This window comes from Paenarthrobacter sp. 2TAF44 (genome assembly GCF_052114885.1).
Classification (GTDB): Bacteria; Actinomycetota; Actinomycetes; order Actinomycetales; family Micrococcaceae; genus Arthrobacter.
In genome coordinates, this window is record NZ_JBFRFP010000011.1 from 169505 (window position 1) to 226816 (window position 57312).

53 protein-coding genes and 1 tRNA gene (2 of these 54 only partly in view) are annotated in these 57312 nt (G+C 62.0%); 18 read left to right on the top strand and 36 right to left on the bottom strand.

Annotation, left to right across the window (positions count from 1 at the left end):
- The 14 genes from murC to AB4Z15_RS12875 form a co-directional block, all read right to left on the bottom strand.
- A protein-coding gene (murC, locus tag AB4Z15_RS12810) for a UDP-N-acetylmuramate--L-alanine ligase (RefSeq protein ID WP_442017571.1) crosses the window boundary here: on the bottom strand, positions 1–763 show its 5' portion. 608 nt of this gene lie to the left of the window's left edge; 763 of the gene's 1371 nt are visible here — the first part of the coding sequence; it begins with the start codon at positions 761–763; the stop codon falls past the left edge of the window.
- Positions 760–1878 carry an undecaprenyldiphospho-muramoylpentapeptide beta-N-acetylglucosaminyltransferase gene (gene murG / locus AB4Z15_RS12815; protein ID WP_442017572.1) on the bottom strand — a complete coding sequence of 373 codons (1119 nt, stop codon included), beginning with the start codon at positions 1876–1878 and terminating at the stop codon, positions 760–762. The genes murC and murG overlap by 4 nt, the downstream gene beginning before the upstream one ends.
- A 6-nt stretch (positions 1879–1884) precedes the next feature.
- Entirely contained in the window at positions 1885–3186 is a 1302-nt protein-coding gene (ftsW, locus tag AB4Z15_RS12820; protein ID WP_442017573.1) for a putative lipid II flippase FtsW, read from the bottom strand.
- Between the two features lie 2 nt (positions 3187–3188).
- Positions 3189–4778, bottom strand: a complete 1590-nt coding sequence (gene murD / locus AB4Z15_RS12825; RefSeq protein WP_442017574.1) for a UDP-N-acetylmuramoyl-L-alanine--D-glutamate ligase — start codon at positions 4776–4778, stop codon at positions 3189–3191.
- Positions 4760–5869 (bottom strand): phospho-N-acetylmuramoyl-pentapeptide-transferase, encoded by a 1110-nt coding sequence (gene mraY / locus AB4Z15_RS12830; RefSeq protein WP_442017575.1) that lies wholly within the window; start codon positions 5867–5869, stop codon positions 4760–4762. The genes murD and mraY overlap by 19 nt, the downstream gene beginning before the upstream one ends.
- On the bottom strand, positions 5866–7356 hold the full coding sequence (locus AB4Z15_RS12835) for a UDP-N-acetylmuramoyl-tripeptide--D-alanyl-D-alanine ligase (RefSeq protein WP_442017576.1): 1491 nt from the start codon (positions 7354–7356) through the stop codon (positions 5866–5868). Before AB4Z15_RS12835 ends, mraY begins: the two co-directional genes overlap by 4 nt.
- Before the next feature lie 6 nt (positions 7357–7362).
- Positions 7363–9000, bottom strand: coding sequence for a UDP-N-acetylmuramoyl-L-alanyl-D-glutamate--2,6-diaminopimelate ligase (locus tag AB4Z15_RS12840; RefSeq protein WP_442017577.1), 1638 nt, complete (start codon positions 8998–9000; stop codon positions 7363–7365).
- 104 nt (positions 9001–9104) lie between these two features.
- Positions 9105–10901: a peptidoglycan D,D-transpeptidase FtsI family protein gene (locus tag AB4Z15_RS12845; protein ID WP_442017578.1), complete on the bottom strand. Its 1797-nt coding sequence runs from the start codon at positions 10899–10901 to the stop codon at positions 9105–9107.
- Between the two features lie 42 nt (positions 10902–10943).
- Positions 10944–11609 carry a hypothetical protein gene (locus AB4Z15_RS12850; RefSeq protein ID WP_442017579.1) on the bottom strand — a complete coding sequence of 222 codons (666 nt, stop codon included), beginning with the start codon at positions 11607–11609 and terminating at the stop codon, positions 10944–10946.
- Positions 11606–12634: a 16S rRNA (cytosine(1402)-N(4))-methyltransferase RsmH gene (gene rsmH, locus AB4Z15_RS12855; RefSeq protein WP_442017580.1), complete on the bottom strand. Its 1029-nt coding sequence runs from the start codon at positions 12632–12634 to the stop codon at positions 11606–11608. Before rsmH ends, AB4Z15_RS12850 begins: the two co-directional genes overlap by 4 nt.
- 136 nt (positions 12635–12770) lie before the next feature.
- Positions 12771–13202 carry a division/cell wall cluster transcriptional repressor MraZ gene (gene mraZ, locus AB4Z15_RS12860; protein ID WP_442017581.1) on the bottom strand — a complete coding sequence of 144 codons (432 nt, stop codon included), beginning with the start codon at positions 13200–13202 and terminating at the stop codon, positions 12771–12773.
- Positions 13203–13674: 472 nt separating this feature from the next.
- Positions 13675–14043 (bottom strand): DUF3040 domain-containing protein, encoded by a 369-nt coding sequence (locus AB4Z15_RS12865; RefSeq protein ID WP_442017582.1) that lies wholly within the window; start codon positions 14041–14043, stop codon positions 13675–13677.
- 236 nt (positions 14044–14279) lie between these two features.
- Positions 14280–15542 carry a DNA polymerase IV gene (dinB, locus tag AB4Z15_RS12870; protein ID WP_442017583.1) on the bottom strand — a complete coding sequence of 421 codons (1263 nt, stop codon included), beginning with the start codon at positions 15540–15542 and terminating at the stop codon, positions 14280–14282.
- A 94-nt stretch (positions 15543–15636) separates the two neighbouring features.
- Positions 15637–15930, bottom strand: coding sequence for a hypothetical protein (locus tag AB4Z15_RS12875; RefSeq protein WP_442017584.1), 294 nt, complete (start codon positions 15928–15930; stop codon positions 15637–15639).
- Positions 15931–15934: 4 nt separating this feature from the next.
- Between AB4Z15_RS12875 and AB4Z15_RS12880 the strand changes: the two genes are divergently transcribed.
- Together AB4Z15_RS12880 and AB4Z15_RS12885 are read left to right on the top strand one after the other, a co-directional pair.
- The gene (locus AB4Z15_RS12880) at positions 15935–16183 is read left to right on the top strand and encodes a hypothetical protein (RefSeq protein WP_442017585.1); all 249 of its coding nucleotides are present in this window, start codon (positions 15935–15937) and stop codon (positions 16181–16183) included.
- A complete protein-coding gene (locus AB4Z15_RS12885) occupies positions 16180–17274 on the top strand; it encodes a polyprenyl synthetase family protein (protein WP_442017586.1) in 1095 nt (364 codons plus the stop codon). Before AB4Z15_RS12880 ends, AB4Z15_RS12885 begins: the two co-directional genes overlap by 4 nt.
- A gap of 115 nt (positions 17275–17389) precedes the next feature.
- Here AB4Z15_RS12885 and AB4Z15_RS12890 read toward each other — a convergent pair whose 3' ends face one another.
- A complete protein-coding gene (locus tag AB4Z15_RS12890) occupies positions 17390–17743 on the bottom strand; it encodes an Rv2175c family DNA-binding protein (protein WP_216922937.1) in 354 nt (117 codons plus the stop codon).
- Positions 17744–18003: 260 nt separating this feature from the next.
- On the opposite strand from AB4Z15_RS12890, the gene AB4Z15_RS12895 reads away from it, so the two are divergent.
- Together AB4Z15_RS12895 and pknB are read left to right on the top strand one after the other, a co-directional pair.
- On the top strand, positions 18004–19344 hold the full coding sequence (locus tag AB4Z15_RS12895) for a LysM peptidoglycan-binding domain-containing protein (RefSeq protein ID WP_442017587.1): 1341 nt from the start codon (positions 18004–18006) through the stop codon (positions 19342–19344).
- A 77-nt stretch (positions 19345–19421) separates the two neighbouring features.
- On the top strand, positions 19422–21536 hold the full coding sequence (pknB, locus tag AB4Z15_RS12900) for a Stk1 family PASTA domain-containing Ser/Thr kinase (protein WP_442017588.1): 2115 nt from the start codon (positions 19422–19424) through the stop codon (positions 21534–21536).
- A 75-nt stretch (positions 21537–21611) separates the two neighbouring features.
- Here pknB and AB4Z15_RS12905 read toward each other — a convergent pair whose 3' ends face one another.
- Positions 21612–23015: a class II 3-deoxy-7-phosphoheptulonate synthase gene (locus AB4Z15_RS12905; RefSeq protein WP_442005590.1), complete on the bottom strand. Its 1404-nt coding sequence runs from the start codon at positions 23013–23015 to the stop codon at positions 21612–21614.
- A 66-nt stretch (positions 23016–23081) separates the two neighbouring features.
- Entirely contained in the window at positions 23082–23873 is a 792-nt protein-coding gene (locus AB4Z15_RS12910; RefSeq protein WP_442005591.1) for a lysophospholipid acyltransferase family protein, read from the bottom strand.
- 109 nt (positions 23874–23982) lie between these two features.
- Between AB4Z15_RS12910 and AB4Z15_RS12915 the strand changes: the two genes are divergently transcribed.
- The 3 genes from AB4Z15_RS12915 to AB4Z15_RS12925 are packed head-to-tail and all read left to right on the top strand — an operon-like array spanning position 23983 to position 26124.
- Positions 23983–24771 (top strand): alpha/beta hydrolase, encoded by a 789-nt coding sequence (locus tag AB4Z15_RS12915; protein ID WP_442017589.1) that lies wholly within the window; start codon positions 23983–23985, stop codon positions 24769–24771.
- The gene (locus tag AB4Z15_RS12920; RefSeq protein ID WP_442017590.1) at positions 24768–25571 is read left to right on the top strand and encodes an alpha/beta hydrolase; all 804 of its coding nucleotides are present in this window, start codon (positions 24768–24770) and stop codon (positions 25569–25571) included. The genes AB4Z15_RS12915 and AB4Z15_RS12920 overlap by 4 nt, the downstream gene beginning before the upstream one ends.
- Entirely contained in the window at positions 25558–26124 is a 567-nt protein-coding gene (locus tag AB4Z15_RS12925) for a hypothetical protein (protein WP_442017591.1), read from the top strand. The genes AB4Z15_RS12920 and AB4Z15_RS12925 overlap by 14 nt, the downstream gene beginning before the upstream one ends.
- Positions 26125–26154: 30 nt before the next feature.
- On the opposite strand, the gene AB4Z15_RS12930 is transcribed toward AB4Z15_RS12925, so the two are convergent.
- Entirely contained in the window at positions 26155–27213 is a 1059-nt protein-coding gene (locus AB4Z15_RS12930; protein WP_442017592.1) for an ROK family protein, read from the bottom strand.
- A gap of 188 nt (positions 27214–27401) precedes the next feature.
- Here AB4Z15_RS12930 and AB4Z15_RS12935 point away from each other — a divergent pair, with 188 nt between their 5' ends.
- Positions 27402–29213 carry an AMP-dependent synthetase/ligase gene (locus AB4Z15_RS12935; protein ID WP_442017593.1) on the top strand — a complete coding sequence of 604 codons (1812 nt, stop codon included), beginning with the start codon at positions 27402–27404 and terminating at the stop codon, positions 29211–29213.
- Between the two features lie 70 nt (positions 29214–29283).
- Here the strand turns inward: AB4Z15_RS12935 and AB4Z15_RS12940 are convergent, their stop codons facing one another.
- The gene (locus AB4Z15_RS12940; RefSeq protein WP_442017594.1) at positions 29284–32679 is read right to left on the bottom strand and encodes a pyruvate carboxylase; all 3396 of its coding nucleotides are present in this window, start codon (positions 32677–32679) and stop codon (positions 29284–29286) included.
- 304 nt (positions 32680–32983) lie between these two features.
- On the opposite strand from AB4Z15_RS12940, the gene AB4Z15_RS12945 reads away from it, so the two are divergent.
- Positions 32984–33793 carry a ParA family protein gene (locus AB4Z15_RS12945; RefSeq protein WP_442005598.1) on the top strand — a complete coding sequence of 270 codons (810 nt, stop codon included), beginning with the start codon at positions 32984–32986 and terminating at the stop codon, positions 33791–33793.
- 90 nt (positions 33794–33883) lie between these two features.
- Here AB4Z15_RS12945 and AB4Z15_RS12950 read toward each other — a convergent pair whose 3' ends face one another.
- The 5 genes from AB4Z15_RS12950 to gcvH all read right to left on the bottom strand — a co-directional run bounded on the left by AB4Z15_RS12950 (position 33884) and on the right by gcvH (position 36959).
- Positions 33884–34477, bottom strand: coding sequence for a MerR family transcriptional regulator (locus AB4Z15_RS12950; protein ID WP_275965381.1), 594 nt, complete (start codon positions 34475–34477; stop codon positions 33884–33886).
- A 237-nt stretch (positions 34478–34714) separates the two neighbouring features.
- Positions 34715–35218: a bifunctional nuclease family protein gene (locus AB4Z15_RS12955; RefSeq protein ID WP_216922920.1), complete on the bottom strand. Its 504-nt coding sequence runs from the start codon at positions 35216–35218 to the stop codon at positions 34715–34717.
- Positions 35218–35934, bottom strand: coding sequence for a transcriptional regulator FtsR (ftsR, locus tag AB4Z15_RS12960; protein WP_442017595.1), 717 nt, complete (start codon positions 35932–35934; stop codon positions 35218–35220). The genes AB4Z15_RS12955 and ftsR overlap by 1 nt, the downstream gene beginning before the upstream one ends.
- 23 nt (positions 35935–35957) lie before the next feature.
- Positions 35958–36434, bottom strand: a complete 477-nt coding sequence (locus AB4Z15_RS12965; protein WP_442017596.1) for an FHA domain-containing protein — start codon at positions 36432–36434, stop codon at positions 35958–35960.
- 138 nt (positions 36435–36572) lie between these two features.
- The gene (gene gcvH, locus AB4Z15_RS12970; RefSeq protein WP_216922914.1) at positions 36573–36959 is read right to left on the bottom strand and encodes a glycine cleavage system protein GcvH; all 387 of its coding nucleotides are present in this window, start codon (positions 36957–36959) and stop codon (positions 36573–36575) included.
- A 117-nt stretch (positions 36960–37076) separates the two neighbouring features.
- Here gcvH and AB4Z15_RS12975 point away from each other — a divergent pair, with 117 nt between their 5' ends.
- Complete coding sequence (locus tag AB4Z15_RS12975; RefSeq protein ID WP_442017597.1) at positions 37077–37658, top strand: hypothetical protein; 582 nt, start codon at positions 37077–37079, stop codon at positions 37656–37658.
- A gap of 79 nt (positions 37659–37737) precedes the next feature.
- Here the strand turns inward: AB4Z15_RS12975 and AB4Z15_RS12980 are convergent, their stop codons facing one another.
- Positions 37738–38946 carry an MFS transporter gene (locus tag AB4Z15_RS12980; RefSeq protein WP_442017598.1) on the bottom strand — a complete coding sequence of 403 codons (1209 nt, stop codon included), beginning with the start codon at positions 38944–38946 and terminating at the stop codon, positions 37738–37740.
- A gap of 175 nt (positions 38947–39121) precedes the next feature.
- Between AB4Z15_RS12980 and AB4Z15_RS12985 the strand changes: the two genes are divergently transcribed.
- Positions 39122–39568 (top strand): MarR family winged helix-turn-helix transcriptional regulator, encoded by a 447-nt coding sequence (locus tag AB4Z15_RS12985; RefSeq protein WP_216922909.1) that lies wholly within the window; start codon positions 39122–39124, stop codon positions 39566–39568.
- A 159-nt stretch (positions 39569–39727) separates the two neighbouring features.
- Here the strand turns inward: AB4Z15_RS12985 and AB4Z15_RS12990 are convergent.
- The 10 genes from AB4Z15_RS12990 to AB4Z15_RS13035 form a co-directional block, all read right to left on the bottom strand.
- Positions 39728–39804, bottom strand: a tRNA-Pro gene (locus tag AB4Z15_RS12990).
- A 141-nt stretch (positions 39805–39945) separates the two neighbouring features.
- On the bottom strand, positions 39946–41496 hold the full coding sequence (der, locus tag AB4Z15_RS12995; protein ID WP_442017599.1) for a ribosome biogenesis GTPase Der: 1551 nt from the start codon (positions 41494–41496) through the stop codon (positions 39946–39948).
- A gap of 10 nt (positions 41497–41506) precedes the next feature.
- Entirely contained in the window at positions 41507–42256 is a 750-nt protein-coding gene (locus tag AB4Z15_RS13000; RefSeq protein ID WP_442017600.1) for a lysophospholipid acyltransferase family protein, read from the bottom strand.
- The gene (gene cmk, locus AB4Z15_RS13005) at positions 42246–42959 is read right to left on the bottom strand and encodes a (d)CMP kinase (RefSeq protein ID WP_442017601.1); all 714 of its coding nucleotides are present in this window, start codon (positions 42957–42959) and stop codon (positions 42246–42248) included. Before cmk ends, AB4Z15_RS13000 begins: the two co-directional genes overlap by 11 nt.
- On the bottom strand, positions 42959–44065 hold the full coding sequence (locus AB4Z15_RS13010; protein ID WP_442017602.1) for a prephenate dehydrogenase: 1107 nt from the start codon (positions 44063–44065) through the stop codon (positions 42959–42961). The genes cmk and AB4Z15_RS13010 overlap by 1 nt, the downstream gene beginning before the upstream one ends.
- Positions 44066–44068: 3 nt before the next feature.
- The gene (locus AB4Z15_RS13015; protein WP_442017603.1) at positions 44069–45274 is read right to left on the bottom strand and encodes a pseudouridine synthase; all 1206 of its coding nucleotides are present in this window, start codon (positions 45272–45274) and stop codon (positions 44069–44071) included.
- Positions 45275–45417: 143 nt separating this feature from the next.
- Positions 45418–46059: an SMC-Scp complex subunit ScpB gene (scpB, locus tag AB4Z15_RS13020; RefSeq protein ID WP_442005638.1), complete on the bottom strand. Its 642-nt coding sequence runs from the start codon at positions 46057–46059 to the stop codon at positions 45418–45420.
- 7 nt (positions 46060–46066) lie between these two features.
- The gene (locus tag AB4Z15_RS13025; RefSeq protein ID WP_442017604.1) at positions 46067–46954 is read right to left on the bottom strand and encodes a segregation and condensation protein A; all 888 of its coding nucleotides are present in this window, start codon (positions 46952–46954) and stop codon (positions 46067–46069) included.
- A gap of 7 nt (positions 46955–46961) precedes the next feature.
- Positions 46962–47861: a ParA family protein gene (locus tag AB4Z15_RS13030; RefSeq protein ID WP_442005615.1), complete on the bottom strand. Its 900-nt coding sequence runs from the start codon at positions 47859–47861 to the stop codon at positions 46962–46964.
- Between the two features lie 268 nt (positions 47862–48129).
- Positions 48130–49476, bottom strand: a complete 1347-nt coding sequence (locus AB4Z15_RS13035; protein WP_442005616.1) for a cation:dicarboxylate symporter family transporter — start codon at positions 49474–49476, stop codon at positions 48130–48132.
- A 139-nt stretch (positions 49477–49615) separates the two neighbouring features.
- Here AB4Z15_RS13035 and AB4Z15_RS13040 point away from each other — a divergent pair, with 139 nt between their 5' ends.
- From AB4Z15_RS13040 to AB4Z15_RS13065, 6 genes are all read left to right on the top strand, one after another.
- A complete protein-coding gene (locus tag AB4Z15_RS13040; RefSeq protein WP_442017605.1) occupies positions 49616–51262 on the top strand; it encodes a sensor histidine kinase in 1647 nt (548 codons plus the stop codon).
- Positions 51259–51972, top strand: a complete 714-nt coding sequence (locus tag AB4Z15_RS13045) for a response regulator (RefSeq protein WP_442005618.1) — start codon at positions 51259–51261, stop codon at positions 51970–51972. The genes AB4Z15_RS13040 and AB4Z15_RS13045 overlap by 4 nt, the downstream gene beginning before the upstream one ends.
- A gap of 131 nt (positions 51973–52103) precedes the next feature.
- Positions 52104–52745 carry a GntR family transcriptional regulator gene (locus tag AB4Z15_RS13050; RefSeq protein ID WP_442017606.1) on the top strand — a complete coding sequence of 214 codons (642 nt, stop codon included), beginning with the start codon at positions 52104–52106 and terminating at the stop codon, positions 52743–52745.
- Positions 52746–52768: 23 nt separating this feature from the next.
- Complete coding sequence (locus AB4Z15_RS13055) at positions 52769–54289, top strand: MmgE/PrpD family protein (protein WP_442017607.1); 1521 nt, start codon at positions 52769–52771, stop codon at positions 54287–54289.
- Entirely contained in the window at positions 54290–55195 is a 906-nt protein-coding gene (prpB, locus tag AB4Z15_RS13060) for a methylisocitrate lyase (protein WP_442017608.1), read from the top strand.
- A 75-nt stretch (positions 55196–55270) separates the two neighbouring features.
- Entirely contained in the window at positions 55271–56410 is a 1140-nt protein-coding gene (locus AB4Z15_RS13065; RefSeq protein ID WP_442017609.1) for a bifunctional 2-methylcitrate synthase/citrate synthase, read from the top strand.
- A 91-nt stretch (positions 56411–56501) separates the two neighbouring features.
- Here the strand turns inward: AB4Z15_RS13065 and AB4Z15_RS13070 are convergent, their stop codons facing one another.
- A complete protein-coding gene (locus tag AB4Z15_RS13070; RefSeq protein WP_442017610.1) occupies positions 56502–56999 on the bottom strand; it encodes an 8-oxo-dGTP diphosphatase in 498 nt (165 codons plus the stop codon).
- A gap of 93 nt (positions 57000–57092) precedes the next feature.
- Between AB4Z15_RS13070 and AB4Z15_RS13075 the strand changes: the two genes are divergently transcribed.
- Positions 57093–57312: the 5' portion of a hypothetical protein gene (locus tag AB4Z15_RS13075; RefSeq protein WP_442017611.1), read on the top strand. It continues 566 nt past the right edge of the window; only the first 220 of its 786 coding nucleotides appear in the window; its start codon is at positions 57093–57095; its stop codon lies beyond the right edge, outside the window.

A 57312-nucleotide genomic window follows, 5' to 3' on the forward strand; every position in this document is an offset into this window, starting at 1 on the left:
GGCGGATATCGGCGTCGTGCCTTGTCCCGTACGTAAGCACGCGAGTGGTTCCCTTGGCGGCTGTCCGCTCCGCCAAGGCGCGGGCGCCCTCGTCGTCCGCACATGCCAGAAGGACTCCGTGGGGCGGCAGGAGCGCCGCGAAGTTATCAAAGGAGGCATAAACAGCTTCAGCGGTTCCGTAGTGGTCCAGATGGTCCGCTTCCACATTGGTGACGACGGCGATCAGGGGACGGTAGTTGAGGAACGAACCATCGGACTCGTCCGCTTCAGCCACGAAAATATCCGAGGAACCATGAGCCGCGTTGACTCCCAGTGCCGGGACGTTCGCGCCAATGGCGAACGACGGATCCAATCCTGCTTCCTTGAGCAGGACCGCGACCATGGAGGTGGTGGTGGATTTGCCGTGCGTACCGGCGATGGTGACCACCCTGTGGCCGTCCATGGTGGCAGCCAATGCCTCGGAACGATGCAGGACGGGCAAACCGGCCTGGCGTGCCGCAGACAACTCAGGATTGTCAGCACGGATTGCGGAGCCGGCAACAACAGTTTGGGCGTCACCCAAATTGGCGGAGTCGTATCCCACGGCAATACGGGCACCTGCTGCGGCCAGGTCATGCATGACTGGAAGGTCCTTGGCGTCCGTACCACTCACGGGAACACCCCGGGCCACCATGATCCGGGCGATGGCTGACATTCCCACGCCGCCGATGCCGATGAAATGTACTCGTCCAAGGGACTCGAGTGGTGCAATCGCGTGCGTCATGCGGATACCGCTTCCAAGACAAGATCAGCCATGCGCTGATCGGCGTTTCTGATGCCAAGGGCCTCGGACCTGCGGGCCATGTCGTCCAGCCTGCCGCGGTCCGATACGAGTGGAATGAGTTCTTCTTTGAGCCATTCCGGGGTGAATTCTTTGTCCTGGACCATCAGCGCTCCGCCGGCCTCCACCAAGGCAGCTGCATTAAGGGCTTGCTCACCGTTGCCGATCGGCAAGGGCACGAACACCGCTGGAACCCCTACTGCTGCCACTTCGCTGACGGTTGCGGCCCCGGCACGGGCGAGCAGGATGTCTGCAGCAGCGTAGACATTCTCCATTCCATCCACGTACTCCACCTGCCGGTAGCCATCAGCGGCGAGGAGCCCGCCGTCGTTATCCAGAACAGCCTTGCCGGTACCGGTGATGTGCAGTGTCTGGATCCCGGCAGCTGCCAGCGCGGGCAAGGCAGCAGCCACAGCACGGTTGATGCTCAGTGCTCCGGAGGACCCGCCAGTCACGATCAAGGCAGGACGGTCCGGATTGAGGCCCAGCGAAGCCTTGGCAGCAGGCGCGGCCTTGGTGCGGTCCAGTCCTGAGATGGCGCGGCGCATGGGCATTCCCACGTGGCGGGCGCCGCGAAGGCGCGTACCGGCAAACGCCACGGCAACATGGCGGCTGAACCGTGCACCCACGCGGTTCGCCAGCCCCGCCTTCATGTTGGCCTCGTGGATCACGATAGGCGTACCGCGCCTGCGGGCGGCCAAATACATGGGCGTGCACACGTAGCCGCCCACGCCCACCAGGACATCGGCCTGTGCGTCATTCAGGATTCGTTCCGCCTGCTTGACTGCTCCCCTCAAGCGCCCCGGAAGCTTCACGAGATCAAGGGACGGTTTTCGTGGCAAAGGGACACGGTCAATAGTGGCGAGCTCGTACCCGGCCGCCGGGACAAGCCTGGTTTCCAGGCCCGACGGCGTGCCGACAGCCAGGATGGCAGCTTCCGGACGCTTTTCCTTGATTGCGTCCGCGATGGCCAGCAACGGACTGACATGGCCGGCCGTACCACCGCCTGCAAGCACGACGGACAGCGGCCTGGACGCGTGGGGGGAATCTGAAGTCATGAAGTGCTATTTACGCTTTCGTGCGGTCTTGGACAAACGACGCGGCAAGAGCCTGGGACGCTGTTGTGGTGGCAACTGTCCGCGGGCCAAGGACAACACTACGCCCACGCCGCACAGCGACATCACCAAGGCCGAGCCACCCGCAGAAATGAAAGGCAGCGGGACACCGATCACTGGAAGCAGCTGGGTCACCACTGCCATGTTCATGCTTGCCTGTCCCAGGAGCCACACCATGATGCCACCGGCGAGCGTGCGCTGGAACGGATCCGTCTGCCGGACAACGACACGGAAAATGGCGATGCCAAGGATGGCGAACAACACCAGGACCACAAGGGTGCCCACCAGTCCCAGTTCCTCGCCGATGATGGCAAAGATGAAGTCATTGTGGGCCTCGGGAAGCCAGTTGTATTTTTGCCTGCTCTGCCCCAACCCAAGTCCGGTCCAACTGCCCTGCGCCAATCCATACATGCCGTTGGTGGACTGGTAGGTGAAGTCGGAATCTGCGGTGCAGGAATTCCCTGCCATGCCCAACCAGGCTGTCACCCGGCAGATCCGGTTGGGACTGATGATTGTCATGGCCGTAGCGCCAATGGCTCCCGCGACGCCCGCAATGGCCAGCATCTTGGTGGGAACCCCGGCAAAGTACAACCCCGCAGCCACAATGGCCATGACAACGATCGCCGTGCCCAGGTCATTGCCCACGAGGATCAGCCCAAGGACCAGGCCAGCACCGGGGACCACCGGGATGATCACGTGCATCCAGCGATGCAGGTACTTCTCCTTGCGTGCCAGGACCGCCGCTATCCAAACACAAAGAACCAGCTTCGAAATTTCCGAGGGCTGGATGCTGATCCCGCCGATGTCGATCCAGTTCTGGTTGCCCAGTGTGCTGCGGCCGAAAACCTGGACAAGTATCAGCAGGACCACAACGGCACCGAGTCCCCACCAGGACAGCCTCTTCATCCAGCTGACGTTGGTCCGGGAGATCAGGTACATCGCCACAAGTCCAACGACGCCAAACATCGCCTGCTTCAACGCGTCTGCGTACGGGGACTTGCCTTCGGAAATCGCTTCCACACTGGAAGCAGAGAGCACCATCATGACACCGATGGCCGTGAGGGCCAGGGCGCATCCAAGAATGAGGTAGTACGTGGAGCTGTTGGGCGCTTTGCTCTTGCCCTCCAGGCCTTCCCAGAAGGAGCGAACATGGCCCCGGAGCCGGACGGGCTTCTTGCGGGCAGCCGACGGAGCCTCGGCTCCGACGTTCCCGGAAACCTTGCCGCGGCTGCGGGTGGGCGTGCTGACCATTGTTACTCCTCGGTGGTCTTTGCCTGCCCTTCCACGAGCTCGCGTACTGCCTGGACGAAAGCGTCGCCACGGTGAGCGTAGGAAGAGAACTGATCCATGGATGCAGCCGCTGGAGCCATGAGCACGGTGTCACCTGGTTCCGCCACGCTCGCCGCTGCCCTCACAGCCTGGGCCATGATGGTCTCACCAAAAATCGGCGAGGAGGCGTTACCGTCTGCGGTCTGCACACTTTCAGTGTCGCCCTTGGGCTGGGCTATCACGGGGACATCCGGTGCGTGTCGCTGGAGGGACGCTTCCAAGGCCTCCGTGTCAGTGCCGATGAGCACCACGGACTTCAAGCGGGGGGCGTGCTCCTTGACGAGGTCATCGTAATTGACGCCCTTGGAGAGGCCCCCTGCGATCCAGACCACGTTGTGGAAAGCTGAAAGCGCGGCCGAAGCGGCGTGGGGGTTGGTGGCCTTTGAATCATTGATCCACAGGACGTCGTCGTGTTTGGCCACGAGCTGGATGCGGTGAGCGCCAGGCAGATAGTTGACCAAGCCCTGCTTCACGGCGGCAGGCTCAACCCCATAAGCACGCACGAGGGCCGCGGCGGCCAAGGCGTTGGCCACCATGTGGCGTGGTGCCACTGGCCCAAGATCGGAGATGGACGCGAGTTCGGCGGCTGAGTTTTTCCGCTCTTCGATGAACGCGCGGTCAACCAACAATCCATTCACCACACCCAGCATGCTGATGCCGGGGGTGTTCGTGGTGAATCCGACCGCACGGCAACCCTCCACGACGTCAGCGTTCTCCACCATGCGTTCGGTTTCAATTTGGTCGGCGTTATAGATGGCCGCCTTCTGCGTGTTCTCGTAGACCTTGGCTTTATCGGCAAGGTAAGAGGCGTAGGAGCCATGCCAGTCCACGTGGTCTTCGGCCACGTTCAGGCATACGCTGGCCACCGGGGACAACGAATGGCTCCAATGCAACTGGAAGCTTGAGAGTTCCACCGCAAAAGCGTCGTACTCCACCGGGTCCCTGAGAGCGTCAAGGATGGGCGTGCCCACGTTCCCCACGGCAATGGCTTTGAGTCCGGCGGCCTGCAGCATGGACTCGGTCATCCCTACCGTGGTGGTCTTACCGTTGGTGCCGGTGATGGTGAGCCAATCAGCGGTCTTCCGGCCCGCCCGTTCGCGGACGCGCCACGCTAATTCGACGTCGCCCCACACCGGAATGTGCTTGCGTGCGGCGGCGGCCAGCAGGGCTTGGTCCGGGCGCCACCCCGGCGAGGTCACAATGAGCTCCGGCTTGTTGCCGTCAATGAGGGGAAGGACCTTCACGGCCTCTTCGCCCAGCAGTACATCCACCGCCCCCACGATTTTCAGGGTGTCGGCCTGCGCCTTTGCTTTCGCCGTGGTGGAGGCATCCACCACCACAACTCTTGCACCAAGTTCGATGAGGGTATCCGCGGCGGCAAAACCGGACACGCCGATTCCCGTCACCACTACACGCAAGCCACTCCAGTCGGCATCCCAACTGGTGAGATCCTTAAGGCGGTCGTTGGCCGACGGCGCGCTCTCCTGGTTTGCATTCACAGCAGCACCACCCATTCAGCGTAGAAGACTCCAAGGCCGGCGGCCACGAAGAGCCCGGCAAGGATCCAGAAGCGGACAACAACCGTGACCTCTGCCCACCCCTTCAGTTCAAAGTGATGTTGCAATGGGGCCATCTTGAAGACGCGTTTGCCACCTGACAGCTTGAAAAAACCAACCTGGATGATGACGGAAAGGGTGATCAGGACGAACAAGCCACCGATGAAGGCCAGTAAAAGTTCTGTGCGGGACAGGATCGCGAAAGCGGCAACGGCGCCTCCGATTGCCAGGGAACCGGTGTCACCCATGAAGATCTTGGCCGGTGATGTATTCCACCAGAGGAAGCCCACCAAAGCAGCGCTCAGGATGGCCGCGAGGAGCGCCAGGTCCATGGGGTCGCGCACTTGATAACAACCGCTGCCGGCCTCACGCGGCGAACCGCAGGCCTGGTTGTTCTGCCAGATCCCCATAATCGTGTAAGCGCCGAACACCATGATGGATGCTCCCGACGCGAGCCCATCCAGGCCATCTGTCAGGTTCACACCGTTGGTAGCCGCGGTGATGATGAGGTTGGACCAAACGACAAAGAGAATTGCGCCCAGGACGGTCCCACCAAAGGCGAGATCCAGCCAGGGGATGTCGCGGACGAGGGAAATTTGCGTGGAAGCCGGACGGAGTCCGTCCTCGTTCGGAAACTGCAAAACCAGAACGGCAAAAATGATGCCGACGGCGGCTTGCAGGATCAGCTTGGCGCGGGCGTTCAGGCCCAAACTGCGCTTGTTGGAAATCTTGATGTAGTCATCCAGGAAGCCAACGAAGCCCATTCCCACCATGAGGAACAGCAGCAGCAGCCCGGACGCGGAGGGTCCGGCGGACCGCGGATTCATCATCCACATGATCAAGTGGGTCACGAAGTAGCTGATCAGAACCGCGGCAACAACCACGGTCCCGCCCATGGTAGGCGTGCCTCGCTTGGTGTGGTGCGAGGTGGGACCGTCATCCCGGATGAACTGCCCATAGCTCTTGGCCACCAGGAATCTGATGAACAGGGGCGTCCCTATCAGGGCCGCTAGGAGGGCGACGCCGGCGCCGATCAAAAGTGCAATCACAGCAGCTCGTTCCCTTCGCTTGCGGCATCTTCAGCCGCGCTTTCCCCGGTGGACTCGGCCCGTGGGGGTAATGCTATCCGATCGCCCAAATGCCTCAGGCCCACGCCATTGGAGGACTTGAACAAGACCAGGTCTCCGGGTTGCAGCTCCCTTTGCAGGAGTTCGTAGGCTTCTTCGGCAGTCTCCGTGAACGAACATTCGTCCCCCCACGAACCTTCCTGGATGGCCGATATGTAAAGGGCCCGCGCTTCGCGTCCCACCACCACGAGCCTGGAGATGTTCAAGCGCACCACCTGTGTTCCCACTGCAGTGTGCTCCCGGATGGAATCCTCGCCGAGCTCAAGCATGGCCCCAAGGACGGCCCATGTGCGCCTGCCTTGGCCAAGATCAGCGAGGGTGCGCAGCGCAGCCCGCATCGACTCAGGATTGGCGTTGTACGCGTCGTTGATGATGGTGACACCGTCAGGGCGCTCGGTTCGCTCCATGCGCCAGCGGCTGGCAGCGGACTGGGAACTAAGCGAGGAGGCAATGTCTGCCGCAGGGATGCCCGCGGCAAATGCCGCAGCAGCAGCCGCCAGCAGGTTTGTCACGTGATGGCCGCCGATCAGGCGGCTTCGGACGTGAACGGAAGGGCCGCCGTCGGGCAGTACAAGTTCAAACTCGGGGTGGCCTTCGGCGTTGACCACAACGTTGCGCGCTTCCACGTCTTCGTTCGTCGCTGGAGAGGCACTGAAGCCGAGGACTTTGGCCGTGGTGCGGGTCTTCATGGCAGCAACGCGGCCATCGTCCAGGTTCAGGACGGCTGTGCCGTTCTCACTAAGCCCTTCTACAAGTTCGCCCTTGGCCGTAGCGATGTTTTCGACACCGCCGAATTCCCCGGCGTGGGCGGTGCCGACCACCAGCACCACACCAATATCGGGCTGCACCATCCCAGCGAGGTACTTGATATGCCCGATGCCGGTGGCTCCCATCTCAATGACGAGGAAGCGGGTGTCCGTATCGGCGGCAAACACGGTCAGGGGCACGCCGACCTCACCGTTGTATGAGCCCCGGGGAGCCACTGTGGGCCCGGCTTGGGACAACACGCCGGCGAGTAAGTCCTTGGTGGTGGTCTTGCCGGCCGAGCCAGTAATACCGATCACTGTAAATTGCTCGCCGCGCTGTTCCCGGGCAGAGCGGATGCGGCGGACTGCTTCGGCAGCAAGCGCTCCCATGGCGAGCACGGCGTCATCAACAACGACGGCGGGATACGGCTTACCGTCAACGGCAGTGACCTCGCGTTCGGCCAACACCAGGACGGCACCCCGCTCGAAGGCAGCGTCAACGAAGTCATGACCATCTGCGTGCTCGCCCGGCTTCGCCACATAGAGCGAACCAGGTGTAGCTTCCCGGGAATCAGTGACGACAGAAGTGGGCGCGATGTCCCCGCCTCCGGTCAAACGGCCATGGGTGATGTGGGCGATATCCGCCGCAGTAAGTGCAATCATCTCGGTTTAGGACTCTATCCGCTGGTCCGTTGAAACGCTGAATCCCCTGGATGTCAAGGCGGTCCGTAGTTCCACTCTGTCGTCGAGAGCCAGGTTGACGCCCTTGACCTCTTGCCATACCTCGTGGCCACGACCAGCGATCAGGATGGTGTCCTTCGGAGTGGCCAGCTCCACGGCGAGTCGGATGGCGGCATCGCGGGGTGATGATTCGATGATTTCACTGCTCAGGTTCCCTGATTCACGGGCGGCATGGGCACCTGCGAGGACCTCTGACCGGATAGCCGCCGCATCCTCGTCATGGGGGTCGTCGTCACTGACAATGACAATATCCGCCAAGCGTGCCGCGATGGCGCCCATGGTCGGACGCTTGCTTTGGTCCCGCTGCCCGGTGGCCCCGAACACCACGATCACCCGGGAGCCTTCCTCACGTGAACGCACAGCCTGGAGTGCGCGAGCCAGGGCGTCGGGATTGTGGGCAAAATCAACCACGGCCGCCGGCGCGGTGGAGATGAGCTGCATTCGTCCAGGAACGGCCACGGTGAAGGGATCGTGGGCGTCCAGTGCACCTTGGAGGGTCTCTACATCCATGCCTGATGACAACACCATGATCGTGGCAAGGGCCGCGTTCGCCACGTTGAAGTCACCCGGTAAGCCAATGTGTACGCGCAGGACGCGGCCGTCTGTGTGCCGCAGTTCAAAATCGGTGCCGAGTCCACGGGAGGTTGTTGAGGCAACGGACCAATCGGCAGGGCTGCCACCTGTCCTGGCAGTAAGTGTGGTGACCGGAATGTCCGCCGTCCGAGCCAGGTTCCGGCCCCACTCGTCGTCGACCATCACCACTGCCTGGCGTGCCCGTCCGGCAGTGAACAGCTCGGCCTTGGTGCGGAAGTACTCTTCCATGCTGCCGTGCAGGTCCAAGTGGTCCTGGGTGAGGTTCGTGAAGCCGGCGACGTCGAACATCACGCCATCGACGCGGTGATAAGCAACGGCGTGGGAGGACACCTCCATGGAAGCCGCCTCCAGCCCGCGTTCCCGCATCAAGGCGAGCAGTGCATGGACGTCGGTGGATTCCGGCGTGGTCAACAGGCTCGGAATAGGATCTCCCCCGGCCAGGATCTCGATTGTTCCGATGAGTCCCGGGGTTTTACCCAGGGCACGGAGCAAGGAGTTGATGAAGTATGTTGTAGTCGTTTTACCGTTGGTCCCTGTCACTCCAAACAGCGTCGGGAACCCGCCGTCGTCCGGCTGGCTGCGGTAGATCAGGGCCGCCAAACGCCCGACGACGGCGCGCGGCTCGTCGACGATGAGGACAGGTACGGGCTGCTCGCCTGCCAGGGCGAGCTGCCGTGCCCCGGCGTCATCAGTGACTACGGCGACGGCGCCGGCCTCGACCGCCTGTGGGACAAAGTCGGCTCCATGGCGCGAAGCGCCGGGCAGGGCCATGTAAAGGTCACCCGGTTCAATGGACCGGGAGTTCAGCGAGATCCCCGTAACTCCCTTGTTGTCGCCGTCCGCCGGGACGGGGACACCAAGGGCTTCCGCAAGGGTCGACAAAGGCACTGCAGCCACAGACGCCGGACGAAAGCCGGAGGTGCCCGTTTCGGGCGTCTCGGCATGGAAAGCGGCCTCATTGTGCTCTGACACGTGGTTCTCCGTTGATGCTCGGTGGAACGACCGGCTTGGGGCCAGCGGCGCCCAGCCGATAGTGATGGATCAAATTCTTTGGCCGAAACAGACGCCCAAGAAGCTTACTTGACGAACTGCGGCAGGCGCGCGGGGGTGCCGGTGGATGGCGCCACGTTGTAGGTCCTGAGGACCTGGGACATGACCGAACGGAACACGGGACCATTGGTGATGCCGTAGATATTTCCCCTGGGACGCTGCAGGACTACCTCCACGATGAAGCGCGGGTCATCCATGGGCGCCATCCCCACCATCGAGGCCGTATACCCGTCAAAACCGGCGAGTCCATCTTCCCGGGGCGCCTGTGAGGTGCCTGTCTTTGCTCCCACCCGGTACCCGTCAATGGCCGCGTCCTTGATCTGGCCTTCGGTCACTGCGCTTTCCAGGATGTCCTTCATTTGTTGAGCAGTCTCCTTGGACACCACCTGCCGGGACTCCTTGGCAGGCACCTTCTGCTCTTCACCCTCAGGCGTGATGTAACTATCGATGAGCCTTGGCTGCACCATCACGCCGTCGTTGGCAATCGTCTGGAAGGCCCGGACGGTTTGCAGCGTCGACTGCGAAACTCCCTGACCAAACAGGACCGTGTACTGCTGGCGTTCATCCCACTGATCAGGCTTGGCGAGGATACCCGTCGCTTCCGCCGGAAGGCCAATGTCCGTTTGTTCGCCGACGCCGAACTTCTTCAGCCATTCGTAGCGCTGCTCTTTGGTCAGCCTGCTTCCCGCCATCACGGTGCCGGTGTTCATGGACCAGCCCAGGATTCCGGCCAGCGTGCGTTCTTCGGTGCCGTGCTCGAACGCATCAGTGAACGTCTGACCGTCGATGGTATACGACGGCGGGATGGTGAAGTGGTCCAGCGGAAAGGACTTACCCTCCTCAATCACGGCAGAGGCAGTGATCATCTTCTCGACGGATCCAGGCTCGTAGGCGGCCGTCACAGAACGCACACCGCGGTCCTTGGCATCAACCTTCCCGGGGTCGTTGGGGTCCGGGGCGTTCGTGTCGGCCAAGGCGATGAGGTTGCCCGTCTTGGTGTCGATCACAATGATCGAACCCCACTCAGCGTTCATCTTGTTGACCTGGCTTTGGATGGCCTGCTGTGCGAAGTACTGGATGTCTGTATTGAGGGTCAGCTTGACGTCGCTTCCATCGACAGCTGGCGTGAGCTCATCGGTGGCCACGGGAATCCTGAGGCCATCCGCGCCAATCTCGAAAACACGCTTGCCCTCGGTACCGCGGAGCACTTGGTCCTGGGTTTGCTCGATGCCTGCCTGGCCTGTGGTGCCATCCTGGAGGAAACCCACCACGCCCCCTGCAACGCTGCCGTTCGGATAGACACGCTTACTGACGCCTTCGGCGGCCACACCCGGAATGTGCAGCTTGGAGATGCGGTCTTCAAGCTCCGGCTTCACGTCCTTGGCCACCGTAGAGTACTTCTTGTCGCCAGTGAGCGACTCCCTGACCTTGGCAGGGTCAGCCCCGAGGAGCGAAGCCAGTTCGGAGATCCCCTGGTCCCGGGAGATCGTCTCTATTTCTTCAGTCTTCTCGTTGTACCGTTTGAACTCAGCTGTAGCACTGTTCAGGACCTGATCCACAACAATGTTGTAGCGGATGACGCTGCTGGCCAGGACATTACCGTTGGAATCCAGGATCCTGCCGCGTTCGGCCGGCAGTACCTGCGGTGTGAGCCGGTTGGCAAGAGCGGCCTCGGCCATCCCACCGACATCAAGGCCCTGCACCATGAAGAGTTTCCCGCCCACCACCAACAGCAGCGTCAGCATGATGCCAAGACCAACCCGGAGCCGCTTCCTTGCCGCCGGCACCTTGGTCTTTTTTGATTTGCCGGGGTTTTGCGCCACGTTGATTCCTTGCTGCTGGCCTTGCTTCGGTGGTCTTGCGGGCTAGTGCCCTGGTGCCTTCTGCTGGGGCGCCGGAACGGATCCCCCGTGAAGCTCCGCGGGCGCGGCTGCCGGAGTCGCCGGCTTGGCAGCAGGCGCAGCCGGTGCGGCCGCGGGCGCTTTCGGTGTTGCCGGCTTGAGGTTCTCCAATGGATCCTTGGTAGTCACCGAGGGAACCACATCAAGCTGGCCGGCAACGGCCGGAGGGGCGATCACCGCCGCGGGGTTGTCTCCCTTGACAGCAGGCGTTGCCTTTCCGGTGACCGTCATGGTGTTCAGATCAATCTGCCCCTTGACGGTGGACTGGACCATTCCCAATTCTGCAGCCTTTGCCGCCAGATTCTGGGGAGCCTCGAAGTTCTGCTTCTTCTGTGTCAAGTCCTGGTTTTCCTTGTTCAGCGTGGCTGCTTCTGATTTCAGCTGCACCAACCGGTACTGGGCTGTGGATACAGAGATGTTAAGGACGAGCACCGTCAGCAGGGCGGCTGCCATCACCACGAAGCACAGGACAACAAAGGGAGTGCGCCGCTTCCCGGGGACGCTGCGCACAAGCGAAAGCGGCGTGCGCGCCTTTCGGCCGACGTCGGGCCGGCCTGCTGGAGCCGGGAGTGCCCTGGCCGTGTTGCCTACCACGGAGGAGGGCAGTGTCTTCGCTGCGGCGGTGCTCATGCGACTCTCCTTGGCTTGATGCGCTCCACGGCCCTGAGTCGGGCAGACGCCGCGCGGGGGTTCTCGGCAATTTCTGCGGCCGTAGGCACTTCCGTGCCTTTGGTCAGCGTTTTCAGTTCGGGCTTGTGTTCTTCGAGTTCAACGGGGAATCCGAGCGGTGCTGAGGACTTGGATCCTGCCTGGAAGACGGACTTTACGATCTTGTCCTCCAGGGAGTGGTAGGACATCACGACAATCCGCCCGCCCATGGCCGTCGCTGCGACGGCGGCTGGAACAGCCCGTTCCAGGACGTCGAGCTCTTCGTTGACCTCGATACGCAGCGCCTGGAAGGTCCGTTTGGCCGGGTGGCCACCGCTCTTGGCCGCGGCAGCAGGTACCACGCCCCGGATTTGCTCAACGAGTTCTCCGGTGGAGGCGAAGGGCTTCTCAGCCCGGGCAGTAACGATCCTGTTCGCAATCCGCCCGGCGAACTTCTCTTCGCCCCACTTGCGGATGATGCGGACCAGGTCTTCTTCGCTGTAGTTGTTGACGACGTCTGCCGCGGTTTGCCCCCGGCTGGTGTCCATGCGCATGTCCAGCGGTGCATCGTAGGAGTAGGCGAAGCCACGCTCCCGTTCATCCAACTGCAAGGACGATACACCCAGGTCCATGAGGATGCCGTGGACTTCAGGGATACCCAAATCCGCCAGGACGTCCTCGATTTCGTCATAGACCGCGTGAACCAAATCCGTGCGATCCGAGAATGGTTCCATCCGCGCACCGGCCAACGCCAACGCTTCCTCATCGCGATCGATACCCACGAGGTGCAGATCAGGGAAGCGTTGCAGCATGGCCTCGGAGTGGCCGCCCATGCCCAGCGTCGCATCGATAACGATCGGCGTCTCACCACGGGTGCGTGCTGCTTCGAAGCCGGGGGCGAGCAAGTTGATGCAGCGGTCCTTCAGGACGGGCACGTGGCGCTCAGATGTGGGCTTTGCCGCGTCCTGCTCTTCCACGTTGCCTCCTCTTTCCTCAATCGCTTGCATTCAATTCCTTGGATCGGATCCCCATCCGCGCCTATCGTTCCGCCGGCCTGGCTCAGGGGAAGTTGAGCCAGGAAGACAGTTCGATGGGCGGCTGGAGATCCCATCCAAGAACCGGGGCCAAGGCCCCCTCCGCCGGTTAGATGAACCCGGGCAGATTGTCATCGTCGGTTTCCGAGAAGGCTGCTTCCTTCTCGGCGAGGTATTCATTCCAAGCCTCGGCATCCCAGATCTCCGCGCGGGTACCGGCACCGATAACTGCCAATTCCCGGCCAAGCCCTGCATAGGCCCGGAGCGCCGGCGGAATCGTCACGCGCCCCTGCTTGTCAGGTATCTCGTCAGAGGCCCCAGACAGGAAAACCCGAATGTAATCACGAGCCTGCTTGGAGGACAGTGGTGCCTCCCGCATCGATTCGTGAATGCGCTCGAATTCCTTCTGGCTGAAGACGTAAATGCAACGTTCCTGACCCCTTGTGAGAACCAGGCCCTCGGCAAGTTCCTCACGGAACTTCGCGGGAAGTATGATCCGGCCCTTTTCATCAAGACGTGGGGAATGGGTGCCAAGAAACACCGGCCCACCGCCCCTCAGTCAAGGTGCCCGTTCATACCCAACCCTGCCAATACCCTCTTATGCGCTCCACTTTACTCCACAAAGCCCCACAGTCAACGCACAACAGGGCGTTTCTCCACCACTTTGAGTTTCTGAAGGCGCGTAATGGCGCGGATCCACGGACGTGGTGGGAAGTGGAGGACAGAGGCAGGTCTGGGTGCACGCCTCAATGGGCCACGCTGGAATCAGGTGCAGCACGGTGTCGCTGCCGCTCCACAGTGGGCTGCCAATCCTGAAGGGGTGGAAAGTGGAGGATGGTGCAGCAAGGAGGACTGGGCAGGTAGGAGGACTGGGCAGCAGTTAAACGCAAAAAGACCCGTTAGGGGTCTTTTGTGTCCCCTGCAACTCAGGGGCATGCACCAATTACGGCGCAGGTAATTATGGAATCGCTACTTGGAAGGATCCGTTTCCGGGTTAATGCTGGCGGTCACGCTCAATTGTCGTCGCGGCGACGCTCGTCCCAGCGCTCCTCAAGATTGCTCATGAACGAACTCTTGGACTTTGACTTTCCGGTTTTCCCCTTCCGGGCCTTGCCGAACGCCGCGCCCCGAAGAGTCGCAAAGTAGACACCTGCACCCATCACGACAAAGCCGAGGACACCAACGAAAATCTGTTGGAGTGACACGCCGACCAGCAGCAAAAGGATGCCTGCAATGGCACCCAGGACACCAATTATCACGTGCCGGGTTGACCAGCTGCGGATGGGATCCGAACCCATGGTGTTGGCAAACTTCGGATCGTCCTCATGAAGCTGCTTCTCAAGTTGCTCAAGCAGCTTCTGTTCATGCTCCGAGAGGGGCATCGCGACCTCCTTTAGTCAGCCAGCGTCTGGACGAATCGCGGCCTGTGCGTCTGTTTCCAAAACGATCGGGCCACGAAAAGCGTTCCCAAAAATTTCCGCTTTGTTAGCGGACATCCTGGGACCGACTGCTCAGGAAACAGCTGTCCAGACGATCTAAATATCTGTACTAATTAGGATAGTTTGTCAGGCGCTGTTCTGAAAGACGCGCGGAGGGCGCCTGCCCGGCTTCGCGGGGGTCATTGGGCGTCGGGAGTCTTGCCCGGATCCAGGAGCCTGGCCGGGAGCAGGGTTTTGGAGCCGAAGCGTTCCGCAACGCGGTCAAGGGCCTGCTCCGCGGCCCGCCAGTTGTCATCCCGCCGGTCAAGGCTGAGCTGCAGGGACGCCTGGCCGGCCGGTTCCAGCTGCTCAGCACGGACGCCTACAAGACGGACGCTCATGGATCGTGCCCCCAAGGACTCCAGCAATTGCACGGCAACCTGGTAAATAAGCTGGGCGCTGTCAACGGGAGTATGTACCGTCCGGCTACGGGTCACAGTGGAAAAGTCGGCGTATCGGAGTTTCAAAGCTATGGTTCGGGCCAGCATCCCGGAACTTCGCAGCCGCGCTGCCGTGCGATGGGACAACCTGAGGAGCTCCCGCTGCACCAGGGCGTCGTCTGCCGAATCTGTGGCGAAGGTCTCTTCTGCCCCGATGCTCTTTTCCAGCCTGGTAGGAGTGACTGGCCGGGGATCTATTCCCAGGGACAGTCGGTGCACATGCTCTCCGCTGGCGCCAAGGACCTTTTTCAACGATGCCACGGGCGTTGCTGCTACGTCGGCCACCGTCCGTATGCCGAGGCGTGCCAGCACCTCGGCGGTCTTGCCGCCGACGCCCCAGAGGGCATTGACGGGCAGGCTGTGGAGGTACGGGATGGTGTCCTCGGCGTCGATCTGGAGGATGCCGTCCGGCTTGCAGCGGGTGGATGCGATCTTGGCCACAAATTTGGTTCCGGCAATCCCCACTGAAGCGGTGATACCAAGCTCAGACCGAACCCGTTTGCGGATGAGATGGCCAATGTCCAAGGGGGATCCGAGACGGCGGATTGCACCGCCGACGTCCAGGAACGCCTCGTCAACGCTCAACGGCTCCACGAGGTCCGTGATGGAGGCGAAGATCTCCATGAGCTGCGCCGAAACCTCGTAGTAGAGCTTGTGGCGCGGGTGGATGATGACAGCGCCCGGGCACATCCGCATGGCTATGGCCATCGGCATCGCTGACTTCACACCTGTGGCCCGGGCTTCGTAGGACGCCGATAACACAACCGAACGTTCAGCAGGGAAGCCGACGATTACTGGCTTGCCCCGCAAGTCTGGCCGGCCGCGCAATTCCACGGAAACGAAAAAGGCATCCATGTCCACGTGGAGGATGCTGGTTCGCCGCTGTTCCCGCAGGGCATCCTGAGCGCTGCGGGCTGGTTCGCTGCCCACGCTTTGGGCGCTACCGGATGCTTCCTGACTCACAACGGCAATACTATGCCCGGCCACTGACTAAACTGGAGGCACAGTCCCCCGTCAGCCCAAGGAAGGATACCCCTGTGAAGCTCTTTGGAACTCCTCAATCGCGAGGGTTTGCCCTGCTCGCAGCGAGTGTCGCCCTGGCGGTTTCCGCCTGTACTCCGCCCACCAGCAGCCCGGCCCCATCCGCATCGGGGAGCTCCTCTGATTCCTCCACGGCTGCGCCATCTTCCCCGGCATCCCCTTCATCCTCGACACAGGCTCCTGACTCGTCCGGATCAGCCGGACCTGTGCCGGGCGCGACGGCCACAGTGGGCGCCTTGGTCCCCGGCTTTCCGGAACAGCTCATCCCGGTGATGCCCAAGACGTCCGTGCGCTCCAGCAGTTTTGACAAAAACGTGTCTCCTGCCACCGTTGCGCTCGTAGGAACGGTTAAAGCTCCGCCGGAAAGCGTGGTGGATTACTACAAGACATCCCTTGAAGCGCAAGGGTTCAAGGTTGTTCCGGGCGCCCAAGCCGTAGGCAACGTCACGTCGATCGACTTCATCCGCGGTGACGGTGAAACGGTCAATGTTTCCGTGAGGCAAAAGGAAGGCGTTTCCACCTTCACGATCGGCGCGAACGTGGCGGCCGGGTCCGTCAAGTGACGCCGGTTTCCCAACTCCACACGGAGCAACTCGAGTTTATTGGCGGTGTAGCCGGGAAGCTGAATGAGTTCCTGGCGGTCCAGCAGGACATGATGGCTACGATTTCGCCCGATGTCGCTCCCCTCATGGGGTCAATATCGAACCTCGTCACCGGCGGAAAACGGCTCCGTGCGCTGATGTGCTACTGGGGCTGGCGGGGTGCGGGCGGTCCCGTCGGTGACTCGGACATCCTGACAGCCGGTTGTGCTTTGGAACTTTTCCAAGCCGCGGCCCTCATCCACGACGACATCATTGACCGTTCGGATACGCGTCGCGGGGGTCCCAGTGTGCACCGTCGCTTCAGCCAACTCCATCAGGCCAATGGTTGGGCCCTGGACAATGAACGCTTCGGCCATGCAGCGGCGATCCTGACCGGCGATTTGTGCCTTTCCTTCAGCGAGGAATCCTTCACGGAAATCGGACCCCGGGCAGCAGCAGGAAGCGAAGCACGCCGCATTTTCAACCTCATGCGGGCCGAGGTAATGGCCGGGCAATACCTGGACATTCTCGAGGAAGTAGCCGGCCCTGTACGCGATCGAGCGGGTTCCGTGGACCGCGCCACCTCGATTATTCGCTACAAATCCGCAAAATATTCCACCGAGCACCCTTTGGCCCTGGGTGGAGCGTTGGCAGGCGCATCCAAGGAGCTGCTGAAGGCATATTCCGCATTTTCCTTGCCCTTGGGCGAAGCGTTCCAATTGCGCGATGATGTCCTGGGTGTTTTCGGCGATCCCGAGACGACAGGAAAACCCGCGGGCGATGACCTCCGCGAGGGCAAACGGACAGTGCTCGTTGGATTTGCCATTAACCTGGCTCCCACGGATCAAGCCACGTACCTGGACGAAATGCTGGGGAAACCGGATCTGGGTGAGGACGATGTTTCCACAATCCGCGACATAATGGTCAACTGCGGAGCGCTTGATGCCACGGAGTCCCTTATTGACGAGCTGAGCGACAAAGCCTTCGCCGCCCTGGAAGAGCTGCCGGTGGAAGAATTACCGCTCACAGCATTGCGCCAACTGGCTGAGGCAGCTGTCAGCCGGGCCGCTTGATGGCGCCTCCCAGGCGTTGAGACGACGACGGCGGTCAAGAACCGCCGTCGTCCGCTGTTTAACTGCTTATGACGGAATCCAACTGTCGGCTAACCGACTACCAGGCGAGACTGCGTTACCAGGCGAGAGACTGGGCGCGACGCCGAATCTCCGTCTTGCGTCCTTCGCGCAATGCATCGACAGGCCGTCCCCGCAATGAATCGTCAGGGGTAAACAACCACACGATGAGTTCTTCGTCGTTGTAACCGGCATCGCTAAGAACCGCAATGGTTCCCTTCAAGCTGTCCACGACGTGTCCATCCTGAATAAACAGCGCCGGAATCGAGCGGATATTCCGCTCACCCCGCCTGATGGCAACCAGCGCACGCTCATCCAACAGTCCGTGGACTTTGGTGATGGAAACTCCGAGCAGCTCGGCGACATCCGGCAGCGGCAACCAGTCGGAAACAAGGCTTTCTACATTACTCACGGAACAAGGTTGCCACGCCGGGCTGCCTGTCGCCTAGCCGAAGTACGACGGCGGACCCTCCACGCGGGAGAAAGTCGCCTTTTCATGGGGGTGAATTCGGCGAGGAGATTTCCAAAGCGCGCGAATTGTTGTGCCTGATGAATAAGTGTGAGAGATTCACACTGATCACACTTGCAACATTGATAACATCAGTAACATTGGCAACACTGGTAACAGCGGCAACACAAACTACTCCCGCTGCTGAGATGAGGACACATTCCATGACGACGCCCCGCTCGCCGAAACGAACCATGAGCATGCCGGTTATTGCGGCAACCACGGCTGCGCTTCCCGCCATGGTTTTGTCCTCGCTTGCCTTGGCCCAGCCAGCCACGGCTGCACCGGCACCCCAGCCGCGTAAGATTCCCGCTACCCTCGCTGCAGCCATGAAGGCCCAGGCCACCAAAGTGGGCAATGTGATTCCCGCCCAAGCGGTTGCGGCGACCCTTCCGTCCGCCCTGCGGCCCATGACTCCCTCCGTACCGGACACCTACAAGATCGTCCGCGGAGACACCATCAGTGCCATCGCACGCCGCTTCAACCTGGACACGTCCGCCGTCCTGCAGTTGAACAAGCTCACGGCAACAACGCTTATTTACCCGGGCCAGACCATCAAACTCACTGGCACTGCCCCGGCCGCCCCTGACCAGGCGCCCGCGCCGGCGCCGAGCGCACCTTCAAATGCCACAACCTACACGGTGGTTTCTGGCGATACGCTGGGCGCGATCGCCGCCCGGTACGGTGTCCCACTGTCCAGCATCTTCAGCTGGAACAATCTCAGTGGCAGCTCCATCATCTACCCTGGCCAGAAGATCAAGGTGAGTGGTGACTCTTCGCCCGCGACTCCCCCTGCTCCTGCCCCGGCTCCGGCACCTGCGGCCACTCCCGTGGCCAACACGGGCTCCTACACCATCAAATCCGGCGACACCCTGAGCTCCATTGCATCGCGTCACAACGTTTCGTTGTCAGCGCTGATGAGCGTCAATACAGTTTCGGCAACGACCGTCATTTACCCCGGACAGAAGCTCACCATCCCCGGCACTACGTCACTGCAGCCCGCCGGGGAAACCAAGCCCCTGGTGCCTAGCTCGTTCCTCGGCTTTACGTACCCGCCCGCTGTCGTCAGCTCCGCCAACGAGAACAAGGCGCTGCTGAACGCTTCGCCTGTCCCGAGCCGTGATGAAATGAAAACAATCGTGGCTGATACCGCCCGGCGCATGGGAGTCAGCCCCTCATTGGCACTTGCCTTCGCCGAACAGGAATCCGGCTTCGACCAGCGTGCGGTCTCCCCCGCCAACGCCATTGGAACCATGCAGGTCATTCCTTCCTCCGGCCAATGGGCATCTGATTTGGTGGGCCGCAAGCTCAACCTCCTGGATCCCTATGACAATGCAACGGCCGGCGTCGCCATCATCAGGGCACTCATCGCCACCAGCAAAGACCTCGACAACGCCATTGCGGGTTACTACCAAGGGCAGTACTCGGTCAGCAAGTACGGCATGTACGACGACACCAAGCGCTACGTCGAATCGATCAAGGCCCGGCAACGTACTTTCGGCTAGGCCGTTCCCAAGCACCTTCGGACGAGGCCTGGGTCCTTTGCGGATTCGGGCCTCTTCCCTGCCTCGATTAGGATCGTATGGTGCAGGAACAAACGCAAGACCACCTCATCGGGACCACGGTGGACGGGCGCTACCACGTCCGCTCACGCCTTGCCAGAGGCGGAATGTCCACCGTCTACCTGGCCACGGACCAGCGCCTGGAGCGCGACGTGGCCCTCAAAGTCCTGCACCCGCACCTGGCAAATGACGAGACGTTCCTGGAGCGACTCAGCCGCGAGGCCAAGGCCGCTGCGAGCCTGTCCCATCCCCACGTTGTCAGCGTGCTGGACCAGGGCGAAGACGGGCATATCGCTTATCTGGTGATGGAGTATGTCAAAGGCCATACGCTTCGTGACGTCATCAACCAGCAGGGTGCACTTCCACCGCGCCTCGCCCTCGCTCTGATCGATCCCGTCATCGAAGGTTTAGCGGCAGCCCATGGAGCAGGACTCATACATCGGGACATCAAACCGGAGAACGTGCTCATAGCGGACGACGGCCGGATCAAGGTAGGCGACTTCGGATTAGCCCGGGCTGTCACGGCCACCACAAGTACAGGCGCCTTGATCGGCACGGTCGCGTACCTCCCTCCCGAATTGGTGCTCGGCAAACCCGCCGATGCCCGCAGCGACGTCTACTCAGCGGGCATCATGCTCTACGAAATGCTCACAGGCAAGCAGCCATATGCTGGCGAGTCCCCGATTCAAGTTGCTTACCAGCACGTCAACGCCGTGGTTGGCCGCCCCTCAGAGGCTGCTCCCGGTCTTGCCGAAGACCTGGACGAACTTGTGCAGTGGTGTACTGCTGTAGACGCCGAAAACCGGCCCGTGGACGGCTCCGCCTTGCTATCGGAACTTCGCCACATCCGAACCACCCTGAGCGACGAACAACTGGACCACCGGCAGCCCTCCTCCCGGCCCCTCTCCCCTGGCGCTGCTGCTGGGGCAGCGGGTTCCATCGGGGCAGCCGCTTCCGCGGGTCCCGCTTCCGGCGCCGCTCGGCAGGGGGCCACCCCGCAAGAGAATCCCACCGAGGCCCTTGCCACTACAGCATCGCCCACCGAATTCATCCCACACCAGAGCAACCCGACAACCGTGATGGCAGGATCTGCACGGCAACCACGCAACGCCGGCCTGGCCCTTCCCGGTGTGGACGATGACCTGCCCCAGCCCAGCAAACGGGAGCAGAAGAAGCTGGAGCGGCAACAGGCTAAAGACCAGGCCCGGGCTGCTGCCACCCCGATGCGCCCCTTGCGTGAAGGCAATCCCCGGCGGCGCGCTGTTATTTGGACAGTCGTGATCGTGATCCTGGCGCTGCTGGCAGGTTCTGCCGGGTGGTTCTTCGGCATGGGGCCTGGATCTCCAGGCACCGTTCCCGATGTCAAGAACAAGACAGTGGCCGAGGCCCAACAACTCCTGCGAACGGCAGGATTCCAGTCCGAGCCCAAGGACGTCTTCGACGACGACGTCCAGGCGGGGCTCGCCGTCGGGACTGAACCCAAATCCGGGGAAGTGGTACGGAAGTTTCAAACCATCGCGCTTTTCGTTTCAAAAGGTGCACAACTCTTCGCGCTCCCCGGGCTGACGGGTGGGACTCTTGATGACGCAAAGACGGCCCTTAACGCCGCCCAAATGACCCTTGGCAACGTCACAGAGGCTTTTGACGAAAAGATACCCGCAGGCATTGTCATCTCCCAGGACCCTGCCCCGGGCAAAGAAGTCCGCCACGGCACGCCGGTTTCCTTCGTTGTTTCCAAAGGACCCCAGCCCATCCCCGTTCCCGATGTCCGGGGTTTACCCCAGGATGCTGCCGTGAAAGCAATTCAGGATGCCGGATTGAAGGCCGTTGTCGCTCCAGAGACGGTCAACGACAAATCTGTGCCCAAGGGCGCCGTTGTGGCACAGTCCCCTGGCAACGGCACGCTCGTCCGCGGTGAAACGGTGACCCTGACGCTGTCCAAGGGACCCAAAATGGTCAAACTCCCCAATTACGTTGGCCAGCAGGCCAAGAAGGCCGTGGAGGAGCTTGGCAAATTGGGTTTCGAAGTCAAGATCACCGATGTCCTCGGCGGTTTCTTGGGAATCGTCCGGGACCAGAGCCCAGCAGGCCCAGAAGCGCCGGAAGGGTCAACCGTTAACCTAACGGTGGTCTAGCCGGTCCACCCTAGTCGCAGACTATAGAAACTGGTGCGGTCCGGATTCCTCCGGACCGCACCTTTCTTGTATCTACTACCTCTTGGAGAGAGCTCCTGCCACCAGGAAGGCCATCTCGAGGGACTGCATGTGGTTCAGGCGCGGATCGCAGACAGATTCGTAGCGGTCCAGGAAAGCGTCCTGATCGATGGGATCTGCACCACCGAGGCATTCAGCGACGTCGTCGCCGGTCATTTCGACATGCAGACCACCCGGAACCGTTCCCAGGGAGTGGTGTACCTCGAAGAATCCACGTACTTCATCGATGACGTCGTCGAAGTTGCGGGTCTTGTACCCGTTTGGCGAGGTCACCGTGTTGCCGTGCATCGGGTCCGTGACCCACAGGACCTGGGCGCCGGAGGCAGTAACGCGCTCGACGACGGCCGGCAGCTTTTCGCGGATGTTGGTGGCACCCATGCGGGTAATGAATGTCAGGCGCCCGGGTTCGCGGTTGGGGTCCAGCTTGTCGATGAGGCGCAGGGCATCGTCGCCGCTGGTGGTGGGGCCGAGCTTGACTCCAATGGGGTTCCGTACACGGGAAAGGAAGTCCACGTGGGCATGATCGAGTTCGCGGGTCCGCTCGCCGATCCAGAGGAAGTGGGCGGAAGTGTCGTAGGGCAGTCCGGTGCGGGAGTCGATGCGGGTCAGTGCGCGTTCGTAGTCGAGCAGCAGTGCCTCGTGGCTGGCGAAGAACTCAACCCGCTTGAGCGCCTCGAAGTCAGCACCACAGGAGTCCATGAACATGATGGCGCGATCAATGTCGCGGGCAAGGGACTCGTACCGGGCATGCGCCGGGTTCTCAGTGAAGCCCTTGTTCCATTGGTGGACCAGCCGAAGATCCGCGAAGCCACCTTGGGTGAATGCCCGGATCAGGTTAAGTGTGGATGCCGACGTATGGTAGGCCTTCAGCATCCTGCCGGCGTCGTGCGCGCGGGACTCGGGTGTGAAGTCGTAGCCGTTGACGATATCTCCGCGGTATGCGGGAAGCGTCACGCCGTCGCGGGTTTCATCGTTGGACGATCGTGGCTTGGCAAATTGGCCGGCCATGCGGCCCATCTTAATGACCGGCATCGCCGCACCGTACGTCAGCACGACGGCCATCTGGAGGATCGTCTTGACGCGTGCGCTGATCTTGTCCGCGGTAGCGGCTTCAAAGGTTTCTGCGCAGTCTCCACCCTGCAGGAGGAAAGCCTTGCCCTGGGCGGCCGCAGCCAAGCGCTCCCGAAGAACATCAACTTCGCCGGCAAATACCAAAGGCGGAACGACGGAAAGTTCCTTAACGGAGGCCTTGAAGACCTCGGAGTCAGACCACGTGGGCTGCTGGGAAATCGGCAGGTCCCGCCAGGCGTCAAGGCCGGGGTAATTTGCAGCCCCACTCTGGGCGGTGCTGGCGAGTGGGTCTACTACAGGGGGTGCGGTGTTCGCGGTTAGCTCAGTCACCCTTCAAGAGTAGTAGCCTCCGCCAAGGTTGGGGCACTGCAGGCGTAACTGTCCCTGCCGAATGCGTCACAGTCCCCCGCTGGCCGCTCCCCCGTCTTCCTTGGGTTCATCCTTGTCATCGGCGATGTCTGAAGGAGCCTCCTCGGCCGCTTTGACTTTACCCACGGTCCCGGGCCCTTTGCCGTCCAGGCGGGCCTTGACCACAGCTGCGTACTCGTCCACGTACTCTTGTCCGGAAAGCCGCATCAGCTCGTACATGATTTCGTCAGTTGCAGCCCGTTGAATGAGCCGGTCATCCTCCATGCCGTAATAACGGCTGAAGTCCAAGGGCTGCCCAAAGATGACACCGATGCGCCGGATGCTGGGCAGCCTCTTGCCAATGGGCTGGACCTTTTCCGTGCCAATCATGGCCACCGGCACCACAGGGACACGGGTCTGGAGCGCGAGCCGCGCAACACCCACCTTGCCGCGGTAGAGCTTGGCGTCCGGACTCCGGGTGCCTTCGGGGTAGATTCCCAAGAGCCCGCCGGAATTCAGGACGTCCTTCCCGGCTTGCAGCGATAGCTCCGACGCGGCTCCGCCGGAGCGGTCCATGGGTAGTTGGTTCGTCAGCCTGAAGAACAGCGCCGTCAAGCGGCCCTTCATGCCCTTGCCGGTGAAGTACTCGGACTTGGCAAGGAAGATCACGGGCCGATCCACCATCAGGGGCAGGAAGATGGAGTCCGAAAAGGACAAATGGTTGGACGCCAGGATTGCTGGGCCGTTTCCGGGGACGTTGTCCAGCCCTTTGACCCATGGCCGGAACAGCAGTTTGAGAACAGGACCAAGAAAGATCCTCTTCATGACCCAATAGAACACGTTTGTCCTCTCACGACCGGTTTACGGGCGTCCTTCCGGCCAAGCCGGTGGGACTCAACAGCAACCCTACTCCAGTGAGAAATATCGGTAAGAGTGACACGATGGAGCCATGACGGAACGCAACAAACCAGCCGCGCCGCTCGCTTTCCACCATCCCGGCCATGGAGCCAATGCTTCCACCGGAGTGGCCATCTGCCACGGATTTACGGGTAGCCCGCTGAGCGTCCTGCCCTGGGCCGAGTATCTGGCCGGGCAGGGATTTTCCGTTTCAGTGCCTTTGCTTCCCGGTCACGGAACCAGCTGGCACGATCTCGCCACCACACGATGGCAGGACTGGTACAGGACATTTGAGCGAAGCTATCTGGACCTTGCCGCCCGGACCGAGACGTGTTTTGTGGCAGGCCTGTCCATGGGCGGTGCTGTTGCCCTCCGCCTCGCTTCACTGCACGATGTTCGAGGCCTGGTCCTGGTGAACCCAGGGTTGAGTTTCTACGATCGCCGGGTCAGGTACGTCGGAGCACTCAAGTACGTCATGCCCACCACCTCACCCATTGAGGAAGAAAAACCGACGGCGGCCGCCACACAGGACGGTGACTACTCAAAGACGCCTTTGAAGTCAGTGCACGAACTGAAGAAGCTCTTCCGCCAGGCAACCCGGGCCCTCCCACAAATTCAAGCCCCGGCACTGGTCTTCAAATCTTCAGTGGACGGTGTCATCCCGCCCACTTCCGTAGCTATGATCAGCAGGCATATGGACCCTTCCCGACTCAAGGTCGTGACCCTCCCGGCGAGCGGCCACGTAGCCACGTTGGATGTGGATGCACCCACCATCTTTGAAGAATCGGCGGAGTTTTTCCGTCAGCATGCCGTGGACAGAGTAGCCTCAGAGTCATCATGAAAATGCTTCCCGATTTCTCCCCGTTCCTTAGCAACTGGACTGGCTCAGGCCCCCGGGTTGGCGTCGTCATGTCACACGGGTTTACGGGAAGCCCGCACAGCGTCCGGCCTTGGGCCGAACACCTGGCAGCGGCGGGATATGCCGTCAGGGTTCCGTTGCTTCCCGGGCATGGAACTACCTGGCAGGATATGGCCACGCGTTCATGGCGTGAATGGCACCGGGCCGTTGACGATTCCTACAGGGAACTGGCAGGCGAATGCGATTTCGTGTTCGCGGCCGGACTGTCCATGGGCGGAACACTGGCGCTGCGCATTGCTGCCACGCGGCCAGTGGCCGGAACTATTGTGGTCAACCCAGGCCTGGTACTCGATGACCCGCGCGCCGTGATCGTTGCGGCCCTCAAGTACGTCGTGAAGAGCACTCCGGCGATTGCCAATGACATTTTGAAGCCGGACCAGGACGAGGGGGCATATTCCCGCACACCGGTTGCAGCGGCCCACGAGTTGAAGAAGATGTACAAGGACACTGCCGCGATATTGCCGCGCATTACATCACCGGTCCGGGTCTTCCGATCCACAGTGGACAACGTCATCTCCAACGCCAGCCTCGAATTTCTCCGCGCACGGGTCCAGGCGCCCGTTGACGTCACCTACCTCAGCAACAGCCATCATGTTGCGACCCTTGACAACGACGCCCCTGAAATCTTCACGGGAACCGTCGACTTCATCCAAAAGACCATGGCGGCCCTGGCCGGCGATGGGTCTTCCCTCGAAAAGGACAAAGCCGATGAACAGGCCTGATCCCAACTCTGCCGATCAGAGCGCCAACAAAGACGACGACGCCGTCTGGTTGGATTTGGTGGCCAGGCTGGAAGCAACGGAATCCTCACCCTTGGGTGAGGCCCCCGAACCGGGCCGGCCGGAAACGGACCAGGCAGGACCCGGGCCAGCGAAGGAAGACACTCCAAGGGGCTTCAAGGACTTTGATCCGCTGGGCCTGTCTTCTCCGGCTGCGGCAGCCGCGTCGGATGCCCAGGCGGCGCAAGTCGGACCCGAACAACTGGAAGGCAGGCCCTCCGGCCCCCGCGATTTCGAGGCGGACGACGACGACGACGACGGCGCCTTCGTTCCCGAGGAGCCTCCCAGCCTGGTGGGAACGGACCCGCTGACCATGCTGGCATGGATCGGCGCTGTAGGCGGCCCCCTCGCCCTGCTTTTTACGGCGATGTTCTGGCGTTCGGCACCATTGCTGGCCATCCTTGGCATAGTGGTGGCCTTTGCAGCTTCCGTCGTCTACCTGATCATGCGGCTACCGCACGAGAAAAACGAGGACGACGACGGCGCACGCATCTAGGTGCGCGCGCCCACTTGGTTGTCGGCCGGCTTAGCTGTGGGCACGGCCGCTGACCCTCGAAAGGTCAGCAGCGCCGATCATGCCTGCACGGGGTCCCAGAGCGGCGAGCTCAATCCTTGCCATCGGACGGAATCCACGCCCCGTCAAATTCCGGGCGAATGCCTCACGGGCCGGTCCGGCGAGCAGGTCCCCGGCGTCGCACAATCCGCCGCCAATCACGAACATCCCGGGATCCAGTGCCGCCGCCAGGTTGGCCAGCCCCAAGCCCAACCATTCACCTTGGTCCGCCAACAGTTCTCTTGACGTAGAGTCGCCGGCCAGCGCCAATGTTGTAACTGCAGCCCCTGTGATGCTCTCCTCCACACCGCCTGCACGTTCAAGGAGTGCGCGGCCCTCAGGCGAGTTGGTTCGTACCAGCTGGCGGGCCTCGCGGCCGAGGGCGTTCCCCGACGCGTATTGCTCCCAACAGCCACGGTTGCCGCATTCGCAACGGTGCCCGCCGGGGAAAATGATCTGGTGGCCGAATTCGCCTGCCACACCGTAGCGGCCGCGTTCAACCCTCCCGTCCATCACCATTGCGCCGCCGATGCCTGTGCCCAACGTGATGCACACCAGGCGGCTCTCACCTTGGCCGGCGCCAAAGCGCCACTCTGCCCAGGCGGCTGCGTCGGCGTCGTTCGTTAGTAAAACCGGGCGCCTCAACAGATTCTGAAGGCTTTCCCTCAGGGGCTCGTTGCGCCAGGCAAGGTGCGGACTGAACAGTACGGTACCGCCGTCGAGGTCCATCCAACCGGCCGCGCCAATACCCACGGAGGCAATCCGGTGCTCTGCGCTGAGTTCATCAACGAGTTCCACGATGGTCTGCTCCACGGCCCGGGGGTCCGCGCCTGGCGTGGACCTGCGTGCCTCGGCAAGGATCCTGCCCTCGGCGTCAACAACCCCGGCAGCTACCTTGGTGCCGCCGATGTCAATGCCGATGGCCAGCCCCCGCCGGCCCAAATGACTCCTGCGCCCAGCCCAGGGAACATCCTTCAAGGCAGCGACTGGTGGCCGGGGCCGGGCACGGGAACTGGACCGTAATGAAGGCATCCCAACATCCTATTCTGCCGGGCCCGGGGAGGCAGACATCGCCAAGCGCTGGACAACGCCAAGTTGCTCGAAACGGACGGTCATCCGTAAAGTTACTCGCCAGTAGGTTAAATAGGACACACCTCCGCGGGTGGGCATACTAGAGTGAAAGCAGCCTCTCGCGGCCCATGGATATCAAAGGAGCTACCGTGCGTGAATTCAGTGTTCCGCCTCTTGTCAATGTTGCCCCTGAAACCAACATCACGGACCTCGTTGTGCGGGAAGCGGCCAAGCCTTCAAACCCGGCTCTGTTCGCCAAACTGGACAGCAACGCACAATGGCAGGACATCCGGGCCACCGATTTCCTCGCCGATGTCAGGGCCTTGGCAAAGGGCCTTATCGCCAGTGGAGTGGGTGCCGGCGACCGCGTCGGCATCATGTCCCGGACCCGTTATGAATGGTCGCTGGTGGACTTTGCCATCTGGTTCGCAGGAGCCGTTTCTGTCCCGATTTACGAGACCTCTTCCCCATCGCAGGTGGCCTGGAACCTGGGCGATTCCGGTGCTGTGGCCGCCTTCGGTGAAGCCGCCCACCACGAGGACATCATCAGGCAAGCTGTCGCAGCCGAAGACATCCAGTCAGTGGCCAACGTTTGGCAGCTTGAGGGTGCCGGCCTTGATGCCCTTCGCTCCGCTGGCACCAGTGTCACCGATGAGGAACTGGAGACGCGCCGCTCCGCTGCAGGCCTGACGGACCTTGCCACCATCATCTACACCTCCGGAACCACAGGAAGGCCCAAGGGCTGCGAGCTGACCCACGGAAACTTCGTGGAGCTCTCCGAGAATGCCCGGGCGGCGCTGGGCGAGATCATCAACGAGTCCGCCAAGACCATCATGTTCCTCCCGCTGGCCCACGTCTTTGCGCGGTTTATCTCCGTGCTGGCCGTCGCAGGGGGCGTCAAAGTAGCCCACACTCCGGATATCAAGCATCTGCTGGCCGACCTGCAGAGCTTCCAGCCGACATTCATCCTTGCTGTGCCGCGCGTCTTCGAGAAGGTCTACAACTCGGCACTGACCAAAGCCGAGGACAGCGGCAAGGGCGCCATTTTCCACCGTGCAGTGGATACGGCAATCGAGTATTCCAAGGCTCGACAGGCCGGTTCCCTGGGCTTGGGGTTGAAGCTCAAGCATGCAGTGTTCGACAAACTCGTCTATGGAAAGCTCCGCGACGCCATGGGCGGACATGTGGCGCACGCTGTCTCAGGTGGCGGCCCCTTGGGCGAACGCCTGGGCCACTTCTTCCAAGGCATCGGCCTTCAGATCCTGGAGGGATACGGCCTGACGGAAACCACCGCGCCGATCTCGGTCAACACACCCTCCATGATCAGGATTGGCACCGTGGGCGCCCCGCTTCCCGGCAACGCCGTAAAGATCGCAGACGACGGCGAAATTCTCGCCAAGGGCGTCTGTGTCATGCGTGGCTACTACAAGCGCGAAGACCTCACGCAGGAAACCTTTGCCGACGGGTGGTTCCGCACCGGGGACATCGGCGAGCTGGACAGCAATGGCTTCCTTAAGATCACCGGCCGCAAGAAGGAAATCATCGTCACGGCAGGTGGGAAGAACGTGGTTCCTGCGCTGCTGGAAGACCAGATCCGTGCAGACGCCTTGGTTTCCCAGGTTCTGGTGGTGGGCGATAACCGCCCGTTCATTGGCGCCCTGGTCACGTTGGATGAAGAGGCCTTGCCGGGATGGCTGGAACGCCACGGGCTTGCATCCGGCACCACTTTGACTGAAGCCGCCGAGAACCCGGTAGTAAGGGCTGCCGTCCAGGACCTCATCAGCAAAGCGAACCAGTCAGTTTCCCAAGCGGAGGCCATCAAGTCCTTCCGGATAGTCCCCGCGGACTTCACCGAGGCCTCCGGCCACCTCACTCCGTCGCTGAAGGTCAAGCGCGCCCAGGTCATGAAGGACTTTGACGTCGTGATCGAAGAAATGTATTCAGCGCCCCGCGCGCAGTAGCTACGGCGATACAGCAAACGAAAAACCCCTTCCGGAATTCCTCCGGAAGGGGTTTTTCGTTTGTGGATCGTTAGCCGATCACCAGCAGCAAATCGCCGCCCTGGACCTGCTCCACCGAGGAGATGGCGAGGCGGGAGACCGTGCCGGCCACCGGCGTCGTGATGGATGCTTCCATCTTCATGGCCTCGATGGTGGCAACCGTGTCGCCGGCGTTGACGACATCGCCTGCCTTGACCGTAACGGTGACCGCCCCGGCGAACGGGGCTGCAACCTGGCCTGGCTGTGCTGGGTCGGCCTTCTCTGCTGCCTTGACGTTACTCACTACGGAACGGTCGCGGACAACCACTGGACGCGACTGGCCGTTCAGCGTACACATCACCGTACGCATGCCCTTTTCGTCAGCTTCGGACACGGCCTCAAGCTGGGCAATGAGGCGGACGCCCTTCTCCAGCTCGATCACGTGCTCCGAGCCCTGCTGGAAACCGTAGAGGTAATCACGGGTGTCCAGCACGGAGATATTGCCGTAGGTCTCCACGCTCTTGAGGTAGTCCTTGGTAGGACCTGCGAAGAGCAAGCGGTTCAGGGTGTGCTGGCGCGTCTTCGAATCACCCTTCAGCGCGGCGCTGTCCTCTGAACTGATCTCAACGTCCCGGACCTTGATGCTGCGGCCTTGAAGGGCCTTGGTACGGAACGGCTCGGGCCAGCCTCCGGGAGGATCTCCGAGTTCGCCGGAAAGGAAGCCGATGACGGAGTCCGGGATGTCGTAGTTCTGCGGGTTCTCGTTGAAGTCCGCAGGGTCAGCGTTCAGGCCGACAAGGTGCAGTGCGAGATCGCCCACCACCTTGGAGGAAGGAGTCACCTTGACCAGGCGGCCCAGGATGCGGTCTGCCGCCGTGTACATGTCCTCGATGGCTTCGAACTGCTCCCCCAACCCCAAGGCGATGGCCTGCTGGCGAAGGTTGGACAGCTGGCCACCTGGGATCTCGTGCTGGTACACACGGCCTGTGGGACCCGGCAGGCCGGACTCGAAGGGCGCGTAGACCCGTCGAACCGCTTCCCAGTAAGGCTCCAGTGCACCGACGTTGGCAAGGCTCATCCCGGTGTCGCGCGGTGTATTGGCCAATGCTGCCACCAGCGCCGAAGCGGCAGGCTGGCTTGTAGTCCCGGCCAGGGAGGCAGCAGCGACGTCAACGGCGTCCACTCCGGCGTCGACGGCCGCCAGAAGCGTTGCGAGCTGGCCACCGGCGGTGTCGTGCGTGTGCAAGTGCACGGGCAGGTCGAAACGCTCTCGCAGGGCGGAGACGAGCTTGGCAGCCGCGGCGGGACGCAGGAGTCCTGCCATGTCCTTGATGGCGAGGATGTGGGCACCGGCGTCGACGATCTTCTGGGCAAGGTCCAGGTAGTAGTCAAGGGTGTACAGGTCCTCGTTGGGGTCAAGGAGGTTGCCGGTGTAGCAGAGTGCGACCTCTGCGACGGCAGTCCCTGTTGCACGCACAGCCCGGATTGCCGGGGCCATCTGGTTGACGTCATTGAGGGCGTCGAAGATGCGGAAGATGTCAATGCCGGTAGCCGCTGCTTCGTTGACGAAGGCCTCGGTCACCTCTTCCGGGTAAGGAGTGTAACCAACAGTGTTCCGTCCACGGAGCAGCATCTGGATACACGTGTTCGGCAGTGCCTGCCGCAGAGCAGCCAAGCGGTCCCAAGGGTCCTCGCCAAGGAAGCGGAGCGCGACGTCGTACGTCGCACCACCCCAGGCCTCGACGGAAAGCAGCTCCGGCAGCAACGCCGTGACGGCCGGGCCGGCCGCTACGAGGTCGCGGGTACGGACACGGGTAGCCAGCAAGGACTGGTGGGCATCACGGAACGTGGTGTCCGTGACGGCGACTGCCTGCTGCTCGCGAAGCGCTTTCGCAAAGCCCTCCGGACCGAGCTCCAGCAGCTTCTGGCGCGAACCTGACGTGGGAACCGGGCCATCGATCACGGGCAGCTTGCTGGCGGGGTCGGAGTGGACCTTGAGCTCGCCATTTGGCTTGTTCACAGTGACCTCGGCCAGCCAGGTGAGCAGCTTGGTTCCACGGTCGGCAGAGATGTGCGACTTGAGCAGTTCAGGGCGCTTGTCGATAAAGTCCGTGGCCACGTTCCCGGCGTTGAAGTCCGGATCGGCGAGGACGGCTTGCAGGAAAGGAATGTTCGTAGACACGCCACGGATGCGGAATTCCGCCAGGCCACGCCGCGCACGGGCAACGGCGGCCGGGTAATCGCGGCCACGGCAGGTCAGCTTGACGAGCATGGAGTCGAAGTGCGGGCTGATCTCGGCACCGGAGTAGACGGTGCCGCCGTCGAGACGCACGCCCGCGCCACCTGCGGAACGGTATCCGGTGATCTTTCCGACGTCGGGACGGAAGCCATTGGCCGGATCCTCCGTGGTGATGCGGCACTGCAGCGCCGCGCCCTTGATGGAGACCGTCTCCTGGCTCAATCCGAGGTCTGCCAGTGTCTCGCCGGATGCAATGCGCATTTGCGCCTGGACGAGGTCCACATCCGTGATTTCCTCGGTGACAGTGTGCTCCACCTGGATGCGCGGGTTCATTTCGATGAACACGTGCTGGCCTGCACGCTCGCCTTCGGTGTCTACCAGGAATTCAACCGTTCCGGCGTTGACGTAGTTCAGGGCCTTGGCGAAGGCCACGGCGTCACGGTAGAGCGCCTGGCGGATGTTTTCATCCAGGTTGGGCGCCGGCGCGATTTCCACTACCTTCTGGTGGCGGCGCTGCAAGGAACAGTCACGCTCGAACAGGTGCATGACGTTACCCTCGGCGTCGGCCAGGATCTGCACTTCGATGTGGCGCGGGCGCAGCACGGCCTGCTCGAGGAACATGGTGGGATCACCAAACGCAGCATCGGCCTCGCGCATGGCGGACTGCAGGGCTTCGGGGAGGGCTTCACGGGTCTCCACGCGACGCATGCCACGTCCACCACCGCCGGCAACGGCCTTGGCGAAGATCGGGAAGCCGATTTCGTCGGCTGCCGCGATCAGTTCATCGAGGTCCTTTGAAGGCTTGCTCGACTTCAGCACGGGGACACCGGCCTTGCGGGCAGCTTCCAGGGCAGCAACCTTGTTGCCTGCGAGTTCCAGGACCTCGGCAGGCGGGCCCACGAAAGTGATTCCCGCGGCCTTGGCCGCACGGGCCAGGTCAGGGTTTTCCGAGAGGAAGCCATAGCCGGGGTAGATGGCGTCGGCGCCGGCTTCCTTGGCGACGCGGACAACCTCCTCGACATCCAGGTAGGCGCGGACAGGGTGGCCCACCTCGCCGATCAGGTAAGCTTCGTCGGCCTTCTGCCGGTGGATCGAGTTGCGATCTTCATGCGGAAAGACGGCTACGGTCTTGGCGCCCAGTTCATAACCAGCGCGAAACGCCCTGATCGCGATTTCGCCGCGATTGGCCACCAGAATTTTCGAAAACATACTTCTCCTGCATCATTGCGGGTGGATCGGTCGGTGGTCACAGTGTGTAGTGCCGCCAGCATCAAACACAAATCTTTGTGGCAACCATCACAATGGAATCGTCATCTGGGCTGTATATGCGTGCGCGCGACTCCCCACCGTGCTAATGGCCGCAGCATCCTCCGGCACCCGGGCGCGTAGAAAGCGGGAATCCACGGCCCCGCCCCATATGATGTTGGAGGGGCTTCGGCAAGCCCCGGCTCCGGCGGTCCCGGAGCGGAAAACAGCGCGATACGGCAACCGGCGTTAGGTTTTGGGTTTTCAAGTGCAAGTAGTCAGCATCAGCAGCCTCAAAGGCGGAGTGGGAAAGACGTCAGTGACCACCGGCCTGGCGTCCGCGGCCCTCGCGGCCGGCATTCCAACCCTCGTGGTGGACCTCGATCCCCATGCCGACGCTACGACGGCACTCGGCGTCCAGCGAGGTGACCAGTTGGACATTGGCCGCATGCTCAAGAGTCCCCGGAAAGCGAAACTTCCCGAGAACGTCGCCAGCAGCAGTTGGGTTTCCAACGGTTCCAGCGGCGGCAAGCTTGACGTTGCTGTTGGATCCGCGTTCACGGGTATCTATGACCGCCCGGATCTCGGCCGCCGCGACCTTCGCAGACTCTCGGCCGTTCTTGCAGGAACCACCAACTATGAACTGATTCTTGTGGATTGCCCTCCTTCGCTGAACGGGCTCACCCGCATGGCATGGAGCGCCAGCGACCGCGTAGTGCTCGTGGCCGAGCCCGGCCTGTTCTCCGTGGCCGGTACCGAACGGACCATGCGCGCCATCCAGTTGTTCCGACAGGAATTCGCTCCTCATCTGGCGCCAGCGGGAATCGTCGCCAACCGCGTTCGCACCGGGTCAGCAGAGCACACCTTCCGGCTGTCCGAGATGGAGTCCATGTTCGGCGAGCTGCTCCTGACGCCGCACATTCCGGAGCAGGCAAACTGGCAGCAAATCCAAGGCGCAGCGCACTCCGTGCACCACTGGCCTGGCGATTCAGCCAAGAACTCCGCAAAACTCTTCGACGCACTCTTGCAGAGCCTGCTTGAGGGCCAAGCCGGCTTGCGGAATCGCCAGCAGCGCTAGCCCCCACACGCCAGCCATATGACGGAAGAAGCCGCACCCTCTATCCAAGGGGCGGCTTCATCCGTTACTAAGACATCCAGTTGGGCTTATTTAGCCGATACGGCGGGCAACGCGCCGCTTGCTCAATTCATCGTCCGGAAAGGACTGCTCGGCGGCGTGCTCGCTCGGAAGCGCGGCAAGGCTTCCCTCGACTTCCCGCCATACACGTCCCACCGCGATGCCAAAGACACCCTGTCCGCCTTGCACGAGGTCAATGACTTCGTCGGCAGAGGTACATTCGTAAACACTGGCGCCATCGCTCATCAGCGTAATCTGCGCAAGGTCTTCAACACCACGCTCGCGAAGATGCTCCACGGCTGTGCGGATCTGCTGCAGGGAAACACCGGTATCAAGTAGTCGCTTGACTACCTTGAGCACCAGGATGTCGCGGAATCCATAGAGACGTTGCGAGCCGGAACCCGCAGCACCACGGACGGCCGGCTCAACCAAACCGGTGCGCGCCCAATAGTCCAGCTGACGGTACGTGATACCTGCAGCCTTGCAGGCAGTGGGCCCGCGGTAGCCCGCGTCCTCGTCCAGCACTGGAAGGTCCTCTGTGAAGAGCAAACCTTGGGCGCCGGATGCGGGCGCAGCAATGCCGGTCGAGGCCTGCTTCAGCTCGCCTGCTTCGCCTTTCGGACTCACGTGACCTCCTTGTTCTCAGTTCCCTTGGGGACGGTGCTTACCACTGATCACAACGCCGAAATTCAGCCGTGTAATTCCCACAAGTCGGCACCTTCCAGTGTGACTTGCGCGGGCAGTGTATGCAACGGGAACTTGATACCTTCGACGTTAGGCCCGGGAGGGCGTTAGGTCAAAGACCTCGGGCGCAAAATCCGGTCGTGTCGAAAGTTTCACCCTCAACTTTAGGCTTAGGGTGATTCAGCCTTCGAAATCCTCAGGTTCCACGTCGTCCAGGAACTCGCGGAAACGCCGCATTTCACGTTCTTCGTCCACACTGGGATCCGGCTCTGAATCTTCGCCTTCGTCATGCTCAGTGATCCGGACTCCTGCTTCCTCCATCACCGCATCCGCGCACCAAATGCGGCATTTGGCCCGCAATGCAAGGGCCAACGCATCGGAAGCGCGCGAACTCACTACAGTGCCGTCGTCGAATTGCAGTTGCCCGTAGAAGATGTTGTCTTCGACCGCCACGATGTTAACGCTGATGATTGAATGCCCCAAGGATTCTACGACGTCAATCAGGAGATCGTGGGTCATCGGCCGCGGTGGGACCACACCTTGCTGGGCCAGGGCAATGGCGCTGGCTTCGGGTGTTCCAATCCAGATGGGGACATGCCGTTCACCCTTGATCTCCCGCAGGAGGACCAAAGGCTGGTTGGACGGCAGTTCGATCCGGACGCCGACAATTTCAACTTCGATCATCAGGTGTCCATCCGGGAGATACGGTCGTGGACGAGCGCCCTGTGCAGCGTCAGGCACAGTTCGCTGATTTCACGTGCTGCCTCGGCAGCCCGTGCTTGGGAGGCGGCGTCGCGCCTGGACGTCAGGGGCGCAACCGCTCTCTCCACCAGGCCGAACTCACGCTCGGCTGCAGCCTGGAACGGCCGGAGATGGCGCGGCTCCAAACCATGACCCTCCAACTGGACGCAGGCACGCGCAACCTGGAGGGCGTGTTCGTCGAACTTGCCGCCAACATGGCTTATTAGTCCGAAGCTCAGGAGTGACTCCAGCAAGGGTACGCTTGCACCCGATTCGGCCCGGAGCTGCTCCTCGGTCAATGCGCGGGCACGGCCTTGGATTTCGGCAGCCATTTCCGCCGAAACTACGCGGGGTGACACCGTGACGCCTGGAGGCAGGTTTTCGGGACGCTCCCCGCGATCGATCGCGTCCAAGTAATCCTTGATGACCTTGAGCGGCAAGTACTGGTCCCGTTGAAGGGCAAGGACGAAACGGAGGCGCTCAACATCACTGTCCGCGTACTGCCGGTACCCGGCAGGGGTCCGCTTCGGATTAATGAGGCCCTTTTCCTCAAGAAAGCGGATTTTGGACGCAGTCATCCCTGGGAAGTCGTCGCTCAACTGCGCCAGGACTTCCCCGATGTTCAGGACCTGCGGTCCGCGACGTTCCGGCTGGGCCATTGCCACAGGCAGGTACCCCGGGGTCAGACTTGGCCCGCCGGGCGGCCAGGGCTGAAGTAGTAGGTCAGCCGGAACTTACCGATCTGCACCTCATTGCCACTCTTCAGCAGCACCCGATCCACGCGGTCGTGGTTCACATAGGTTCCATTGAGGCTGCCCATGTCCACGAGTTCGAAGCCCATTGGGGTGCGGTGGAACTCCACGTGCTTGCGGGACACCGTGACGTCATCCAGGAAGATGTCTGCGTCCGGGTGCCTGCCGGCCGTAGTTGTATCGGCGTCCAGAAGGAACCGGGCCCCCGCGTTAGGTCCGCTGTGCGCAATGAGCAAGGCAGAGTCCGGCGGCAGGGCATCAACGGAGGCACGCTCTTCGGGTGCAAGCCGGGGTGCAACGCTTGGCTCGTCCCACGTTGGCGTGATGCTGATCGAGGTGGTCTCCGACGTGGGTTGCTCTTCCGCGCCCCTTCCGACATTGGCTTGGTTCTGTTCGCCGCCAACCATGGAATTTCCTCCTCATCCGCCGGCAATTCCAAACCTTGCCGGCCACTTCCGCCTCCCGGTACCGCCGGGCAAATCGGTTGCTGGCCCGCCTTCCCGCGTCCTTGGCTAAAAGAATGCAGCCGGGCGGGCCAGATAACTTTAGCCTACCTGTTGTTCGTACTCCGATGCACTGAGCAGGGAATCCACTGCATCGGCTTCTGCCAGCTTTACTTCAAAAAGCCAACCATCGCCGTAAGGATCAGAGTTGATCAGGGCCGGATCCTGGTCCAAAGAGTCATTGCGGTTAATGACTTCACCGCTAACGGGAGCATAGATATCACTGACGCTCTTGGTGGATTCAACCTCGCCAACAACTTCATTCCCGGTGATCTTGGTCCCGGGTTCGGGCATCTGGGCGTAAACAACGTCACCCAGGGCGTCCTGCGCGAAGTCGGTAATACCAATCCGCACCACGCCATCGGCGTCAGGGGCAGAAACCCACTCGTGCTCTGCGGTGTAGGAAAGATCGGCTGGAATATTGCTCATGGGTCGCCTTTCATCGGGACATTTACGGATCTCGACGGCGGCCCGGGCATCCGGCCACCGCTGAAAGTATAGGCACAATTCCCCTGTGCCTGATGAGGTCTCTGCCATGATTGACCCATGACTGAACAAGCACAAGTACCGGCTCGGAAAAAACGCAATTGGGGCGTCAAAATTATTCTGATCCTGGTGGCATTGCTTGTCGCTGTGGCAGCCTACTTTATCCTTGGGGCCATTCTGCCCCGATGGTGGTCCGACGTCGTCGCGGGGCAGATCCGGCGGGACCTCGGCGCGAGCGTATTGGTGGGCATGTTCTACGGCTTCGTCTTCACCTTCGTTCCCCTCGTGGTGGCGTGGCAGGCAACCCACAAGGCTGTCTCCTGGCCTTGGAAGATCGTCATCCTGCTGGCGGCTGTCGCAATCGCCACGCCGAACCTGCTGACGGCAGGCATTGTGTTCGGTTCCACCGAATCTGCGCACGCCGGCCAGCGCACCTTGAGCGTGGATGCCGGATTCTTCACTACGTGGACGGCAATCTCGGCGGTAGCGGCTGCGGTGATTTTTGCGGTGGTTACTGTTCTTTGGGCCCTGTGGCGCCGGCGAGGCAAGCAAATGCGGGCGTTGAGGCAGGCTGAGAGCGAACGAACCAAGGCTGCGAAGAGGGCAGAGCAGGAAGCCCGGGACGCTGCTCCCAACTCCTAGGACGCGAAAGCCCGCCACGGATATTGTCCGTGGCGGGCTTTTTGGTTTTGCAGCCCAGCGGCAGTTTTGCAGCCCAGCGTCAGGAGACGGCCGCCTCCTGAGGTTCGCGTTCGACGTCGGGCCTGGTCTTTGCTGCTCCAACTTCCTTGCGCTTGGCTGCTGCGGCGGCAGCAAGCATGACCAGCAACGCGGCTACAGTAATCGCGGTCCCTGCCCAGATGGGCGAGGTGTAGCCCAGACCAGCCGAAATGGTCACCCCTCCGAGCCAGGCGCCCAGCGCATTACCCAGATTGAAGGCGCCAATGTTGGCCCCGGATGCGAGCGTGGGAGCGGAGGAGGCAAAGTGCATCACGCGCATCTGCAGCCCGGGGACGGTAGCAAAACCGAAGCCGCCCATGAGGGCCAGCGAGATCAAAGTAGCGATGCTGCTGGACGCGGTGAGGGCGAAGAAGCCCAGGACCAGCACCAAGCCGGCGAGGATTATGACGAGGGATCCGTCCAGGTTTTTGTCGGCCGCCTTCCCGCCCAGGAAGTTGCCGACGAACAGTCCGCCACCGAAGAGCACCAACAACCATGGGACGGCGCCCGGCTCAAACCCGGAAATTTCAGTAAGCGTGAAGGCGATGTAGGTGAACGCGCCGAACATGCCGCCAAAGCCCAAAATCGTCACGACGAGGGACAGCCAGACCTGGCCGGATTTGAAGGCTCCCAGTTCGCTTCGGAGGTCTTTGGTCGGCTCCGTACTCCCCTTCGGCACCATCAGCGCTATTCCGAGCAGTGCCACCACGCCGATTCCGGTGATGGCCCAGAATGTTGAACGCCAACCCAGGTTCTGGCCAAGGAGGGTACCGAACGGAACGCCGAGGACGTTGGCGGCAGTAAGTCCTGTGAACATGATGGCAATGGCACCGGCTTTTTTGTGCGGAGGAACCAGGCTGGCTGCCACCACAGAGCCGATTCCGAAGAAGGCACCGTGGCACAACGCCGCAATGATGCGGCCGACAAGCATCGCCGTGTACGAGTCGGCGATGGCGGAGAGGAAGTTGCCGACGATGAACAGAACAAGCAGCCCAACAAGGACGGGCTTGCGCGGAAGCCTGGTAACGGCGGCAGTAACCAGAAGGGCGCCGACTGTCACGCTTAGCGCATAACCGGAAATGAACCAGCCCGCCGAGGCCTCGCTCACTTGGAAATCTGCCGCTACTTCCGGCAAAAGGCCCATGATGACGAACTCGGTTAATCCGATGCCAAATCCGCCAAGGGCGAGGGCTATCAACCCTGCGGGCATGTGGAACTCCTTAGTTGGGTGGCTCCCAAAAGCAAGGTAGATGTGCGCCTCTGGAAACCCGTAGAATAATAGTTGCAGACGCTGTATATATAGTTGCACACGCTAGATAATTGCGCAAGCAACTACTTTCGATCGGCTGCACTGATACGCAAACCAAGGCAGGAGCACAATAAGCATGGGCATCAAGGATGACGCCGTAGAAGTACGCGCACAGGGATGGCGCACCCTCGCTGCCCTGCACGGAAGCATCGAGGCTGAACTCGAGAAAGCACTCCAGGCTTCCACCGAGCTGTCGGTCGTCGAATACACAGTTCTTGACGCCCTGAGCCGTCAGGACGGATGGCACATGCGCATGCAGCAGCTTGCCCGCGCCACGGCTCTTTCCAGCAGTGCAACCACCCGACTGGTCAACCGCCTGGAGGACCGGGGACTGCTGACGCGGATCCTCTGCGCGGATGATCGTCGTGGGATCTACACCGAGCTCACGGTCGCCGGCCAAAAGCTGCTTGAGGCAGCAAAGCCTGTCCATGATGAGACCTTGGCGTCGGCCCTGGAAGCCGCTGAGCAGGTTCCGGAACTCGAGCCCTTGGTACGCGCACTGGGAGCCCTGCAGAAGGCCTGAGTTTCGACGTCGGAGTTGGCCAGTCCCGCACTTGTTCGCTCTCCTCACCGCACAACGGGGAGAGAAGCGAACAAGACCGGGTTTGGCCGCCGCATACGCAGATTCGGGCTTAACGACCAAAGGCCGGAACCCCGCGTTTCCGCGTGATTCCGGCCTTCATGGTCGGGCTGACAGGATTTGAACCTGCGACCCCTTGACCCCCAGTCAAGTGCGCTACCAAGCTGCGCTACAGCCCGCTGGTTCCACCGTTCTCCGCCCAGGTTTTCCTCCGAAGAGTCCCACCTAAGCAGTCCGGCCGAACCACCTCCAAAAGCTTACACGAAGTTGGAGGGTGCCAATGCCATCAGAGCCAAACTCGACTGTGATGCCCGTCTCATTTAGCGCTTCTTGCCGCGCTTCTCGCGGACGCGCATGTTGACCTCGATGGGCGTGCCTTCGAAGCCAAACGTTTCACGCAAGCGACGCGTGATGAAGCGGCGGTATCCGGGATCCAGGAAGCCGGTGGTGAACAGCACGAATTTCGGCGGGCGGCTGGAAGCCTGGGTGCCGAAGAGGATGCGCGGCTGCTTGCCACCGCGAACCGGGTGCGGGTGGGCGGCAACCAGTTCACCGAGGAACGCGTTCAGACGGCCAGTGGGGATACGACGGTCCCAGCTCTCCAGCGCAGTATCCAGGGCAGGAACCAGGCGGTCCTTGTGCCAACCCGTCTTGGCGGAGATGTTGACGCGGGGAGCCCACTCAACGTGGGCCAGGTCCTGCTCAATTTCACGCTCGAGGTAGCGACGGCGTTCGTCGTCCAGCAGGTCCCACTTGTTGAACGCGAGCACCAGGGCACGGCCGGACTCAATAGCCAACTGCAGAATGCGGACATCCTGCTCGCTGAGGACCTCGTCCACGGCGAGGAGCACGACGGCGACCTCCGCCTTTTCGAGGGCGGCCTGCGTACGCAGTGACGCGTAGAAATCGGCGCCCTGTGCCATGTGCTGGCGCCGACGGATACCTGCGGTGTCCACGAAGCGCCACGTGCGGTCGCCAAGTTCAATGAACTCGTCAACCGGGTCACGCGTGGTGCCGGCCAGCGGATCAACCACTACGCGCTCGGAGCCTGCAAGCTTGTTCAGCAAGGAGGACTTACCCACGTTCGGGCGACCGATCAGGGCGATGCGGCGAGGACCGCCTGAACGCTCCACACCTTCCACCAAGGAATACTCGGGAAGCGTGTCCATGACGTGGTCCAGGAGATCGGCTACGCCGCGGCCGTGAAGGGCGGACACCGGGTAAGGCTGGCCGAAACCAAGGCCCCACAATGCAGCGGAGTCAGCTTCCTGTGCGAAGTCATCCACCTTGTTGGCCACCATGATGACCGGCTTCTTGCTCTTGCGCAGCATCTTCATGACGCCTTCATCCGTCGCAGTCGCCCCAACCGCGGAGTCCACCACGAAGAGAACAGCGTCGGCGAGCTCAACAGCCATTTCGGCCTGCTCGGCTACGCGGGCGTGGATGCCCTTGGCGTCGTGCTCCCAACCACCGGTGTCCACCAGGGTGAAGTTACGGCCATTCCAACGCGCAGAGTACATGACGCGGTCGCGGGTAACACCCGGGGTGTCCTCCACGACGGCTTCGCGGCGGCCCAGGATGCGGTTGACCAAGGTTGACTTGCCCACGTTCGGACGGCCAATGATGGCAAGAACCGGATCCAGCTTGAGGGGACCTTCGTCGCCTTCGTCGTCGTAATCGCCGCTAAGCAGCGCTGCGTCGTCTTCGTCGAGGTCGTAATCATCCAAGCCGGCCCGGAGGGTGGCTGCACGGAGTTCGGCCTCTTCATCGTCCAAGGCAGCCAGGTTTTCAGCCACCTGGTCGGTGCCGGTGGGCGTGTATTCGTCGTCGCCGGCTCCGTGGAGGCCGGATTTTTGAGTCGTATCGCTCATTGCACGTTCCTTAATGGTGGTCTGCCGGCGTCCCGGCTACTTCTGTTTGGCGGTGCTGCGTTGTGGATGGTCCGGACGGAGGTTCCTGGGGAAGGCCCTGCCCTGTAGTCCTGACTGCATCCTGGACGTGTCCGGCCAGTGCATCGCGGATTGCCGCAGCCGCCCTGTCCATTGAAACACGCCCCGGTTCGCCCTTCCGGCGCTGCACCGTGAGGGGTTCGCCGAAGCTGACATACAGCCTGCGGCGGGGTTTGGGAATATGGTCGCGGTGCTCATCACCCGCACGGGTTCCGAGAATCGCGACGGGTATGACCGTGGCGCCGGAGTTGATAGCCAGCCAGGCGACACCATTGCTGATGTTGTCAGCGGAGCCGCTCCCCCGGGTTCCTTCAGGAAGGATCCCAACGCAACGGCCGGCGTCGAGCAATTGCTTGCCTATGTGCAGTGCGCTGCGGTCACCGCTTCGGTCCACGGGAATCTGCCCGGATCCCTTGAGGACGCGGCCCAGCAATCCTTGGAACATCTCTTTCTTGACCAGGATGTGCATGGGGCGCGGCGAAGCGCCGAACATCACGGGACCGTCGAGGAAGCTGATGTGGTTGCCTGCAAATATCACTGGACCAGCAGCGGGTATGTTGCCCTTGCCCGCCACGACCGTCCGGTAGATGACATGATCCAGGATCCAGCCAACGGGACGGCTCCAGATGCGTGTCCACTTGGCTGGAAGGAGTGGTGCTGAAAGCTGGTTCTTAGTCGCCATAGATGACCTTGCTAACGATCGCCAGCGCTGTTTCCACTGTTTCCTCAAAGTCGAGGTCCGAGGAATCGAGGGTCACAACGCCGTCGGCCGCTTGGGTGAAGTTCACCACCGTGGAGTCCTTGGCATCACGCTGTGTCACCTGTGCGGCAAGCTGTTCCTTGCTTTGCGTACCGCCCAACTGAATACCACGACGTCGGAGCCTGGCTTCTTCACTCGCGGTCAGGAGCATACGGACCTCGGCGTTAGGGGCAACGACTGTGGTGATGTCACGTCCCTCCACCACCATCCGGTGGTGATGCTGGTCGATGAGCTGGCGCTGGCGGCGGATCAGCTCCGTGCGGGCACCCAGCGTAGTAGCGACGGCGCTCACAGAGGACGAAATCAAGGGATCGCGGATTTCATCTGTGATGTCGGTGCCGTCTACTGCCACATACTCGGTAGCCGTGCTGGTACTGATTTCCAGGGGCATAAGTTTGGAAGCCTGCTCCACCACAGCGCCGTCCTGGAGGTCGAGGCCTGTTTTGAGGCAGTACCACGTGAGCGCGCGGTACATTGCACCGGTATCCAGGTATGCCAGCTTCAAGCGCCGGGCAACTTCCTTGCTGACGCTGGATTTGCCCGACCCCGAGGGGCCGTCGATCGCGATCACGAGCGGCTTGCCGGGGCGGGCAACTGTCTCCGGCCCAAAGAATTCACGCGTCATTACTGGAGTACCCGCCATCCACGATCGGTCAAGGCTTCAACAAGGAGGTCGTGCTTGCTCGGCAGGACTGAGAGCTCCACCATGCCCACGTTCTGACCCGAAGAGTGATCGAGCCGGAGGTCTTCGACGTTCACGCCGATCTCGCCAATTTCGGTAAGGAGCTGCGCGATCTGTCCGGGCTTGTCATCCACGAGGATCGTAAGCCAGGAATACGCTTGTGGAGGCCCGCCGTGCTTGCCCGGAATCCGGGCCTGCCCGGCGTTCCCTTCGCTGATGAGCTGTGCAAGATCCAACCGCGCTCCCGGTGCAAGCGGCGCTTCCAAAGTCCCAATCAATCGATTCAGGTCCTCACGAACGCCGTGCAGGATGGAAACAACCTTTTCCGCGTTGCCACCCAGGATCTGCACCCAAAGGGTTGGATCACTGGCAGCGATGCGGGTGGTGTCCCGCAACCCGTTCCCGGCCAAGGACAGGGCATGCAAGGGCGTTCCCTGCAAGCGGCTCGCCAGAAGCGAAGACATGATCTGCGGCAGATGAGACACCAGAGCCACCGCTTCATCGTGCTCATCAGCGGTGAACTGGGAGACGATTGCTCCCAAATCCCCCGCCAGCGAACGCGCCGTTTGCAGGGCGTCGGCGTCGGTTTCCTCGGATGGGCAAACGACCCAGGGCATGGATGTGAAAAGCTCGCCCCTGGCCGCAACGGGCCCCGACTTCTCCCTGCCGGCCATCGGATGGGTCCCCACGTACCTGGCCAAATCCACGCCGCGCTCCCGCAATTGGGATTGAATAGTGGCCTTGACGCTGGCAATGTCAACGACGACGGCGGAGGGGTAGTCCGCCAGGGCCTTCTCCACGACGTCGGCCGTCACGTCAGGCGGTGCAGCGACAACAACCAACTGAGGTTGCTCATCAAGCTCGGCCAACGGCCTGCCGGCACCAATGTCCACCGCGACCGCCTGGTTGGTCGGCGAGGGGTCGAAAAGGAAAACGGGAACACCGCGTCCGCGCAGGCCGAGGCCAATGCTGGCTCCAAGCAAGCCTGTACCAAGAACCACGACCGGGCCATCAAGATGGCCGCGGCCGTGCGAGCGGAATGCCGACATGCCCTAGAGCCCCACAGATGCCAGAAGGTGACCGACTTCCTGCCTGCCGAGGTTGCGGATGCTTCCTTGGCGCTGGTCTCCCAGGCCAATGGGACCGATCTTGACACGGACAAGTCGCTCTACCGGGAAACCAACAGCATCAAACATACGGCGAACGATTCGGTTCTTGCCGGAGTGCAGGACAACCTCAATGAGGACGTGGCCAGGTGTGGAGTCAACCAGGCGGAAGGAATCCACTGTTGCCAGACCGTCTTCAAGCTCGACGCCGGACTTCAGCTGCGCGCCGACGCCCTGCGGCAAGGGACCCCGAACCTGAACCAGGTACGTCTTGGGAACCTCATAGGACGGGTGGGTCAGGCGGTTGGCGAGTTCGCCGTCGTTGGTCAACAACAGCAGCCCTTCGGTGCCGACATCCAAGCGCCCGACGTGGAAGAGCCGCTCACCCTTGGCGTTCTTCAGGAAATCGCTGATGCAGGGGCGGCCCTCGGGGTCTTCCATGGTGGAAACAACGCCCTTGGGCTTGTTGAAGACCATGTAGACGAGGGTTTCGTCGAGCTGGATACGGATACCGTCAACGTGAATCACGGCGGTCTTGGGATCCACACGCATGCCAAGCTCGGTGGTGACCACGCCATCTACCTCGACGCGGCCTTCGAGGATCATTTCCTCACACACGCGGCGGGAAGCCACGCCGGCCTGCGCCATGACCTTCTGCAGGCGGACGCCGTCGACATCGTGGAGGTCCGACTGCGGGACTTCCTGGCGCGGACCGCGGTTGCGGGCAGGCTTGCGGATGGGGCCCAGGTTCTGGCCGAAGCGTTCGCTACCGAAAGCCTTGGAGCCGTACTGCCTGGCGGGCTTCGCCTTGGGCTTCAACGCACCGGGTGTTCCGGGAGCCTTGCCGTAACCAGGCTTGTTGGAGCCGGGCTTGCGGAAGGGCTTGGCAGGCCTGGCGGCCTGGCCGCGATCGTAATCGCCAGCCGTTGTGGGGTTATCGGGATCGAAAGGGGCCGCTTCCCGTGGCTTTGAAGCCTTGAACGGGCGGCCCTCGCCCTGAGTGAAGTTGCGCTTTCCAGCGCCGGCACTGCCGCCGCGGCCGGAGAAGCCGCCGGCGTTGGAGCGGCCTGTGCCGCCCCTTGCCTCATTGCGTCCAGAACTGTTGCGTCCCGAACTGTTACGTGGTGAACCCTGGCGTCCCGCCTGTGTCATGACCCGTCCTTGTGTAGTAATGGCCGGCAATTAGTGCTGCAATCAACACTAGCCAGCCGGGCAGACATCGTCTGCCCCTTGTTGCCGTGGCACCGTCCATGCGGTGCCGTGAATCAGTATGTAGTTTTCGTGCGTTGCCGGGCTTACATCCGGCTGGCGTCGTAGTACTCGTCGATCCCTTCCAAACCCGGAAGGTGCGGCGAGAGTTGGGGCAGTTCCGCCACCGAGCCGATGCCCATCCGTTCCAGGAAGTAGGAGGTTGTCCTGTACAGGACAGCCCCTGATTCGGGATCGTTCCCGGAGTCTTCGATCAGACCACGCTGGGTAAGAGTCCGGACCACAGAATCGACGTTGACGCCTCGAATTGCGGACACCCGGGCCCTGGAGACCGGTTGCCTGTAGGCAATGACCGCCAGAGTTTCAAGCGCTGCCTGAGTGAGCCTGGTGGTCTGCCCTTCGAGGACGAACCTGCCCACGATGTCCGCAAAGTCAGACCGTGAATAGATCCGCCACCCACCGGCGACGTTCCGCAATTCAAAACCCCGGGGGGCAGAGCTGGCAACGGCAAAGCCGACAGCATCCACGTCCGGGGCTTTAACAGTATAGCCGCTATACTCCCGCTGCAGGTCCTGCAGCAAATCCTCGACGACGGCGACCGTTACGTTCAATCCCGCAGCCAACTCCTCCGAGGTGGCTGGCTCATCGATGACCATGAGCACAGCTTCCAACGCTGCCCGCGCCCCGCCAGGCAGGGTTTCGAGCTCAGCGAGGCCGGCTGCGGCCATGTCCTGCTCAGTCACTGGCTGTCCCTTCGGTCGTTTCCTCGTACTCTTCGCTCAGGTTCGAGCTGTCCCATTCGGCCACATCCCCGGTCCATCGCACTGTCAGTTCTGCCAACGGACCTGCCTGCTCGAATGCCACAACCCTGTCCCTGAACATCTCCAGCAAGGCCAGGAAGCGGGCCACCACCACCAATGTTGTCTCGGCGTCGGCTATCAGCGCGCGGAAGGAGAGGGGGGCTCCAAGTTGAAGCCGGTATCCGATGATCTCGGCTTGCTCCTTGACGCTCACCGGGGGTGCGTGGAGATGGTCCAATCCCACCTCTGCGGGCGCCGAGTCCTTTGGCTTCAGTGCCTTGGCGGCAAGCTCCGCGAACTGTTCAGGGGTGTGCCGCCACACAAGTTCGGGCAGCAGCGCGGCGAAATGGGCCTCCAGTGCCACTTGGCGCGGGTATCTCCGCTCTTCCTGTTCCAGGGTTTCACTGATGAGACCTGCCACTTGCTTGAACGCCTTGTACTGGAGCAGCCGTGCGAAGAGCAAGTCCCGGGCTTCCAGGAGAGCAATATCTTCGTCGTCCTCTACTTCGCCAGCGGGAAGGAGCCGGGCAGCTTTGAGGTCCAGGAGCGTGGCAGCGATCACCAGGAATTCGCTGGCCTCGTCCAACGCCCAGTCCTCCCCCAGTTCCTGGAGGCGGCGGATGTACTTGATGAACTCATCGGTGACGGTGGCCAAGGCCACCTCGGTGATGTCCAGCTTGTGCTTGGATATCAGGCCCAGCAGGAGGTCGAACGGCCCGGTAAAGTTTGCGAGCCGAACCTCAAAGCCCGCCTTACGGGTGTCGGAGGTGCCGGCGTCGGAAGTTTTCTCCGGACTTGCCGCCTCGGCGAGTGACCGTCCCACGTGTCCGCTAGGGCGCGCCGCCGCGCGAGATCAGTTCCTTTGCGAGGCGGCGGTAGGCGTCTGCACCGATGTGGTTGCCGGCGTAGCTCGTAATGGGTTCCGCGGCCACTGTGGCGTCCGCGAACTTAATGGAACGCTTGATGACGGTCTCGAAAACCTTGTCACCGAAGGCCTCCACGAGGCGCGAGATGACTTCGCGGCTGTGCAGGGTGCGGGCGTCGTACATGGTAGCGAGGACGCCGTCCACCTGCAGACGTGGATTCAAACGGTCCTGCACCTTCTCGATGGTTTCCACGAGGAGGGCCACAGCGCGAAGCGCGAAGAACTCGCAAATCAACGGAATGATGACGCCATGGGCGGCGGTCAGTGCGTTGACAGTCAACAGGCCGAGCGACGGCTGGCAGTCGATCAGCACGACGTCGTAGTCATCTTCAACGCTCTTGAGTGCGCGGTCCAGGACTTGCTCGCGGGCGACTTCGTTGACCAGCTGCACTTCAGCAGCGGAGAGGTCGATGTTTGCAGGCAGAAGGTCCACACCTTCCACTCCGGTCTGCTGGATAGCATCCCGGATGTTCACTTTGCGGTCCATGAGGACGTTGTAGACGGTGAGATCGAGTTCGTGCGGATTGGCGCCGAGCCCTGCAGAAAGAGCACCTTGTGGATCAAAGTCCACCAAAAGCACCCGCCTGCCATACTCCGCGAGCGCCGCCGCAAGGTTGATGGTGGACGTGGTTTTGCCCACTCCGCCCTTCTGGTTAACCATGGCGATGACCCTTGCCGGGCCGTGGGAGGCAAGTGGAGCCGGTTCCGGGAAGTCGCGGTAAGGACGGCCCGTAGGCCCCATGATGGCGTCTTCCAGATCGAGCTCGGTGTCTCCCAGCGTAGCTGTTCCCCGTTCGCTGCTCACGTATCTAACCACTCTTTCGACGACGATCTTCCCTGCCGCTGTTCCCCTGGGTACAGCGCTGCTACCCACCTAGGCTACAGCGCCCGACACGGCATTTCAGGGAACTTGACTTTCGTTGATCTTTGAGCCTTGACCCTCTAGTTGAGGTCGAAGGTTGGCCGGTCGAAGGCTTGCTTTGCTTGGCTGCCGGGCCTCCTTGTCTTCCTTGACGAACGGCAGAGGACCGACACCCCGAATGGGTGTCGGTCCTCGTTGCTATGTATTGGTGTTAGATGGTTGCCTTGTGGCGGGTTTCAGCTTCCGGAGCCGTCTCAGCCTCGGCGCCGTGGGCGATCATTGTCGTCTCGTCGAACGGCTCGCTGCCGGAGAGAACGCGCTCCACCTGGGCGTTGTCGATTTCCTTGACCCAGGTGCCGATCAGAACGGTCGCAACGGCGTTGCCGGTGAAGTTCGTCAAAGCACGGGCTTCAGACATGAAGCGGTCGATGCCGACGATCATGCCCACCCCGCCCAGGAGTTCGGGCCTGTGTGCCTGCAGGCCGGCGGCAAGCGTTGCCAGGCCGGCTCCAGTGACGCCTGCGGCGCCCTTGGAAGCGATGATCATGAACACGAGCAGTGAGATCTGGGCACCCAGGTCCAGCGGCGTACCCATGGCGTTGGCGACGAACAGGGAGGCCATGGTCAGGTAGATGGCCGTGCCGTCAAGGTTGAACGAGTAGCCGGTGGGCACGGTCACGCCGACAACCGGCTTGGAGACACCCAGGTGTTCCATCTTGGCGATAAGGCGGGGCAGGGCTGCCTCGGAGGATGACGTGGAGAAGATGAGGAGGTATTCACGGGCCAGGTACTTCATCAGCTTGAAGATGTTGACACCGGCCACCGCACGGAGCAGGGAGCCGAGGATGACCACGATGAACACTGCGCAGGTGATGTAGAAGGCCACCATCAGGGTGAACATGCCGAGGATTGCTTGGACGCCAGTGGCACCAACGACGGCGGCGATCGCACCGAACGCGCCGACGGGAGCCAGCCACATGATCATGATGAGGATCCGGAAGACAAGGCGCTGTCCGTGGCCGATTGCGGTAAGGATCGGGGTGCCCTGCTTACCCATCTTCTGGAGCGCGAAGCCCACCAGGATGGCTGCGAGGAGGGTGGGCAGGACGGGAATGTCGCTGGGGATGATGCCCATCAGGAAGTCCACGGTGCTGTCCGTGGCCGCCTTCTTGTTGGGATCGTACGGAGTCAGCTTCAGGCCCTCACCCGGATGAATGAGGTTGCCGACAACGAGGCCGATAGCCAGTGCGAAGGTTGACATGGCTACGAAGTAGCCAAGTGCGAGTCCACCGACCTTGCCCACGGTTGCGGCTTTGGCGATGGAACCGATGCCCAGGACGATGGTGCAGAAGATGACCGGAGCGATCATCATTTTGATGAGCTTGATGAAGCCATCACCGAGCGGCTTCAGGGACTTTCCAACCTCAGGGAACAGAAGGCCGACCACGGCACCGAGCACTACGGCCAGGATGACCGCGATGTACAGGTAATGCGACTTGTCGAGCCCCCTGCGTCCACCGGTGGTGGCTACTGCCGACTCTCCTCGTTGAGAGGTCATGGGATTCTCCTTCTGGATACTGTGTAAGGCGCTGCGGTCCTGCACTTGTGTCCAATCCGCTGCCCTTGTGTGATATCCATCATTCAGCCATGGGTGACACACATCACCGTTGCGGTCATATTGGTCATGGGAGGCCTACTTGTTTCATCGCTGGAGCATCGCCCGCCGCTTGTTTGTGGCAAACCTGCTGTTCGTGCTGGTGCTGACAGCTGTCTTCGGCGCGTTCTCGGTACTGGAGGCACGGGACAGGGCATACGAGGATGCGGGCAGCCGGATGCTTGCGATCGCAACATCCATTGCCCACAACCCCTTGGTGTTGCAGGCGGCGGCAACTTCTGATCCGTCAGCCATACTGCAGCCCTATGCGCTGGAGGTCATGAAGGACGCGGACGCAGATTTCATCACCATCATGGCTCCCGACCGGACCCGATGGACCCATCCCCGTCCCGAAGAGCTGGGCAAGCCCTATATCGGCACGATCGAGCCTGCCCTGCGGGGTGAGACTTTCACGGAAGTCACTGCGGGTACATTGGGGCCCTCGGTCCGGACGATCGTGCCTGTGAAGGACTCCGGTGGAACCGTCAAGGCCTTGGTGGCGGCAGGCATCACCGTAAGAACCGTGGATACCGATGTCGCCGAAAGGCTGGGAGTGATTGGCGGCATCGCGCTGGTGGTCTTGTTCTTCGGCTCCATAGCCTCCTGGCTGCTCGGACGTTACCTGCGATCCGTGACCCGCGGCTGGGGTCCCGAACAGCTCGCGCAGCTCTTCGCCTACTACGAATCAGTCCTGCACTCCGTCCGTGAAGGCGTGATCCTGATCGATACCCGCGGAAAAGCAGTGATGTACAACGATCAAGCCGCGGAGTTGCTGGGACTGGAACCTTCCGAGGCCGACCGCTCCCCCGATGATGCTCCCAAGCTGTCCGACCTCCCCTTCGACGGGAGCCTGCGAGCGCTTTTCGAATCCGGCAGGCCAGCACATGACGAAATCCATTTGACTGGTTCACGGATCCTGGTGGTCAACCAAGCCCCTGCCGTGGGCCCGGTCCCTGCCCGGAGCCGGCAAAAGCCATCGGTCTACGGCACAGTGGCCACCATTCGTGACCGCACTGAGATTGAGTCGTTGGGAACCGAGCTGGAAACCATGAAGACTCTCTCGGATGCGTTGCGTGCCCAGACCCACGAACATGCCAATCGCCTGCATATGATCGTTTCCCTTCTTGAGTTGGGCCGCACGCCCCAAGCGCTCGAGTTCGCCACCAAGGACCTGGAGCTCAGCCAGCAGCTCACGGACGACATGCTTGCTTCGGTGGATGAACCGGTGATGAGTGCATTGGTGATGGGCAAGTCCGCCGAAGCACATGAGCGTGGCGTGGAATTGGTGGTTCGGACATCAGGGAGTTCGGGCGTCCGTGGTCTGGAAATCCAGGACCTTGTGACGATTCTGGGAAACCTCCTGGACAACGCCATTGATGCTGCCGCGTCCGGTGAGATGCCCCGAAAGGTGGAACTGGACGTCGAAGCCAGTGTGGCCGGTGTTGGATTCACTGTTCGGGATTCCGGGGCCGGTATCGATCCTGGTTCGATCGATGATGTGTTGCAGTACGGGTACAGCACCAAGTCCGCCCAGGACAATCCGCGGGGAGCCCATGGGCGTGGGGTCGGCCTTGCCTTGGTCCGGCAGGCTGTCCAGCGGCTGAACGGTACTATGACGATCAGCAATCCAGGCGGCGCCCAGTTCCATGTTGTGCTGCCCGCGCCCATCCCCGAGGAAGAGAAGGCATGACAGACATCCGCGTCCTGGTGGTCGAGGACGAGCCCATCGCCTCAGACGCCCACTCTATTTACGTGGGCAGGCTCCAAGGGTTCACGCTGGTGGGAACGGCCCCGGATGGCCAGTCTGCACTGCGCATCCTTGGCGAATTCGCTGCGTCCGGCTCGCCGGTGGACCTGGTGCTGCTCGATATGAACCTGCCGGACCTTCATGGGTTGGATGTTGCCCGACGCATGCGCTCCGCGGGAGTCTTCGCCGACATTATTGCCATCACAGCCGTCCGTGAATTGAACATCGTGCGCAGCGCCGTTTCCATCGGCGTCGTGCAGTATTTGATCAAGCCCTTCACTTACGCGACCTTTGCCGACAAGCTGAACAGCTACCGCACTTTCCGTGATCAACTGGCGGGCTCGGTGTCCGGCATCTCCAAGGCCGGAGCATCCCAGAGCGACGTGGACCAGGCCTTCGCGAGTCTCCGGGCACCCACGGAACTACCACTGCCGAAGGGGTTGTCAGGTTCCACATTGGAGGCGGTGAAGGATCTTGTCCGCGCCCGGCAACAAGCCGTATCCGCTAGTGAAGTGATGGATGCCCTTGGAATGTCCCGGGTCACAGCCCGCCGGTATCTGGAGTACCTGGCCGACGCCGGGACGGTCACCAGGGCCCCGCGCTACGGAACACCGGGCCGCCCGGAGAACGAGTACGGCTGGAACCGGGGCTAACACGCGCCTTAACGACTGGTCCGCCCGCGATCTGGACCTCAAGTTCCCCACAGAGCCCGCAAATGTATACATTGCTCCACTCTTCTTGAAGATTTATCCAATTTTCTCGAGTTTGTGTATACACTGAGATCATGCGCGCCAGTGATCGGGCCTATGCGGCCCTCCGTGAAGACATCATTGAGTGGCGCCTTCGGCCCGGCACGGTTCTGGCAGAAGTCGAACAGTCCGAGCGGCTGGGGGTTTCCCGCACGCCGGTGCGGGAGGCGTTGGGCCGGCTGATGGCTGAGGGATTGACGACGGCGGCAGGTGGGCGCGGCGTCGTCGTCACCGATATCTCGCTGGACAGCATCGACGAACTGTTCGAATTGCGCGAAACCCTTGAAGTCAGGGCCGCAGCGTTGGCCGCGCAGCGCGGAGAGCCGGGCGTCTTCGCCGAGCTGCAGGCGCAGCTGCTGAGGGCTCCGGATCTGCTCAGCGAGAAGGATCCTGGCCGGCACGAGTATTACGCGTTGGTGGGCCGCCTGGATGAGGCAATCGATGCTGCGATCTCCAACTCCTACCTTGCCCAGGCCATGCGGAGCCTCCGCGTCCACCTGGTCCGGGTGCGCCGGCTGGCAGCCGATGACGCCGCCAGGCTTCATGCCGCTGCAGCGGAGCATGCCGCCATTGCCGAAGCCATCGCCGCAGGGAATCCCAGGCTGGCCGAAGCCGCCACCACACTTCATTTGCACCGCAGCCTTACCCACGTCAAAGCCGCTCATGTGGCCCGCTAAACACCCTCAGTAGAAGGAGCACCATGGTCAAGAACCACCACGTCCGCGTTTACAAGAGCGAAGAGAACCTCCCGCGTGAGGAGCAGTTGGCACACAAGATCGCCGTGGTCGCCGCCGACCCCGTCGACGTCACTCCCGAGGTCACCGATATGGTGATCAACCGCATCATCGACAACGCCTCGGTGGCCATCGCCTCATTGAACCGGGCACCGATTGTCGCAGCACGTGCCCAGGCATTGACGCATGGGCCGTCCACGAACGGCAAGGGCGGCAACGTCTTCGGTATCACGGAACGGGTCTCCCCCGAATGGGCTGCCTGGGCCAACGGGGTAGCCGTTCGCGAGCTGGACTACCACGACACGTTCCTGGCCGCGGACTACTCCCACCCCGGGGATAACATCCCCCCGATCCTCTCCGTCGCCCAGCACGTCGGCGCCAGCGGCGCCGACCTGGTCCGCGGCATCGCCACCGGGTATGAAATCCAGGTGAACCTGGTCAAGGCCATCTGCCTGCACAAGCACAAGATCGACCACGTCGCCCACCTCGGCCCGTCCGCCGCAGCCGGGATCGGCACGTTGTTGGGCCTGGATGTTGAGACGATCTTCCAGTCCGTGGGTCAGGCCCTGCACACCACCACCGCCACCCGGCAGTCCCGCAAGGGCGAAATCTCCACGTGGAAGGCCCACGCCCCGGCCTTCGCTGGCAAGATGGCCGTCGAAGCAGTGGACCGTTCCATGCGCGGACAGACCTCGCCCGTGCCGATCTACGAAGGCGAAGACGGCGTGATCGCCTGGATGCTGGACGGCCCGGACGCCGCCTACGAGGTCCCGCTGCCACTGCCCGGTGAAGCCAAGCGCGCCATCCTGGACACCTACACCAAGGAACACTCCGCCGAGTACCAGGCCCAGGCGTGGATCGACCTCGCCCGCAAACTCCACAAGGAACACCCGGAAACCACGGACCCGGCCAACGTGGAATCTGTGCTGATCAAGACCAGCCACCACACCCACTACGTGATCGGTTCCGGCGCGAACGATCCCCAGAAGTACTCCCCCACCGCGTCCCGGGAAACGCTGGACCACTCCATCCCCTACATCTTCACCGTCGCCCTGCAGGACGGCGCCTGGCACCACGTTCACTCCTACGCCCCCGAACGCGCCGCCCGCCCGGACACCGTGGAACTCTGGCAGAAAGTCACCACCGTGGAAGACCCCGAGTGGACCCGCCGCTACCACTCCCTCGACATCGCAGAGAAGGCCTTCGGCGGCACCGTGGAAATCACGCTCACCGACGGCACCGTCATCACGGACGAGATCGCTGTGGCCGACGCGCACCCGCTCGGTGCCCGGCCGTTCGCCCGCGAGCAGTACATCAACAAGTTCCGCACGCTTGCTGCCGGTCTCGTGGAGGAAGCCGAAATCGAACGGTTCCTCACCGCCGTCGAACGCGTCACCGAACTCGGCCCCGGCGAACTGGACCAGCTGAACATCACCGCAGCCCCCGGCGTGATCGACCTCGCGGCAGCTCCGAAGGGACTGTTCTAAATGCTGTACTCCAAAACCACACCCGAACAAAAAAGGCTGAAACTGCGCGAACTGCTGGCCTCCGGGACCGTGCACCAGTTTCCCGGGGCGTTCAACCCGCTCTCGGCACGCCTGATCGAGGAAAAGGGCTTCGCCGGGGTCTACATCTCCGGAGCCGTCCTGGCCAACGACCTCGGCCTGCCCGACATCGGCCTGACCACCCTGACAGAGGTGGCCACCCGGGCCGGGCAGATCGCCCGCATGACCGACCTGCCCTCCCTCGTGGACGCGGACACCGGCTTCGGTGAACCCATGAACGTGGCCCGCACCATCCAGGAACTCGAAAACGCAGGCCTGGCAGGCTGCCACATCGAGGATCAGTTCAACCCCAAACGCTGCGGCCACCTGGACGGCAAAAACGTCGTGGACATCGACACCGCCACCAAACGCATCCGCGCCGCAGCAGACGCACGCCGGGATGCGAACTTCCTCATCATGGCCCGCACCGATATCCGCGCCGTCGATGGAATCCAAGCAGCCCAGGACCGCGCCAAAGCCCTCGTGGACGCCGGCGCCGACGCAATCTTCCCCGAAGCCATGGCCGATTTGGGCGAGTTCCAGGCCATCCGGGACGCCGTGGACGTGCCCATCCTGGCCAACATGACAGAGTTCGGCAAAAGCGACCTCTTCACCGTGGACCAACTCCAAAGCGTCGGGGTAAACATGGTCATCTACCCCGTCACCCTCCTCCGCATTGCCATGGGCGCTGCAGAGCGTACGCTGGAATCGATTAAGGCTGCGGGGACTCAAGAGGCACAAGTGGAAAACATGCTCACGCGTGCGCGCCTCTATGAACTCGTGGATTACGAGGCATACAACCAGTTCGATACCGGCGTTTTCAACTTCCAGGTTCCTGGCATCCGCTAGGTCCGGGAATCACCAAGGGGACAGCAGGCACTCCGGCAAACCGGGGCGCTTGCATAATGAACGAAGGAGTTCAGCATGGCTGCTGAAGACATTAAAAAAGGCCTTGCCGGCGTCGTGGTGGACTACACCGCCGTCTCGAAGGTCAACCCGGACACCAACTCGCTGCTGTACCGGGGATACCCGGTCCAGGAACTGGCTGCCAAGTGCAGCTTCGAAGAAGTTGCCTACCTGCTGTGGAACGGCGAACTGCCCGACGATGCCCAACTGGCTGAATTTGTTGCCCGCGAACGCGCGGGGCGTGCCCTGGACCCTGTGGTCAAGTCAGTTATAGACACGTTGCCCACCACCTCACATCCCATGGATGTTTGCCGTACAGCAGCTTCCGTGCTGGGAGCCCGGCACGAGCTGGCTGAGGATTCATCCCCCGATGCCAACATGAAGAAGGCGATTGACCTCTGGGCTGCGATGCCTGCCGTCGTGGCCTATGACCAGCGCCGCCGGCGCGGCCAGGACGCAGTGGAACCGCGGGAGGACCTGGACTACTCCGCGAACTTCCTGTGGATGACGTTCGGTGAAGAAGCTGTGGTGGAGGTTGTGGAGGCGTTCAACGTCTCGATGATCCTGTACGCGGAGCACTCCTTCAACGCCTCCACGTTCACAGCCCGCGTAGTCACCTCCACACTCTCGGACCTGCACTCGGCCGTGACCGCTGCCATCGGCGCCCTCAAAGGCCCGCTGCACGGCGGCGCCAACGAGGCCGTGATGCACACGTTCGATGAGATCGGCATCCGCAGCGAAGAATCCATGGAGGAAGCCGCGGTACGGGCCCGGGCCTGGATGGAAGACGCCCTGGCACAGAAGAAGAAGGTCATGGGCTTCGGGCACCGCGTCTACAAGCACGGCGACTCCCGGGTACCCACTATGAAAGCGGCCCTGGACAAGATGATCGCCCACTACGGACGGCCCGAACTCCTGGGACTCTACAACGGACTCGAACAAGCTATGGACGAAGCCAAAGCCATCAAGCCCAACCTCGATTACCCCGCCGGCCCCACGTACCACCTCATGGGCTTCGATACGCAGACGTTCACCCCATTGTTCGTCGCCAGCCGGATCACCGGCTGGACAGCACACATCATGGAACAGTTTGCCTCGAATTCCCTTATCCGTCCGCTCAGCGAATACAACGGACCCGAAGAGCGGCACGTGCCGTAGCCTCTTGGCGCTCGGGCGCTAAGGAAGCAGACGACGGCGGGCCGGTCACCGAAAGGCGACCGGCCCGCCGTCGTACGCTGGGAAACCTTTTCTACTGCTCGGTTCCGATCCAATCGATGGTGTGGACATTGGCCACGCTCTCGTTATCGGCAGCCAGTTCCACTCGAACTGCGATCCGCTGCCCGGAAATCATCGCGGGCAGCCAATGCTCGGCGTCGGCCCACATCCGTTCCACCGGTAGCTTGGACACTGGGAACCATTCCGGCGCGATCTCATCGCTTTCAACCGGTTCACCCTCCCAAATCCGCGTCAGGTACACGGTGGTGGCCATGTTCCATTCCGGTCTGGCAGGAAACACGAAATCAATGATGCCGGCGGGGATGAGGTCCGCAGCCTGGACCACCACGCTGATCTCCTCCATGACCTCGCGGCACACCGCCTGGATTGCGGTCTCCCCCGGTTCCACGTGCCCACCCACGCCCACCACTTTGCCGCGCCCAAAACCGGTCTTCTTGGTGCCGAGGAGGACGTGTTCCCCGTCCGCGTCATCGCGGAGGAGGAAGCACAGTGTCACATGGGCTGCTGTCATGCTGCCTACCTTAACCCGATCTCCTCTACCAAGGCTGGCATTGCGACGGTCAGCCCAATTGCTACCGTGAGCCCAGTTGCCTACAGTGAGCCCATGAACGAAGGTGGCGGCGAAGCGCGCGCCGAGACGCAGACACAGGCGCAGGCCATCAATCACGAGGCGAAGCCCCAGGCAGCGGAAGATGTCGAAACAGTTCCTGTGGCCGAGTCACCAGCACACGCCCGAGCCGGGCAGGAGCGCGATGCCTGGCTGCCCCGTTGGGTGGTTGCGCATCCGCTATACGTCGGCTGGGCCTGGACGGTGGTGTGGGCCG

Bases quoted from the DNA above. Each gene is read 5' to 3' on its own strand.
- AB4Z15_RS12930 (WP_442017592.1), bottom strand. From the start codon at position 27,213: ATGCCTTCATTACGGTCCAGTTCCCGTGCCCGGCCCCGGCCACCAGTC.
- AB4Z15_RS12965 (WP_442017596.1), bottom strand. From the start codon at position 36,434: ATGGTTGGCGGCGAACAGAACCAAGCCAATGTCGGAAGGGGCGCGGAA.
- AB4Z15_RS13045 (WP_442005618.1), top strand. From the start codon at position 51,259: ATGACAGACATCCGCGTCCTGGTGGTCGAGGACGAGCCCATCGCCTCA.
- AB4Z15_RS12975 (WP_442017597.1), top strand. From the start codon at position 37,077: ATGACTGAACAAGCACAAGTACCGGCTCGGAAAAAACGCAATTGGGGC.
- AB4Z15_RS12980 (WP_442017598.1), bottom strand. From the start codon at position 38,946: ATGCCCGCAGGGTTGATAGCCCTCGCCCTTGGCGGATTTGGCATCGGA.
- rsmH (WP_442017580.1), bottom strand. From the start codon at position 12,634: ATGCAAGCGATTGAGGAAAGAGGAGGCAACGTGGAAGAGCAGGACGCG.
- AB4Z15_RS12895 (WP_442017587.1), top strand. From the start codon at position 18,004: ATGACGACGCCCCGCTCGCCGAAACGAACCATGAGCATGCCGGTTATT.
- AB4Z15_RS12985 (WP_216922909.1), top strand. From the start codon at position 39,122: ATGGGCATCAAGGATGACGCCGTAGAAGTACGCGCACAGGGATGGCGC.
- AB4Z15_RS13055 (WP_442017607.1), top strand. From the start codon at position 52,769: ATGGTCAAGAACCACCACGTCCGCGTTTACAAGAGCGAAGAGAACCTC.
- AB4Z15_RS12835 (WP_442017576.1), bottom strand. From the start codon at position 7,356: ATGATTGCACTTACTGCGGCGGATATCGCCCACATCACCCATGGCCGT.
- AB4Z15_RS13000 (WP_442017600.1), bottom strand. From the start codon at position 42,256: ATGGCGACTAAGAACCAGCTTTCAGCACCACTCCTTCCAGCCAAGTGG.
- murG (WP_442017572.1), bottom strand. From the start codon at position 1,878: ATGACTTCAGATTCCCCCCACGCGTCCAGGCCGCTGTCCGTCGTGCTT.
- ftsW (WP_442017573.1), bottom strand. From the start codon at position 3,186: ATGGTCAGCACGCCCACCCGCAGCCGCGGCAAGGTTTCCGGGAACGTC.
- AB4Z15_RS12955 (WP_216922920.1), bottom strand. From the start codon at position 35,218: ATGATCGAAGTTGAAATTGTCGGCGTCCGGATCGAACTGCCGTCCAAC.
- AB4Z15_RS12920 (WP_442017590.1), top strand. From the start codon at position 24,768: ATGAAAATGCTTCCCGATTTCTCCCCGTTCCTTAGCAACTGGACTGGC.
- AB4Z15_RS13035 (WP_442005616.1), bottom strand. From the start codon at position 49,476: ATGACCTCTCAACGAGGAGAGTCGGCAGTAGCCACCACCGGTGGACGC.
- AB4Z15_RS13070 (WP_442017610.1), bottom strand. From the start codon at position 56,999: ATGACAGCAGCCCATGTGACACTGTGCTTCCTCCTCCGCGATGACGCG.
- prpB (WP_442017608.1), top strand. From the start codon at position 54,290: ATGCTGTACTCCAAAACCACACCCGAACAAAAAAGGCTGAAACTGCGC.
- AB4Z15_RS12940 (WP_442017594.1), bottom strand. From the start codon at position 32,679: ATGTTTTCGAAAATTCTGGTGGCCAATCGCGGCGAAATCGCGATCAGG.
- AB4Z15_RS12865 (WP_442017582.1), bottom strand. From the start codon at position 14,043: ATGCCCCTCTCGGAGCATGAACAGAAGCTGCTTGAGCAACTTGAGAAG.
- AB4Z15_RS12850 (WP_442017579.1), bottom strand. From the start codon at position 11,609: ATGAGCACCGCCGCAGCGAAGACACTGCCCTCCTCCGTGGTAGGCAAC.
- pknB (WP_442017588.1), top strand. From the start codon at position 19,422: ATGGTGCAGGAACAAACGCAAGACCACCTCATCGGGACCACGGTGGAC.
- AB4Z15_RS13015 (WP_442017603.1), bottom strand. From the start codon at position 45,274: ATGACACAGGCGGGACGCCAGGGTTCACCACGTAACAGTTCGGGACGC.
- ftsR (WP_442017595.1), bottom strand. From the start codon at position 35,934: ATGGCCCAGCCGGAACGTCGCGGACCGCAGGTCCTGAACATCGGGGAA.
- gcvH (WP_216922914.1), bottom strand. From the start codon at position 36,959: ATGAGCAATATTCCAGCCGATCTTTCCTACACCGCAGAGCACGAGTGG.
- murD (WP_442017574.1), bottom strand. From the start codon at position 4,778: ATGGGTGGTGCTGCTGTGAATGCAAACCAGGAGAGCGCGCCGTCGGCC.
- AB4Z15_RS12925 (WP_442017591.1), top strand. From the start codon at position 25,558: ATGAACAGGCCTGATCCCAACTCTGCCGATCAGAGCGCCAACAAAGAC.
- AB4Z15_RS13050 (WP_442017606.1), top strand. From the start codon at position 52,104: ATGCGCGCCAGTGATCGGGCCTATGCGGCCCTCCGTGAAGACATCATT.
- AB4Z15_RS12915 (WP_442017589.1), top strand. From the start codon at position 23,983: ATGACGGAACGCAACAAACCAGCCGCGCCGCTCGCTTTCCACCATCCC.
- AB4Z15_RS13010 (WP_442017602.1), bottom strand. From the start codon at position 44,065: ATGTCGGCATTCCGCTCGCACGGCCGCGGCCATCTTGATGGCCCGGTC.
- AB4Z15_RS13065 (WP_442017609.1), top strand. From the start codon at position 55,271: ATGGCTGCTGAAGACATTAAAAAAGGCCTTGCCGGCGTCGTGGTGGAC.
- cmk (WP_442017601.1), bottom strand. From the start codon at position 42,959: ATGACGCGTGAATTCTTTGGGCCGGAGACAGTTGCCCGCCCCGGCAAG.
- der (WP_442017599.1), bottom strand. From the start codon at position 41,496: ATGAGCGATACGACTCAAAAATCCGGCCTCCACGGAGCCGGCGACGAC.
- scpB (WP_442005638.1), bottom strand. From the start codon at position 46,059: ATGGCCGCAGCCGGCCTCGCTGAGCTCGAAACCCTGCCTGGCGGGGCG.